The sequence below is a fragment of the Lentzea nigeriaca genome, from assembly GCF_016907955.1.
GTDB lineage: Bacteria > Actinomycetota > Actinomycetes > Mycobacteriales > Pseudonocardiaceae > Lentzea > Lentzea nigeriaca.
Genome location: NZ_JAFBCX010000026.1, coordinates 1 through 56,799, shown reverse-complemented (window position 1 = coordinate 56,799; position 56,799 = coordinate 1). Strand labels below are relative to the sequence as shown.

The 56,799-nt window shown below is 68.5% G+C and carries 53 protein-coding genes and 1 pseudogene; 32 read left to right on the top strand and 22 right to left on the bottom strand.

Annotated elements, in window-relative coordinates:
• The first annotated feature begins 17 nt into the window (after nt 1-17).
• The 3 genes from JOD27_RS42350 to JOD27_RS42340 all read left to right on the top strand — a co-directional run bounded on the left by JOD27_RS42350 (nt 18) and on the right by JOD27_RS42340 (nt 3,614).
• The gene (locus JOD27_RS42350; RefSeq protein WP_204768038.1) at nt 18-1,181 is read left to right on the top strand and encodes a S8 family peptidase; all 1,164 of its coding nucleotides are present in this window, start codon (nt 18-20) and stop codon (nt 1,179-1,181) included.
• A 73-nt stretch (nt 1,182-1,254) separates the two neighbouring features.
• Nucleotides 1,255-2,328 (top strand): S8 family peptidase, encoded by a 1,074-nt coding sequence (locus tag JOD27_RS42345; protein ID WP_307830640.1) that lies wholly within the window; start codon nt 1,255-1,257, stop codon nt 2,326-2,328.
• Nucleotides 2,329-2,444: 116 nt separating this feature from the next.
• A complete protein-coding gene (locus tag JOD27_RS42340; RefSeq protein WP_204768036.1) occupies nt 2,445-3,614 on the top strand; it encodes a S8 family peptidase in 1,170 nt (389 codons plus the stop codon).
• Between the two features lie 47 nt (nt 3,615-3,661).
• On the opposite strand, the gene JOD27_RS42335 is transcribed toward JOD27_RS42340, so the two are convergent.
• The gene (locus JOD27_RS42335) at nt 3,662-3,949 is read right to left on the bottom strand and encodes a hypothetical protein (RefSeq protein ID WP_204768035.1); all 288 of its coding nucleotides are present in this window, start codon (nt 3,947-3,949) and stop codon (nt 3,662-3,664) included.
• A gap of 118 nt (nt 3,950-4,067) precedes the next feature.
• Here JOD27_RS42335 and aspS point away from each other — a divergent pair, with 118 nt between their 5' ends.
• The 4 genes from aspS (at nt 4,068) to JOD27_RS42315 (ending at nt 8,871) form a co-directional block, all read left to right on the top strand.
• A complete protein-coding gene (gene aspS, locus JOD27_RS42330; RefSeq protein WP_204768034.1) occupies nt 4,068-5,837 on the top strand; it encodes an aspartate--tRNA ligase in 1,770 nt (589 codons plus the stop codon).
• Nucleotides 5,837-6,778: a DUF389 domain-containing protein gene (locus JOD27_RS42325; protein WP_204768033.1), complete on the top strand. Its 942-nt coding sequence runs from the start codon at nt 5,837-5,839 to the stop codon at nt 6,776-6,778. The genes aspS and JOD27_RS42325 overlap by 1 nt, the downstream gene beginning before the upstream one ends.
• Nucleotides 6,779-7,042: 264 nt before the next feature.
• Nucleotides 7,043-8,053, top strand: coding sequence for a hypothetical protein (locus JOD27_RS42320; protein ID WP_307830639.1), 1,011 nt, complete (start codon nt 7,043-7,045; stop codon nt 8,051-8,053).
• A 53-nt stretch (nt 8,054-8,106) separates the two neighbouring features.
• Complete coding sequence (locus JOD27_RS42315) at nt 8,107-8,871, top strand: SGNH/GDSL hydrolase family protein (RefSeq protein ID WP_307830638.1); 765 nt, start codon at nt 8,107-8,109, stop codon at nt 8,869-8,871.
• Here the strand turns inward: JOD27_RS42315 and JOD27_RS42310 are convergent.
• Genes JOD27_RS42310 through JOD27_RS42290 form a run of 5 tightly spaced genes read right to left on the bottom strand, consistent with a single transcriptional unit; the run spans nt 8,847 to nt 14,704 of the window.
• Nucleotides 8,847-10,658, bottom strand: a complete 1,812-nt coding sequence (locus JOD27_RS42310) for an ArnT family glycosyltransferase (protein WP_204768030.1) — start codon at nt 10,656-10,658, stop codon at nt 8,847-8,849. The genes JOD27_RS42315 and JOD27_RS42310 overlap by 25 nt on opposite strands.
• Nucleotides 10,655-10,873 (bottom strand): hypothetical protein, encoded by a 219-nt coding sequence (locus JOD27_RS47055; protein ID WP_307830637.1) that lies wholly within the window; start codon nt 10,871-10,873, stop codon nt 10,655-10,657. Before JOD27_RS47055 ends, JOD27_RS42310 begins: the two co-directional genes overlap by 4 nt.
• The gene (locus tag JOD27_RS42300) at nt 10,870-12,585 is read right to left on the bottom strand and encodes a glycosyltransferase family 39 protein (RefSeq protein ID WP_204768029.1); all 1,716 of its coding nucleotides are present in this window, start codon (nt 12,583-12,585) and stop codon (nt 10,870-10,872) included. Before JOD27_RS42300 ends, JOD27_RS47055 begins: the two co-directional genes overlap by 4 nt.
• Nucleotides 12,586-12,603: 18 nt before the next feature.
• A complete protein-coding gene (locus JOD27_RS42295) occupies nt 12,604-14,001 on the bottom strand; it encodes a sensor histidine kinase (protein ID WP_204768028.1) in 1,398 nt (465 codons plus the stop codon).
• Nucleotides 13,979-14,704, bottom strand: a complete 726-nt coding sequence (locus tag JOD27_RS42290; protein WP_275591951.1) for a response regulator transcription factor — start codon at nt 14,702-14,704, stop codon at nt 13,979-13,981. The genes JOD27_RS42295 and JOD27_RS42290 overlap by 23 nt, the downstream gene beginning before the upstream one ends.
• 109 nt (nt 14,705-14,813) lie before the next feature.
• On the opposite strand from JOD27_RS42290, the gene JOD27_RS42285 reads away from it, so the two are divergent.
• The 4 genes from JOD27_RS42285 to JOD27_RS42270 all read left to right on the top strand — a co-directional run bounded on the left by JOD27_RS42285 (nt 14,814) and on the right by JOD27_RS42270 (nt 17,889).
• Entirely contained in the window at nt 14,814-15,296 is a 483-nt protein-coding gene (locus tag JOD27_RS42285; RefSeq protein ID WP_204768027.1) for a hypothetical protein, read from the top strand.
• A gap of 24 nt (nt 15,297-15,320) precedes the next feature.
• Complete coding sequence (locus JOD27_RS42280) at nt 15,321-17,036, top strand: bifunctional metallophosphatase/5'-nucleotidase (RefSeq protein WP_204768026.1); 1,716 nt, start codon at nt 15,321-15,323, stop codon at nt 17,034-17,036.
• A gap of 74 nt (nt 17,037-17,110) precedes the next feature.
• Nucleotides 17,111-17,569 (top strand): hypothetical protein, encoded by a 459-nt coding sequence (locus JOD27_RS42275; protein ID WP_204768025.1) that lies wholly within the window; start codon nt 17,111-17,113, stop codon nt 17,567-17,569.
• Between the two features lie 11 nt (nt 17,570-17,580).
• Nucleotides 17,581-17,889 (top strand): sunset domain-containing protein, encoded by a 309-nt coding sequence (locus JOD27_RS42270; RefSeq protein WP_204768024.1) that lies wholly within the window; start codon nt 17,581-17,583, stop codon nt 17,887-17,889.
• A gap of 36 nt (nt 17,890-17,925) precedes the next feature.
• Here the strand turns inward: JOD27_RS42270 and JOD27_RS42265 are convergent, their stop codons facing one another.
• Nucleotides 17,926-18,459 (bottom strand): HAD domain-containing protein, encoded by a 534-nt coding sequence (locus tag JOD27_RS42265; protein ID WP_204768023.1) that lies wholly within the window; start codon nt 18,457-18,459, stop codon nt 17,926-17,928.
• A gap of 23 nt (nt 18,460-18,482) precedes the next feature.
• Here JOD27_RS42265 and mug point away from each other — a divergent pair, with 23 nt between their 5' ends.
• Entirely contained in the window at nt 18,483-18,977 is a 495-nt protein-coding gene (gene mug, locus JOD27_RS42260; RefSeq protein ID WP_204768022.1) for a G/U mismatch-specific DNA glycosylase, read from the top strand.
• A gap of 192 nt (nt 18,978-19,169) precedes the next feature.
• Nucleotides 19,170-21,998: an AfsR/SARP family transcriptional regulator gene (locus tag JOD27_RS42255; RefSeq protein ID WP_307830636.1), complete on the top strand. Its 2,829-nt coding sequence runs from the start codon at nt 19,170-19,172 to the stop codon at nt 21,996-21,998.
• A gap of 1 nt (nt 21,999) precedes the next feature.
• Here JOD27_RS42255 and JOD27_RS42250 read toward each other — a convergent pair whose 3' ends face one another.
• A complete protein-coding gene (locus tag JOD27_RS42250; RefSeq protein ID WP_204768020.1) occupies nt 22,000-22,551 on the bottom strand; it encodes an NlpC/P60 family protein in 552 nt (183 codons plus the stop codon).
• 138 nt (nt 22,552-22,689) lie between these two features.
• On the opposite strand from JOD27_RS42250, the gene JOD27_RS42245 reads away from it, so the two are divergent.
• The 8 genes and pseudogenes from JOD27_RS42245 (at nt 22,690) to JOD27_RS42210 (ending at nt 28,208) form a co-directional block, all read left to right on the top strand.
• On the top strand, nt 22,690-23,157 hold the full coding sequence (locus JOD27_RS42245; protein WP_204768019.1) for a hypothetical protein: 468 nt from the start codon (nt 22,690-22,692) through the stop codon (nt 23,155-23,157).
• A gap of 47 nt (nt 23,158-23,204) precedes the next feature.
• Nucleotides 23,205-23,963 (top strand): LLM class flavin-dependent oxidoreductase, encoded by a 759-nt coding sequence (locus tag JOD27_RS42240; protein WP_204768018.1) that lies wholly within the window; start codon nt 23,205-23,207, stop codon nt 23,961-23,963.
• 75 nt (nt 23,964-24,038) lie between these two features.
• Complete coding sequence (locus tag JOD27_RS42235) at nt 24,039-24,671, top strand: SNIPE associated domain-containing protein (RefSeq protein ID WP_204768017.1); 633 nt, start codon at nt 24,039-24,041, stop codon at nt 24,669-24,671.
• A 21-nt stretch (nt 24,672-24,692) separates the two neighbouring features.
• Nucleotides 24,693-25,130: an SRPBCC family protein gene (locus JOD27_RS42230; RefSeq protein ID WP_204768016.1), complete on the top strand. Its 438-nt coding sequence runs from the start codon at nt 24,693-24,695 to the stop codon at nt 25,128-25,130.
• Between the two features lie 48 nt (nt 25,131-25,178).
• Nucleotides 25,179-25,685 (top strand): annotated as a pseudogene (locus JOD27_RS42225) (ATP-binding cassette domain-containing protein); the annotation flags it as partial.
• Nucleotides 25,686-25,915: 230 nt separating this feature from the next.
• Entirely contained in the window at nt 25,916-26,893 is a 978-nt protein-coding gene (locus JOD27_RS42220; RefSeq protein WP_204768014.1) for an ABC transporter permease, read from the top strand.
• A 42-nt stretch (nt 26,894-26,935) separates the two neighbouring features.
• Nucleotides 26,936-27,313 carry a GntR family transcriptional regulator gene (locus tag JOD27_RS42215; protein WP_204768013.1) on the top strand — a complete coding sequence of 126 codons (378 nt, stop codon included), beginning with the start codon at nt 26,936-26,938 and terminating at the stop codon, nt 27,311-27,313.
• A gap of 31 nt (nt 27,314-27,344) precedes the next feature.
• Complete coding sequence (locus tag JOD27_RS42210) at nt 27,345-28,208, top strand: ABC transporter ATP-binding protein (protein WP_204768012.1); 864 nt, start codon at nt 27,345-27,347, stop codon at nt 28,206-28,208.
• Here the strand turns inward: JOD27_RS42210 and JOD27_RS42205 are convergent.
• From JOD27_RS42205 to JOD27_RS42195, 3 genes are read right to left on the bottom strand one after another with little or no spacing between them, the layout of a single operon-like run.
• Nucleotides 28,202-29,740 carry a phytoene desaturase family protein gene (locus JOD27_RS42205; protein WP_204768011.1) on the bottom strand — a complete coding sequence of 513 codons (1,539 nt, stop codon included), beginning with the start codon at nt 29,738-29,740 and terminating at the stop codon, nt 28,202-28,204. The genes JOD27_RS42210 and JOD27_RS42205 overlap by 7 nt on opposite strands.
• Nucleotides 29,737-30,600, bottom strand: a complete 864-nt coding sequence (locus tag JOD27_RS42200; protein ID WP_204768010.1) for an NAD-dependent epimerase/dehydratase family protein — start codon at nt 30,598-30,600, stop codon at nt 29,737-29,739. Before JOD27_RS42200 ends, JOD27_RS42205 begins: the two co-directional genes overlap by 4 nt.
• Nucleotides 30,597-31,136 carry a hemerythrin domain-containing protein gene (locus tag JOD27_RS42195; RefSeq protein WP_204768009.1) on the bottom strand — a complete coding sequence of 180 codons (540 nt, stop codon included), beginning with the start codon at nt 31,134-31,136 and terminating at the stop codon, nt 30,597-30,599. The genes JOD27_RS42200 and JOD27_RS42195 overlap by 4 nt, the downstream gene beginning before the upstream one ends.
• 205 nt (nt 31,137-31,341) lie before the next feature.
• Here JOD27_RS42195 and JOD27_RS42190 point away from each other — a divergent pair, with 205 nt between their 5' ends.
• Nucleotides 31,342-32,580 carry an ABC transporter substrate-binding protein gene (locus JOD27_RS42190; protein ID WP_204768008.1) on the top strand — a complete coding sequence of 413 codons (1,239 nt, stop codon included), beginning with the start codon at nt 31,342-31,344 and terminating at the stop codon, nt 32,578-32,580.
• A 51-nt stretch (nt 32,581-32,631) separates the two neighbouring features.
• On the opposite strand, the gene JOD27_RS42185 is transcribed toward JOD27_RS42190, so the two are convergent.
• The gene (locus JOD27_RS42185; RefSeq protein ID WP_204768007.1) at nt 32,632-34,959 is read right to left on the bottom strand and encodes a Tex family protein; all 2,328 of its coding nucleotides are present in this window, start codon (nt 34,957-34,959) and stop codon (nt 32,632-32,634) included.
• 48 nt (nt 34,960-35,007) lie between these two features.
• On the opposite strand from JOD27_RS42185, the gene JOD27_RS42180 reads away from it, so the two are divergent.
• Entirely contained in the window at nt 35,008-36,099 is a 1,092-nt protein-coding gene (locus JOD27_RS42180; RefSeq protein WP_307830635.1) for an alkaline phosphatase family protein, read from the top strand.
• 11 nt (nt 36,100-36,110) lie between these two features.
• Nucleotides 36,111-36,971 carry a patatin-like phospholipase family protein gene (locus JOD27_RS42175; protein WP_204768006.1) on the top strand — a complete coding sequence of 287 codons (861 nt, stop codon included), beginning with the start codon at nt 36,111-36,113 and terminating at the stop codon, nt 36,969-36,971.
• Between the two features lie 24 nt (nt 36,972-36,995).
• Here the strand turns inward: JOD27_RS42175 and JOD27_RS42170 are convergent, their stop codons facing one another.
• Together JOD27_RS42170 and JOD27_RS42165 are read right to left on the bottom strand one after the other, a co-directional pair.
• Nucleotides 36,996-38,048 carry a hypothetical protein gene (locus tag JOD27_RS42170; RefSeq protein ID WP_204768005.1) on the bottom strand — a complete coding sequence of 351 codons (1,053 nt, stop codon included), beginning with the start codon at nt 38,046-38,048 and terminating at the stop codon, nt 36,996-36,998.
• Nucleotides 38,049-38,089: 41 nt separating this feature from the next.
• Nucleotides 38,090-39,661: a Mom family adenine methylcarbamoylation protein gene (locus tag JOD27_RS42165; RefSeq protein WP_204768004.1), complete on the bottom strand. Its 1,572-nt coding sequence runs from the start codon at nt 39,659-39,661 to the stop codon at nt 38,090-38,092.
• 411 nt (nt 39,662-40,072) lie between these two features.
• Here JOD27_RS42165 and JOD27_RS42160 point away from each other — a divergent pair, with 411 nt between their 5' ends.
• The 4 genes from JOD27_RS42160 to JOD27_RS42145 all read left to right on the top strand — a co-directional run bounded on the left by JOD27_RS42160 (nt 40,073) and on the right by JOD27_RS42145 (nt 45,087).
• The gene (locus JOD27_RS42160) at nt 40,073-42,169 is read left to right on the top strand and encodes a discoidin domain-containing protein (protein ID WP_204768052.1); all 2,097 of its coding nucleotides are present in this window, start codon (nt 40,073-40,075) and stop codon (nt 42,167-42,169) included.
• Nucleotides 42,170-42,648: 479 nt separating this feature from the next.
• The gene (locus JOD27_RS42155) at nt 42,649-43,251 is read left to right on the top strand and encodes an RNA polymerase sigma factor (protein ID WP_204768003.1); all 603 of its coding nucleotides are present in this window, start codon (nt 42,649-42,651) and stop codon (nt 43,249-43,251) included.
• Nucleotides 43,248-44,129 (top strand): hypothetical protein, encoded by an 882-nt coding sequence (locus tag JOD27_RS42150; protein WP_204768002.1) that lies wholly within the window; start codon nt 43,248-43,250, stop codon nt 44,127-44,129. The genes JOD27_RS42155 and JOD27_RS42150 overlap by 4 nt, the downstream gene beginning before the upstream one ends.
• 43 nt (nt 44,130-44,172) lie before the next feature.
• A complete protein-coding gene (locus JOD27_RS42145; RefSeq protein WP_204768001.1) occupies nt 44,173-45,087 on the top strand; it encodes an alpha/beta fold hydrolase in 915 nt (304 codons plus the stop codon).
• Here the strand turns inward: JOD27_RS42145 and JOD27_RS42140 are convergent.
• Nucleotides 44,997-45,500, bottom strand: a complete 504-nt coding sequence (locus tag JOD27_RS42140) for a hypothetical protein (RefSeq protein ID WP_204768000.1) — start codon at nt 45,498-45,500, stop codon at nt 44,997-44,999. The genes JOD27_RS42145 and JOD27_RS42140 overlap by 91 nt on opposite strands.
• A gap of 50 nt (nt 45,501-45,550) precedes the next feature.
• Nucleotides 45,551-46,954 (bottom strand): WS/DGAT/MGAT family O-acyltransferase, encoded by a 1,404-nt coding sequence (locus JOD27_RS42135; RefSeq protein ID WP_239571464.1) that lies wholly within the window; start codon nt 46,952-46,954, stop codon nt 45,551-45,553.
• A 222-nt stretch (nt 46,955-47,176) separates the two neighbouring features.
• Between JOD27_RS42135 and JOD27_RS42130 the strand changes: the two genes are divergently transcribed.
• Nucleotides 47,177-47,995: an esterase/lipase family protein gene (locus tag JOD27_RS42130; protein ID WP_204767998.1), complete on the top strand. Its 819-nt coding sequence runs from the start codon at nt 47,177-47,179 to the stop codon at nt 47,993-47,995.
• On the opposite strand, the gene JOD27_RS42125 is transcribed toward JOD27_RS42130, so the two are convergent.
• Both JOD27_RS42125 and JOD27_RS42120 read right to left on the bottom strand, forming a co-directional pair.
• Entirely contained in the window at nt 47,992-49,353 is a 1,362-nt protein-coding gene (locus JOD27_RS42125) for a glycoside hydrolase family 28 protein (RefSeq protein WP_204767997.1), read from the bottom strand. The genes JOD27_RS42130 and JOD27_RS42125 overlap by 4 nt on opposite strands.
• A gap of 67 nt (nt 49,354-49,420) precedes the next feature.
• The gene (locus JOD27_RS42120) at nt 49,421-50,419 is read right to left on the bottom strand and encodes a helix-turn-helix domain-containing protein (protein ID WP_204767996.1); all 999 of its coding nucleotides are present in this window, start codon (nt 50,417-50,419) and stop codon (nt 49,421-49,423) included.
• Between the two features lie 95 nt (nt 50,420-50,514).
• On the opposite strand from JOD27_RS42120, the gene JOD27_RS42115 reads away from it, so the two are divergent.
• Nucleotides 50,515-51,396 (top strand): alpha/beta hydrolase, encoded by an 882-nt coding sequence (locus JOD27_RS42115; protein WP_204767995.1) that lies wholly within the window; start codon nt 50,515-50,517, stop codon nt 51,394-51,396.
• A 13-nt stretch (nt 51,397-51,409) separates the two neighbouring features.
• Complete coding sequence (locus tag JOD27_RS42110) at nt 51,410-52,468, top strand: serine hydrolase domain-containing protein (RefSeq protein WP_204767994.1); 1,059 nt, start codon at nt 51,410-51,412, stop codon at nt 52,466-52,468.
• On the opposite strand, the gene JOD27_RS42105 is transcribed toward JOD27_RS42110, so the two are convergent.
• Nucleotides 52,459-53,427 carry a DUF2332 family protein gene (locus JOD27_RS42105; RefSeq protein ID WP_204767993.1) on the bottom strand — a complete coding sequence of 323 codons (969 nt, stop codon included), beginning with the start codon at nt 53,425-53,427 and terminating at the stop codon, nt 52,459-52,461. The two genes, JOD27_RS42110 and JOD27_RS42105, sit on opposite strands and share 10 nt — an antisense overlap.
• Before the next feature lie 103 nt (nt 53,428-53,530).
• On the opposite strand from JOD27_RS42105, the gene JOD27_RS42100 reads away from it, so the two are divergent.
• A complete protein-coding gene (locus JOD27_RS42100) occupies nt 53,531-54,292 on the top strand; it encodes an enoyl-CoA hydratase/isomerase family protein (protein WP_307830634.1) in 762 nt (253 codons plus the stop codon).
• 235 nt (nt 54,293-54,527) lie between these two features.
• On the opposite strand, the gene JOD27_RS42095 is transcribed toward JOD27_RS42100, so the two are convergent.
• Genes JOD27_RS42095 through JOD27_RS42085 form a run of 3 tightly spaced genes read right to left on the bottom strand, consistent with a single transcriptional unit; the run spans nt 54,528 to nt 56,756 of the window.
• Nucleotides 54,528-55,127: an MBL fold metallo-hydrolase gene (locus tag JOD27_RS42095; RefSeq protein ID WP_204767991.1), complete on the bottom strand. Its 600-nt coding sequence runs from the start codon at nt 55,125-55,127 to the stop codon at nt 54,528-54,530.
• Nucleotides 55,127-56,215 carry an S-(hydroxymethyl)mycothiol dehydrogenase gene (locus JOD27_RS42090; RefSeq protein ID WP_204767990.1) on the bottom strand — a complete coding sequence of 363 codons (1,089 nt, stop codon included), beginning with the start codon at nt 56,213-56,215 and terminating at the stop codon, nt 55,127-55,129. The genes JOD27_RS42095 and JOD27_RS42090 overlap by 1 nt, the downstream gene beginning before the upstream one ends.
• 22 nt (nt 56,216-56,237) lie before the next feature.
• A complete protein-coding gene (locus tag JOD27_RS42085) occupies nt 56,238-56,756 on the bottom strand; it encodes a VOC family protein (protein ID WP_204767989.1) in 519 nt (172 codons plus the stop codon).
• Between the last annotated feature and the right edge of the window lie 43 nt (nt 56,757-56,799).

Below are 56,799 nucleotides of genomic sequence, written 5' to 3'. Positions count from 1 at the left end.
ACGAACAGGACGACAGAATGCGCAAGACAGCAACCCTGCTCGGCTCGGCGGTCATGATCGCCGCCTTCGCCGCACCCGCCACCGCCGCCGTCGGTGAGATCCGTACCTTCGAGGGTGCGAACAACATCCCCGGCAGCTTCGTGGTGAAGCTGAAGGACGACCGCGTCACAGCGAGTGCCATGACTCTCGGTGCCCGGTTCGGCGGTCAGATCGGGTACGTGTACGACACGGTGTTCAAGGGCTTCTCAGTCAAGATGAGCGACGCGCAGGCCCGCAGACTCGCTGCCGACCCGTCGGTCGAGTACGTGGAACGCGACCAGATCCTCAGCATCCAGGCCACGCAGACGAACCCGCCGTCGTGGGGACTCGACCGGATCGACCAGCGCAACCTGCCGCTCGACCAGCGCTACACCTACAACACCACCGGTTCCGGCGTGAACGCCTACGTGATCGACACCGGTGTCCGGATCACCCACCAGACGTTCGGCGGCCGCGCCAAGAACGGCTACGACTTCGTCGACAACGACTCCGTCGCGCAGGACGGCAACGGCCACGGCACGCACGTCGCGGGCACCATCGCGGGCTCGCAGTACGGCGTCGCGAAGGCGGCGAACATCATCGCCGTGCGCGTGCTCAACAACCAGGGCTCCGGCACGCTCGCCGGTGTCAACGCGGGCATCAACTGGGTGGCCGCGAACCACGTCAAGCCCGCGGTGGCGAACATGTCGCTCGGTGGCAGCGCGAACTCCTCGCTCGACAGCGCCGTCGCCGGCGCGATCACGCGTGGTGTCACGTTCGCGGTGGCGGCGGGCAACTCCAACGCCGACGCCAACACCTTCTCACCGGCCCGCGTGGCGTCCGCGATCACCGTCGGGTCGACCGACCGCAACGACGCGCGCTCGTCGTTCTCCAACTTCGGTGCCGTCGTCGACGTCTTCGCGCCTGGCCGTGACATCACGTCGGCGTGGAACACCAGTGACACGGCCACGAACACCATCTCCGGCACCTCGATGGCGACGCCGCACGTCGCCGGCGTGGTGGCGAGGTACCTGCAGGGCAACCGCAACGTGACGCCCGCACAGGTGGAGGCCGCGATCAAGTCCAACGCCACCAACGGCAAGGTGACCAACCCCGGTGCCGGCACGACGACCAGGCTCCTGTACTGGCCGCCGACCAGCTGACCACCTCCAGATGTGCGGCCCCGGCTCCCTCCGAGCCGGGGCCGTTTTCCCTGCGCAGAAAGGAAGTTCACCAGTGAGAGCCCTGCTGGGAGTCGCCGCCCTGGCGGCAGCGGTCGTGGTCGCGCCTGCGTCCGCGGCCACGTCCTCGTACATCGTGATCATGAAGGACGGCGCGATGTCGTCGTTCAGCGGTGCGGTCGAGCACCGGTACACCAGTGTCTTCAACGGTTTCAGCGCACGGCTGACGGCCGCGCAGCTGAAGAGCGTGAAGGCCGACCCGAACGTGTCCTATGTGGAGCGTGATGGGATCGTCCACGCCAACAGCACGCAGCTCGACCCGCCGTGGGGGCTGGACCGGATCGACCAGCGCGCGTTGCCGTTGGACCGGCAGTACTCCTACACGAGCACCGGCCGCGGCGTGAACATCTACGTGATCGACACCGGCATCCGGGTGACGCACACGGACTTCGGCGGCCGCGCTCGCGACGCCTGGGACGCGGTCGACAACGACCCGATCGCCCAGGACGACAACGGCCACGGCACGCACGTCGCCGGAATCGCCGCGGGCACCAAGTACGGCGTGGCCAAGCGGGCGACGGTGTGGGGCGTGCGGGTGCTGAACGGTTCGGGCAGCGGCACGACCTCCGGGGTGATCGCCGGCGTGGACTGGGTGACGCGCAACGCGGTCAAGCCCGCGGTAGCGAACATGTCGTTGGGCGGCAGTGCTTCCGCGGCGCTGGACGACGCGGTCCGGCGTTCGATCGCGTCCGGTGTCTCGTACACGGTCGCGGCCGGCGGCAGCAACACCGATCCGTCGAACTTCTCGCCCCAGCGGGTTTCCGAGGCGATTTGCGTGGGCGCCTTGACGCAGACCGACACGAAAGCGTCGTCGTCGAATTACGGCCCGCTGGTCGACATCTACGCGCCGGGCGTCAACATTCCGTCCGCCTGGAACACGGGCGACACGGCGACCGCGACGCTGAGCGGAACCTCGATGGCCGCACCGCACGCGGCCGGTGTCGCGGCCAGGTATCTGGAGTTCAACCGTACCGCCACACCCGCGCAGGTCGAGCGCGCATTGGTTACCACGGGCACTCCGGGAACGCCACCCGTCACTCGTATCCTTTATTGGCCGCCCGCTCTGTGAATCGTTAATTGTTACAGTACATGTAGCCGTCCTAATCTTTAGGACACACTTGGCAGCAACCGGATCTCTCCTTAGCGTTCGTGTTGTTCGTTCCCCTGCAAAGAACGGAATGCACCATGACGCGAAAGATCCGGTTCCTGGCCGGTGCCGGCGCGGCGACCCTCGCCATGTCGGTCCTGATGATCCCCTCCGCGTACGCGGCCGAGGGCGAGGTCCTCTCGCTCTCCGCGCCCGAGAAGATCGCGGGCAGCTTCATCGTGAAGCTGAAGGAGGGCAAGTCCAACGCCCACTCCCTGGCTTCGCGGTTCGGCGCGAAGGTGGAGCGCGACTACGCGAGCTTCGGCGGCTTCAACGTGAAGCTCACGGAGAAGCAGGCCAAGCGCCTGGCCGCAGACCCGTCGGTCGAGTTCGTCGAGGCCGACCAGGTCGTGCACGCCGAGGCCACGCAGACGAACCCGCCGTCGTGGGGTCTCGACCGCATCGACCAGCGCAACCTGCCGCTCAACCAGTCGTACGGCTACACCTCGGCCGGGTCGGGCGTGACCGCGTACGTCATCGACACCGGTGTGCGCATCAGCCACTCCACGTTCGGTGGCCGCGCTTCCTACGGCCACGACTTCGTCGACAACGACGACGTCGCCCAGGACGGCAACGGCCACGGCACGCACGTCGCGGGCACCATCGCGGGCTCGCAGTACGGCGTGGCGAAGGCCGCGAAGATCGTCGCCGTCCGCGTGCTCGACAACAACGGCTCCGGGACCCTCGCCGGTGTCGCCGCGGGCATCGACTGGGTCGGTCAGCACGCGGTCAAGCCGGCCGTCGCGAACATGTCGCTCGGCGGCAGCTCCAACGCCACCCTCGACACGGCCACGAAGAACGCCATCGCCAAGGGCGTCACGTTCGCGGTCGCGGCGGGCAACTCCAACGCCAACGCGTCCACCTTCTCCCCGGCACGCGTGGCCGAGGCGATCACGGTCGGCGCCACCACCAACACCGACGCCCGCGCGTCGTACTCCAACTACGGCTCGATCCTGGACATCTTCGCCCCAGGCAGCAACATCACCTCGGCGTGGAACACCAGCGACTCGGCCACCAACACCATCTCGGGCACCTCGATGGCCACCCCGCACGTCGCGGGCGCCGCGGCCCGTTACCTCTCCACCAACCCCGGTGCCACGCCCGCCCAGGTCGCTTCCTACCTGATCGCGCAGTCGACGCCGTCGAAGGTGACGAGCCCCGGTAGCGGCTCGCCGAACCGCCTGCTGTACCTCGCGCCCACCGCGTGAGCTGAGATCTGAGCGAAAGGCCGCGGCTTCGGTCGCGGCCTTTCGCTTCAGAGGACCTTCTGTGCCACCGAGAGCGACACGAGGTAGAGGGCGATCATGAGCGCGGTGCCGATCCACGACCAGTACGCGCGGGGTTCTCGCAGTGCACGGAACCACGTCGCGAACGCAGCCGACAGCCCGATGACGATGGTGCCGACCGTCGCCATCATGAACGGCGCGTAGCACGTACCGGTGCACGCGTTCACGGGCGTGAACCCCAGAACGCCGAGGAACAGCACACCGACGGCCACCACGAACATCACGAGCATGCCGACGAGGGCCAGCGCGATCCGCATGCCGGGCACGCTAGCCAACCGAGATCATCCGCGCGGGAAAAGCCCTGCGTGAAATTCTGTCGGTGCCTCCAGCTAGCCTTGACGGCAAAGCTGACTTCGTCTACAAGGAGCCACCACCGTGTTGCGCACGCACGAGGCCGGATCACTCCGGGCCGAGCACGCCGGGCAGTCCGTCACCCTCACCGGGTGGGTCGCTCGCCGGCGGGATCACGGCGGTGTCATCTTCATCGATCTGCGTGACGCGAGTGGTGTCGCCCAGGTCGTGTTCCGCGAGGGCGAGATGGCCGAGCGGGCGCACAAGCTGCGTGCCGAGTTCGTCATCAAGGTCACCGGTGAGGTGTCCAAGCGGCCGGAGGGCAGCGAGAACCCGGACCTGGCCACCGGTGCCATCGAGGTCTACGTGAGCGAGCTCGAGGTCCTCAACGAGGCCGCGCCGCTGCCGTTCCAGGTCGACGACCACCTGGAGGTCGGCGAGGAGGCCCGTCTCAAGCACCGCTACCTCGACCTGCGCCGTTCCGGCCCGGCCAAGGCCATGCGCCTGCGCAGCGAGGCGAACCGCATCGCCCGCACGGTGCTGCACGCCGAGAACTTCGTCGAGGTCGAGACGCCGACCCTGACCCGCAGCACGCCCGAGGGCGCGCGCGACTTCCTGGTGCCCGCCCGGCTTCGTCCCGGCTCCTGGTACGCGCTGCCGCAGTCGCCGCAGCTGTTCAAGCAGCTGCTGATGGTCGGTGGCCTGGAGCGCTACTACCAGATCGCGCGCTGCTACCGCGACGAGGACTTCCGCGCCGACCGGCAGCCGGAGTTCACCCAGCTCGACATCGAGATGAGCTTCGTCGAGCAGGACGACGTGATCGAGCTGGCCGAGAAGGTCATCAAGGCGCTGTGGAAGGAGCTCGCCGACCACGAGATCGGCACCATCCGCCGCATCCCGTTCGCCGAGGCCATGGCCAAGTACGGCACGGACAAGCCCGACCTTCGCTTCGACCTCGAGCTGACCGAGCTCACCGAGTACTTCAAGGACACGACGTTCCGCGTGTTCCAGGCGCCGTACGTCGGTGCCGTCGTCATGCCCGGTGGTGCCTCGCAGCCGCGCCGCACGCTCGACGGCTGGCAGGAGTGGGCCAAGCAGCGCGGCCACAAGGGTCTCGCGTACGTGCTCATCGGTGAGGACGGCACGCTGGGCGGCCCGGTCGCCAAGAACCTGACCGACGCCGAGCGCGACGGTCTCGCCAAGGCGGTCGGCGCGAACCCCGGCGACTGCATCTTCTTCGCCGCGGGCGATCGCAACGGTGCCCGTGCGCTGCTCGGCGCCGCCCGCAACGAGATCGCGCAACGCGTCGGCCTGATCGACGAGAACGCCTGGTCGTTCGTGTGGGTCGTGGACGCGCCGCTGTTCGAGGCCGTCGAGAACATCGGCGACGACGTGGCGGTCGGCAGCGGCAAGTGGACCGCGCTGCACCACGCGTTCACCTCGCCGACGCCTGAGTGGATCGACCGCTTCGAGGAGGACCCGGGCAACGCGCTCGCGTACGCCTACGACATCGTCTGCAACGGCAACGAGATCGGCGGTGGCTCGATCCGTATCCACCGCGCGGACGTGCAGCAGCGGGTCTTCAACATCATGGGCCTCACCGAGGAGGAGGCGCAGGAGAAGTTCGGCTTCCTGCTCGACGCGTTCAAGTACGGCGCCCCGCCCCACGGCGGCATCGCGTTCGGCTGGGACCGCATCGCCATGCTGATCGGCGGCTACGACTCGATCCGTGAGGTCATCGCCTTCCCGAAGAGCGGCGGCGGCTACGACCCGCTGACGGCGGCTCCGGCGCCGATCACGCCGCAGCAGCGCAAGGAAGCGGGCGTCGACTTCAAGCCGGAGCAGAAGAGCTGATGCTGCGGCTGCGGGTGGTCTGCCCGGCAGACCAGTCCGAAGCCGCGCTGAAGATCCTCCGCGACCACGCGGGCGCCACCCATCTGGTGGTCCTGCGTGGCGCGGCGGTCGACCCCGTCGGCGACCTGATCACCGCCGACGTGGCGCGCGAGGCCGTTGACGAGATCATCGTCGCGCTCTGCGACCTCTCCATCGACCACACCGGCGGCGTCACGATCGAGACGATCGACACCTCGCTGTCCGACGCCGCCGACCGTGCAGAGGAACTCGCTCCCGGCGAGGGCTCGGACGTGATCGTGTGGGAGGAGCTGATCGCGAAGTCGGGCGAGGAGTCCCGGCCGAGTGTCACCTTCCAGGCGTTCCTCACGATCGCCTGCCTGCTGGCGGCGGTCGGTGTCGCGACGGACTCGCCGGTCACGATCGTCGGCGCGATGGTCGTCGGACCGGAGTTCGGTCCGCTGGCCGCCATCGCGGTCGGTCTCGTCGCGAAGCGGTGGGACCTGGTCAAAAGGGCATCGATCGCGCTCGGCGTCGGGTTCCCGCTGGCCATGGTGATCACGTCGGTGCTCACGTGGTTCGGTGAGCTCGGCGGACTGTTCGACAAACAGGCGCTGGTCGACGGCCACCAGGTCGACTTCGTCTACCAGTTCGGACCGTTCTCGCTGATCGTCGCCCTGCTGGCGGGTGCGGCGGGCATGCTGTCGATGACGTCGGCCAAGTCGGCGGCGCTCGTCGGTGTGTTCATCTCGGTCACCACGGTCCCGGCCGCGGGGTACGCGGCACTGGCCGCGGTTCTCGGAGTGTGGGACAGAGTCGGCCCCGCCGTCGCCCAGCTGGGCATCAACTTGATCGGTATTGTCGTCGCCGCCTCGCTCGTTCTGTTGATCCGCAGGCACAGGGCAACGGATGGTGTTTCCACACGTCCACTGTCCAAGGGGTGATCCGGAAACAGCGCGAGCCGTTATCAACGAGTGGTGGTAGTCGCAGCCTGGCCGGATTAGCGTCGGACCGGCTCACGCACATGGGGAGTAGGGTCGGAGGGGATGAGCGTGGAGATCACCGCGGGCCCTCCCGACACGACTTCACCTGAGATAGCCGAAGCTGTCGACGCGGCCGAGCGGGTACTGACCAGGCGATTGGGCGCACAGGTGCGCCTTGCGGACCCCGAGGCTCTCGGGGGTACCGGTCGTTCCGTCGTCATCCGGGTGAGAGTCGCGTCCTCGCCGTTCTCGATGCCGCGCACGCTGGTCGTGAAGCGGTATCCGGCCGGCAGCGGTGATCGCGATCCGTGGGTGCACGAGGCGGTCAGCCACCAGCTCCTCACGGCGCTTCCCGCGGAAGAGCGCGCCACACCGGAACTGTTCGCGCACGACGCGACATCGCGTCTGGTCGTGCTCGAAGACCTCGGCCGTGCGCCGCGGTTGTCCGAGAAGCTGCATTCGAAGGACGCGCGCGCTGCCGAACGTGGCCTGCTGTCGTGGGCCCACGCCATGGGGCGCCTGCACGCCACGACGGCGGGGCGTGACGCGGACTTCGACGCGTTGATGCGCCGGGCCGGCGCGCAGTGCTGCCAGGACCCGATCGCGGTCGACGTGCACGCGGCCATCGCGGGGTTACCGGCGCTGCTCGAGTCCACGCTGGGTGTGGAGACGTCCCCGCAGACCATCGAGTTCGCCGCCGACGCCGCACGGGCGTTCAGCACCTCGCGGCGCCGTGCGTTCAGCCCGTCGACGTCCTGTCCGGACAACCACCTCGTCACCTCACGAGGTGTCCGGTTCGTCGACTTCGAGGGCGGCTGCGTCCGCGACATCGTGTTCGACGCGGCCGCGTTGCGCGTGCCGTTCCCGTCCTGCTGGTGCGGGTGGGGGCTGCCGCCGGGCATGTCCGAGGCCATGGTCGCCGCGTGGCGGGCCGAGGTCGGGTCGGTGTGGCCGGAGATGGACGACGACGCGATCCTCTTACCCCGCCTGCTCGAAGCCCAGCTGATGTGGGTGTGGCTCGCGACGTGGCGGGCGCTGTCCAAGCCGATGCCGAACGTCGACAACGCGCCACCGCGCAGCGTCGTGCTCGCGGGCCGGTGGGTCAGGCTGCGGTCCGACGCGCTGATCCTGGGCGAGAAGACGGTCGCCGCGCACGCCGACGCGGTGGTGGGCGCACTGGTCGACCACTACGGCGCCGAGGTGCTCGAACTCCCTCTTTACCCTGCATTTCGCTGAGCCGTTCCCGCACGGTCATTCCGAGATCACCGGGCACGCTGATGCTGGGTCGCGTGCTGGTGTTACTCGGTGACTCGACAGCGGTCGGGATCGGCGACCTCGTTCCCGGCGGCTGGCGCGGCTTCGGGCCGATCCTCTCGTCCGCGTTCGAGGACAACGGCTACCGCAACTACGCGGTCTCCGGTGCGCGGCTGGCCGACGTCCGGCTCACCCAGCTGCCGCAGGCGTTGCGCGACCGGCCCAGCGCCGCCGTCGTCATCGCGGGCGTCAACGACACTCTCCGGTCGGACTTCTCGGTGCGGCAGATGCACGAGGACCTCGACCACATCTGCCGCGAGCTGGTGAACGCCGGTGTTTCCGTTGTCACGGTGCGGTTCCACGACCAGGGCCGCGTGTTCAAGCTGCCCGGACGGTTGCGGCGGGTGCTGAAGGACCGCATCGACGAGTACAACCGCGTGATCGACGTCGTGGTCGCGCGGCACGGCGTCCGCTGCGTCGACCTCCACACGCTGCCCGGCGCGTACGAGCTGGAGACGTGGGCCGTCGACCGGCTGCACCCGTCCGAACGCGGCCACCGGATGCTGGCACAGGCGTTCGCCGCCGAGTTGCGCGCGGTGGGTCATGCCGTCGGCGAGGTCAGCCTCGAATGCTCCGGCGGGCGAGAACTCACGGTGTGGCACCACGTCGCGTGGTTGCTGGTGAAGGGGATCCCGTGGCTCTGGCGGCGAGGCGCGGACCTGGTGCCCCTGCTGTGGAGTGACGCGATCCCAGCGGAGGCACCAGGTCCGGCCGGTCACGCTCCGGCGGTCAGGTCGTAGAGCGTCTGCCCGCCCACGGTGGTGGACTGGAAGTTCGCCGCGACCCACTCGGCGATGTCGCTGTCGCCGCCGCCGGGCCCGCCCCGGCCGCCCGCGACGAAGTACCGCACCTTCCCTTCGGCGACAAGGGCTTTGAACTCGTCCAGCGTCGGCGCGGGATCACTGCCGTTCCAGCCGCCGATCGCGATCACCGACCGGCCCGACGCCAGCTGCAACGACGCCGCGCCCTGGGCGCCGACCGTCGCGGCGGCCCACTCGGTGTCCGTGGCCTTCAGCAACTGCACGACCTCACTCGACGAGACGCCTTCCCTCATTCCACCGGCCTGCTGCGAACGCGGGCCGGACAACGGGATCGAGCCGCTGTGCGTGGTCGCCGCCGTCGCGAACGCGTAACCGGAGGTGCCGAGCAACGCCACCGCCGCCAGCACACCCACGAGCCACCTGCGCCCGTTCACGCCGAACACCAGTGCCGTCACGGCGATCGCCGTGACGGCCAGCAGAACCCAGCGCAGCCAAGGCATCCACGCCGGCGTGCGGTCGAGCAGGATGAAGCCCCAGACACCGGTAGCCGCGACCATCGCCGTCAACGCCATCCGCGCCGGGAAGTGCGCCCGGCCGCGCCACAACTCACGTCCGGCGATACCGACGAGCGCGGCGATCGAGGGCGCCAGCGCGACCGTGTAGTAGGGGTGCGTGATGCCGCTCATGAAGCTGAACACCGCACCGGTGACGAGCGTCCAGCCACCCCACACCACCAGCGCCGCACGAGTGCGATCAGTCCTCGGGGCACGCCGCAGGAACCACAGCCCGGCGCCGAGCCCGATCAAAGCGGCGGGCAGCAGCCAGGAGATCTCCGGGCCCATGCTGGCGCCGAACAACCGCCCGACGCCGGTCTCGCCGCCGAAACCGATGTTCCCGTTGCCACCCATGCCTCCGCCGCCGGGACCGGAGTTGCCGAAGACGCGGCCGAGTCCGTTGTAGCCGATCGCCAGTTCCCACAACGAGTCGTTGGTCGACCCGCCGATGTACGGGCGGCTGTCCGAGGGCCACAGCTCGACCAGCGCGATGAACCACCCGGCCGAGACGATCACCGCGAGACCGGCGCCGAGCAGGTGGAAAAGCCTGCGCGGCAACGACGTCGGCGCCGCGATCAGGTAGGCGAGCGCCAGTGCGGGCAGCACCAGGAACGCCTGCATCATCTTGGTGAGGAACCCGAAACCGATCGCCGTGCCCGCGAGCGCCAGCCAGAACGGGCTCGCCTTCTCCAGAGCGCGGACCGTGCAGTACGCGGCCGCGACCATCAGCAGCACCAGCAACGCGTCGGGCAGGTTGAACCGGAACATCAGCGTGGCGACCGGGGTCAGCGCGAACGCCACACCGGCGAACAACGCCGCCGTCGGGCCGGACGTGCGCTTCACCGTCGCGTACAGCAGTGCCACCGCCGCAACGCCTTCCAGCGCCTGCGGTGCGAGCACGGTCCAGCTGGAGAAGCCGAACACCTTGGCGAACAGGCCGCTCACCCACAGGAACGCGGGCGGCTTGTCGACGGTGATCGTGTTGCCGGGATCGAGCGAGCCGAACAGCAACGCCTTCCAGCTCTGCGACGCCGCCTGCGTCGCCGCGGCGTAGAAGTCGTTGCCGTAGCCGGTCGCGGTCAGGTTCCACAGGTACAGCACGGCCGTGCCGACGAGCAGGCCGAAGAACGCGATGTGGTGCAACGGTTTCGCGCTTCGGCGGTGCCGCGGCTGCCGTGCGGCGACGGGCGTGGGGGCGAGTGTGGCGGTCATGCCGGGACCTTTCCGAGTTCGGTGACCGGCAGAACCGGCCGTGTGCGGTGCAACCGCGCGATGCCGCGCAGGTAGGCCAGGGCGGTGGCGAGGAGGTCGACGCTCGAGTCCGGGTCGTCCATCCAGTCGACGGCGACCTCGTGGGTGCGCAGTCCCGCGCGTTCGGCGAGCACGAGCAGCTCGCGGGCGGCGCGCGCGTGGATCGCCTCAGTCAAGACGCGTCCAGTGCGTAGAGGGTGGCCCCGGCGACGGTGGTCGCGGTGTAGTTCTCGGCCACCCACTCGGCGATCTGGTGGGCGGCGTCGCTGCCGGTCTCGCCGCGCATCACGCGGCCGGACGCGACGAAGTAGTGGATCTGTCCACTTCGGACCATCTCCCGGAACTGCTCCAGGGTCGGCGCGGGATCCGTGCCGTTGAACCCGCCGAGCGCCATCACCGGCTGCCCACTGGCGAGCTGCAGTCCCGCCGCGTTGTTCGAGCCGACCGTCGCGGCGGCCCAGCGGTAGTTGCTTGCGTTGTCCTGCAAGAGAGATACGACTTCGGCCTCCGGCGTGGTGGCGTCGAGAAGTCCGCCGCCACCCATCCGCCCGTTCGCCGGGCCGGCCACGGGCAACGCACCGGTGTGCGGGACGGTGACGGTGGCGAAGGAATACGTGGTGGGCCCGAGCAGTGCGGCGACGAGCGCGACGGGAATGGCCCAGCGCATCGACAGCACCAGCCCGACCGCCGCGATCAGGCCCGCCATCAGCACGATGACCGCGACCGCCGTGGAGAACCATTCGATCAGCAGGTAGCACTGCAGCGCGCTCAACGCGACCGCGCCGGACAACGTCGCCGCCGCAACGGGTTCGTGCCTGCGTGCCCAGAGTTCCGTGGTGGCGATGCCGATGACCGCGGCGATCGCGGGTGCCAGCGCCACGGTGTAGTAGGAGTGGATGATCCCGTTCATGAAGCTGAACACCGCGGCGGTGACGACGAGCCAGCCACCCCACAACGCGAGTGCGGTGCGGGTGCGGCCCCGCGCGAGCCACAGCCCGGTGATCAGCAGCACCACCGCGGCCGGGAGCAGCCACGCGATCTGACTTGCCATCTCCGCGCTCAGCAGACGGCTCCAGCCGGGCGTGCCCCAGCCGCGGCCGCCGCCGACGCTGCCGACCTCGTCACCGGTGATCCGGCCGAGTCCGTTGTAGCCCAACGCGAGCTCCAGCACGCTGTTCGTCTGCGAGCCGCCGATGTACGGGCGGTCCGGCGTCAGTTCGACGGCCACGATCCACCAGCCGCCCGCGACGATCATCGCCGTGGTCGCACCAGCCAGGTGCAGCACGCGCCTGCCGATGCTCGTCGGCGCGGCGACCAGGTACACCAGCGCGAACGCGGGCAGCACCAGGAACGCCTGCAGCATCTTGGTCAGGAACCCGAAACCGACGGCCACCCCGGCGAGCGCGAGCCACGCCGGACTCGCATTCTCCACCGCGCGGGTGACGCAGTAGGCGCCCGCGATCAGCAGGAACACCAGCAACGCGTCGGGGTTGTTGAAGCGGAACATCAGGACCGCGACCGGGGTCAGCGCGAGCACGGCCCCGGAGATCAGCGCGGCGGCGGGGGAGAACCAGCGGCGCACCGTCGCGTACAGCAGCCACACGCTGCCCACGCCGAGCAACGCCTGCGGCACCAGGATGCTCCAGGCGTTGACGCCGAACAGCCGGGCGGACAGGCCCATCACCCACACCGAGGCCGGCGTCTTGTCGATGGTGATCGCGTTCGAGGCGTCCGACGAGCCGAAGAACCACGCCTTCCAGCTCGTCGCACCGGCCTGGGCGGCGGCGGAGTAGTAGGCGTTGGCCCAGCCCGAGTCACCCAGCCGCCACAGGTACAGCGCGCCGGTCGCGATCAGCAGGACCGCCAGCGCCAGGCGTTCTCGTCTCATGCGGACGAGAATCGCGGCCTAGCCTGGGTCGGTCGTGTGCTCTTCCTGTGAACGACCTGTGTGCAGGGAGACGGTGAACGTCGTGCGGCCGGGCACGCTGTGCACCGAGACCTCACCGTCGTGCGCGCCGACGACGGCGGCCACGATCGACAGGCCCAGCCCGGTGCTGCCCGCCGCGCGCGACCGCGACGAGTCGCCGCGCGCGAACCGTTCGAACACCTCCAGACCCTCTGGAATGCCCGGTCCGTCGTCGGTGACCGTCAGGTCCACGTGTCCGTTGTGGACGGACAGGCCGGTGGTGACGGTGGTACCCGGCGGCGTGTGCGTGCGGGCGTTGGACAGCAGGTTGCCGAGCACCTGGTGCAGCCGTTGGACGTCACCCTTGACCAGCACGGGTTCCTGCGGCAGCTCGAGCTTCCAGTTGTGGTCCCCGCCCGCGATCCTGGCGTCGCCGACCACGTCCAGCACGAGCCGGGACAGGTCGACGTCCCCGCTCTCCAGCGGACGGCCCGCGTCGAGGCGGGCCAGCAGCAGCAGATCCTCGACCAGTGAGGTCATCCGCAGCGCCTCGGACTCGACCCTGCCCATCGCGTGCGCGATCTGCGGGGGCACGTCCTCGGCGGAGCGGCGGGTCAGCTCGGCGTAGCCGCGGATGGCGGCGAGCGGCGTTCGGAGCTCGTGCGAGGCGTCCGCGACGAACTGACGCACGCGCATCTCGCTGTCGTGCCTGGCTTTCAACGCGTCACCGATGTGTCCCAGCATCTTGTTGAGCGCCAGGCCCACCTTGCCGACCTCGGTGTGCGGATCGGTGTTCTCGTCCGGGACGCGTTCGGCGAGCGCGACTTCTCCTTCGTGCAACGGCAGTTCCGAGACGCGGGTCGCGGTGTCGGCGACGCGGTCGAGCGGTACGAGCGCGCGCCGGACGACGACCCGGCCCACCAGCGCCACGCCCGCCGCACCCGCGATGGTCAGCGCCACGAGCACCCAGATCATCTGCCAGGTGCCGTCGTGCACCGGCGTCATCGGCAGGCCCTTGATCCGCAGGCCCTGGGTGGCCACGCGGAACTCGCCGACGTCGCCGAGGTCGACGGTGTGCGCACCCGCGGGGAGCCTCGCGAGGGCCGCGCGCTCCTCGGCGGTGAGCGCTCGGGGATCACCGCCGGGAAGCTCGATCGTGCCGGTGATGGCCCCGCCAGGCCCGATCACCGCGTCGATGCCGATGGGCGGCGGCCCGAACCGGCCGGGAGGGGACGGCTTGAACTGCAGCGAGACCTGACGGTCGAGATCGTTCACGAGGAACTCGCGCAGCGCCAGCACCGCCACACCTCCGACGACGACGCACAACGCGACGGCGAGGATGATCTGGCCGATGACCAGCTTGGCGCGAAGGGTCCTAGGTCGCAGGTTTGAGGACATAGCCCGCGCCTCGCATTGTGTGGATCATGGGAGCGCGTCCGGCGTCGATCTTCTTGCGCAGGTAGGAGATGTAGAGCTCGACGATGTTCGCCTGGCCCCCGAAGTCGTAGCTCCACACGCGGTCGAGGATCTGCGCCTTGCTCAGCACCCGGCGCGGGTTGCTCATGAGGTAGCGCAGCAGTTCGAACTCCGTCGCCGTCAGGTCGATCGAGTCGCCGCCGCGGGACACCTCGCGCGTCTCCTCGTTCAGCGACAGGTCGCCGACGGTGAGCCGGGCGCCCGCGTCCGCGTCGGTCACGCCGGTGCGGCGCAGCAGCGCGCGCAGCCGCAGCACGACCTCCTCCAGCGAGAACGGTTTGGTGACGTAGTCGTCGCCGCCCGCGGTGAGCCCGGCGATGCGGTCCTCCACGGCGTCCTTCGCGGTCAGGAACAGCACGGGCAGCGCGGGGAAGTCCGCTCGCATCCGGCGCAGCACCTCGAACCCGTTGAAGTCGGGCAGCATCACGTCGAGCACCACGACGTCCGGCCGGAACTCGCGCGCGGTCCGTACCGCCGTCTGACCGTCGAGAGCCGTGCGGACGTCCCACTTCTCCATCCGCAGCGCCATCGACATCAGCTCCGCCAGAGTGGACTCGTCGTCCACCACGAGCACCCGCACTGGTTGCCCGTCCGGCCTGCGGAGTTCGGTCTTCATCGCGCGCATGGCTCCCATCGTGAACGCCGATCCTGTGTACCAGCTGTGAGGCAGGCGCACAGCTCAGGCCTATTCCAGGCACAGGTTCGGCACAGACAACGGCGCCACGGTGGCTGCCATGACCGAACAACAGCCCCCGGAGTGGGGCGCACCCCAGCCGGTGTCCCAGCGGTGGACCGCGAAGAAGACAGTGGCGGCCGTGGCCATCGCCGTGGGCATCGCCGCGGCCGGTGGCGTCGCGATCTACGCGGCCGGCGGCACCAGCCAGCAGACCGGTGCCATGGGCGGCCCAGGCGGCATGGGCGGACCTCCCAACGGCATGCGTGGTCCCGGTTTCGGGCTCGGCTCCGGCTCGGCCGCGCACGGCGAGTTCCAGACAGGTGAGGTCACGTCGATCAGCGACACCTCGATCGAGGTGAAGTCGACCGACGGCTACACCAAGACGTACGTGATCGACGCCGACACTGTGGCCGAAGGTGTCGAGAAGGGCGACACGGTGACGGTGATCGCCACCACAGAGGACGGCAAGATCGTCGCTTCCAGCGTCGTAGAGCCTGGTCAGCGCGGCCAGCAGGGGCAACAGGCGCCTCCGACCAGGTAGTTACCGGGTCAAGTGTGAGTGGTTATGGTCGGTTTCAAGGCCCGACCACAACCGGAGGTGAGCGGTCTGCGCACGTTCACGCTGACGGTGATGGGCTCCACCGACCTGCACGGCAATCTCTTCAACTGGGACTACTACCTGGATCGCGAGTTCGACGACTACGCGCACAACGACGTCGGCCTCGCGAAGATCTCCACGCTGGTCTCCGGAGTACGAGACGCCGTGGGACGGCATCGGACGTTGCTGCTCGACGCGGGCGACACCATCCAGGGCACACCGCTCGCCTACTACTACTCGAAGGTCGAACCGATCACGCGCACGCACGTGCACCCGATGGCGGCAGCGATGAACGCCATCGGGTACACGGCGGCCGCGTTGGGAAACCACGAGTTCAACTACGGGCTCGAGGTGCTCAGGACGTTCGAGCGGCAGTTGGACTTCCCGCTGCTCGGCGCCAATGCCGTAGACGTCTCCACCGGCCTGCCCGCCTTCACGCCGTACGTGGTGAAGACCGTGTGGCGGACGGGCGGACCGCCGTTGCGCGTCGGGATCCTCGGGCTCACCAACCCCGGGATCGCGGTGTGGGACCGCGCTGTCGTCGAAGGTGTGCTGACGTTTCCCGGTCTGGTGGAGCAGGCACTGCACTGGGTGCCGGAGGTGCGGTCCAAGTCGGATCTGGTGATCGTGGCCGCGCACTCGGGGGCCGATCTGTCGTCGTCGCTGGGCGATCAGGTGCCGTTCCCCGAGAACTGCGCGGAGCTCGTCGCCGAGACGGTGCCGGGCATCGACGCGGTGCTGGTCGGGCACGCGCACGTGGAGATCCCGCAGCGGTTCGTGACGAACAAGGTGACCGGGCGGCCGGTGCTGCTGACCGAACCGTTGTTCTGGGGCAAGCGTTTGTCGCTGATGGAGTTCGACCTCCAGTTCGACACCCGCTGGGAGCTGGTGGGGTCGCGGTCGTCCGTGCTGTCGTCCGCTTCGGTGGAAGAGGATCCGCGGATCGTGCGGCTGCTGCGGCGTGATCACGAGAAGGTCGTCACGTACGTCAACGCGCGCATCGGAACCTGTCTGGGGGCCATGTCGGCAGCGCGGTCGCGTTTCGAGGACACACCAGCGTTGGGGTTCATCAACCACGTGCAGGCGTTGGAGGTCGCGAAGTCCACGTCGCTGCCGGTGGTGTCGTTATGCGCGCCGTTCAACCGCGCGGCGGCGATTCCAGCCGGGGAAGTGTCGATTCGCGACGTTGCCGGGCTCTACATCTTCGACAACACGTTGCTGGGCGTGCGGATGACCGGAGCTCAGCTGCGCGACTTCCTGGAGGAGTCGGCGCGGTACTTCCGGCAGGTCTCCGGTCCCGGCCCTTTCACGGCCGACGAGGTGTCCGCGGACGTGCCGGACTACAACTTCGACATCGCCTACGGGCTGTCCGCACCGCTCACCTATGACATCGACATCGCTCAGCCGGTGGGATCGCGGATCGTGGGGTTGGCGTACGAGGGTGAGCCGGTGTCCGACTCGTGCGAGTTCGCGGTGGCCGTGAACAACTACCGGCAGGCCGGTGGCGGCGACTTCCCGCACATCGCGTCCGCGCCCGTGCTGCACAACCAGCAGCAGGAGATCCGTCAGCTGCTGATCGACTGGGTCAAGGCCGCCGGCGTGCTCGACCCGTCGTCGTTCACCCGGTCGGACTGGCGGCTGGTGGCCTCCGGAGTGCCCGTGACGGTCTCCACGAACGAGTGAATTCCGGCGTGTTGTCCTGGGCGTTCTGCTCCAGGCGGTGGCATGGAATCGGCCGAATGAGATAGGTCAGGCGCGTGCACCTACCGCAGCGCGTTTTCGTCGGCGTCCTCGTCGTGCCGATGCTGCTCGCCTCGGTAGGCACCGCGTTCCGGCCCGCGGCCGGGATCGAGCCGGGCCACCTGGTGTTCGCCGTGCGCGAGGCCGAGATCATGCTGGCAGGAACCGCGAGCTCGATCTCCGAACGACAGGAGGTCGTCGACGCCGTGCGCGAGCTGACCGCCTCCCACCGCATCACCGACGTGATCACCCCCAACGCGGGCGAGCGCATGCCCGTCACCCCGTCCGTCGCCGCGGCGCTGCTGGGGGCGGTGCTGGACCAGGACGTCGCCGACTTCACCGGCGTGGTCCACAAAGGACATCTGACCGCGTCGGCGCGCGTCGCGGACCCGGAGCGCGCGGGGCGGTTGAGTGACGCCCTGCGCCGGGCGGCCGGGGGCCTGCGCGTCGACGAGGACTTCACGACCACGGGCTAGAGGAGCGTTCGTTGTTCGGCTTCTTCATCCAGATGTTCCTGCTGTGCGCGGGCGCGTTCCTCGCGGGCGTGCTGCTGACGTGGCTGACCATGCGCACGCGCTCCGTTCCCGTGCCCGACGCGCCTCTGTCGATCATGGAGGAGCGGGTCGCGCTGCCGCCCGCGATCAAGGCGAACTCGCGGACGATGATGTTCCACACCCCGGAGTCGCCGTACTACAAGCGGATGAAGGGGGACGCGTTCTTCAATTCGCCGGAGGACGCGCGCCGCGCCGGCTACACCAGGTGGACGCCTCGCCCGCGAGTGCCTGCGGCGTCTTAGTGCCGCGGCAGCCAACCATCGCCGCGTCTGCGCCGTTCATCGGTTGCTCGTGTCACCGATGCGGCCGCTTGACCGCCGACCGCGGGGCAACGGCTGACTGTTGCGGCACTGGATCTCGCGGAGCCACGTGTCCAGGGCGAGGTAGTCGGCGTCGGTGAGGCCGTGGCGCGGGTTCACCCGGTGCAGCAGGGCGTGGGGGTGGTGCCCGGCGACCCAGGCCCGGTCCTGGGCGGTGATCTCGTCGTCGACCCACGCGAACGGCCGGTCTCCGGCGAGCGCGACGAGGCCGCGGGTTTTCCAGTGCAGGCCTCGGCGTGCGTCTGCGCCCTCGGTCTCGTGGTCGTCCGGCCAGGTCGCGACCGGGAGCCGAGGCAGGCCGAGGACGGGGGAGAGGTGCTCGTTCGCGTCCTCCATCCACGTCGTCGCCCAGACGAGGTCGCACGGCAGGGCGGCGAGCCACGGGCCGTGCAGCGGGTCGAGCCTGGCGAGGCCGGGTTCGCCCGCGACTCCGTCACCGAACGGGAGGAGCGGGCCGTCGACGTCGAGGAAGAGGATCGGGCGACCGGTCACCGGACCACCGTAGGCTTGGCCACGTGATTCCCGACGTGATCAAGCCAGGGCTCGACGTGCTCTTCTGCGGCATCAACCCCGGCCTCGTGTCGGAGGCCACCGGCCACCACTTCGCGCGGCCGGGAAACCGGTTCTGGCCGGCCCTGCATTTGTCCGGTTTCACCCCAAAACTCTTCGCGCCGGCCGAGCAGCTGGAGCTGTTGCCGCTCGGGCTCGGCATCACGAACGTCGTCGCGCGGCCCTCCGCCAAAGCCGACGAATTAACAATTGACGAACTCAAAGCGGGTGGGGTCGCGCTCGCCGAAAAGGTCGCACGGTATTCGCCGAAGGTTCTCGCGGTGCTCGGGGTGACGGTGTACCGGGCGGCGTTTGGACGCAAGAAAGCACAGGTCGGGCCGCAGGCAGACACCGTGGGCGGGGCCAGGGTGTGGTTGCTGCCCAATCCGAGCGGGTTGAACGCCCACTGGCAGTTGCCGGCGCTCGCGGAGGAGTTCGGCAGGCTCAAAGCGAGCTTGTGAAACTGGAACAAAGGTTCACATTGATGCCCACTGAAAGTGGGCTGGACGGAGTGAACTCCGGTCTGGTTGCATCCAGCTCTGCGTCCATTCGAGTGGCCTTCACCCGAAAGTGGAACCACGTACGCAGGGGTGCGTCAACATTTTGCAATGCCGCGCAAAACACGGTGAATCTTCAACGCTGGTGGGGGCGCAGTGGAGGTCAGGATTCTGGGGCCGGTCGAGCCGTCAGTGCCGCCGAAGCCCGCGCAGATCCTAGCGGTCTTGGCGGTCGAGTGCGGGAAGATCGTGCCCGTCGAGCGGCTCATCGATCTCATCTGGGGTGAGGAGCCGCCGCCGCAGGCCCGCAAGTCGCTGCAGGTGCACATCAGCAGCCTGCGCCGGACCGGGTTGCCGGTCGAGCACCGGGCGGCCGGGTACGTGCTCAGCGCCGAGCCCGAGACCGTGGATCTGCACCTGTTCCGCAGGCTGGTCGCGGACGCGAACGACGACCCCGACCTCAAGGCCAAGGCCGAGACGCTGGGCAGGGCGTTGAAGCTGTGGCGCGGGACGCCGGTGGTGTTCGCGCAGACGCTGGACGTGCAACGGCTCGCGGCCGCCGAGGCGTGGGTCGACGCCGAGCTCGCGCTGGGACGGCACGCCGAGCTCATCGACCCGCTCGGGATCTTCGTCTCCGAGTACCCGCTGGCGGAACGGCTGCGCGGCCAGCTCATGACCGCGCTCGCCAGGGCCGGGCGCCGGGCGGACGCGATGCGGGTGTTCCGCGAGACGCGCAAGGTGCTCGTCGACGAACTCGGTGTCGAGCCGGGTGAGCAGCTGCAGCAGCTCTACCGCGACGTGCTGGAAGGGGCTCGGGACAGCCGCCGCAACTACCTGCCGCGCGATGCCGGCGACTTCACCGGGCGTGACAAGGAGCTGAGCAGGCTTCTCGACAGCGACGGTGGCGTGTGGTGGATCGAGGGGCCGGCGGGGGTCGGCAAGTCGGCGCTGGCGGTGCACGCGGCGCATCGGCTCGCGGACCGGTATCCCGACGGGCAGCTGTTCGTCGACCTGCACTCGCCGTCGGGGGCGCTGGACTCGTTGCTGCGCGCGATGGACGTGCCGAGTGAGCGGATTCCGGAGTCCCCGGAGGAACGCGCCGCGCTGTGGCGGGCCACGGTCGGCGGGCGGCGCGTGGTGATCGTGCTGGACGGCGTCACGAGTGTGTCGCAGGTCCGGCCGTTGCTGCCGGGGAGTCCCGGCTGTCTGACGCTGATCACGAGTCGCAGCCGGTTGTGCGGGCTGGAAGGCGTGCGCCGGATTCCGCTGGACGTGCTGAGCAGCGACGAGGCCGTCACGCTGCTGCAACGCATCCTCGGCGACGAGCGGGTGGCCGCCGAGCCCGAGCAGGCGAAGGAAGTGGCGCGGCTGTGCGGGTATCTGCCGCTCGCCGTGCGGATCACCGGCGCTCGGCTGGCCGGGCGCGCGCACTGGCCGGTGTCCAAACTGGTCAGAAGGCTCTCTGACGAACGCAGCAGGCTGGACGAGCTCGTCGCGGACGACCTGGCGGTGCGGTCGAGCCTGGAGCTCACGTATCGCGCGCTCGACGAGGACGTCCGCGCCGCCTACCGGATCTTCGGGTTCCTCGGGCTGCCCGAGGTGCCGAGCTTCCTGTGGGTGCACCTGCTCGACGAGGACGTGCTCGACCAGCTCGTCGACGCGCGGCTGCTCGACGTCATCGGCAGTGCTCGCTACCGGATGCACGAGCTGGTGCGACTGCACGCCCGCGAGCTCGCCGAAGCGGAAGACCCGCCAACACAACGCGAGGACCTGGTCAAGAGGGCCGTGGTCGCCGCTCTGTCCACCGTGGACGGATTGACCGAGCAGCTTTTCCTCGCCGTGCCGCGCATGCAGGACTCCCTCGGCATCGTCACCACCGCGGCGCGCCCCGCCGACAAGGACGCGTGGTTCGCGCGCGAGGAAAGCCTGCTCACCAAACTCGTCGAACGCGCGGCCGAGCTCGGGCTCGCCGAGATCGCGTCGCAGCTCGCCGAGGTGCTGGTGTTCGCCTGGTTCGGGCTCAGGAACCGGTACGAGGCCTGGGAACGAACACACACGGCGGCGCTGGAGGCCGTGTGGAGGACCGGGGACCTCAGGCTGGAGGCGGTGCTGCGCTGCAGCCTCGGCCAGATGTACTACAAGCGTGACAACCTGGTCGAGGCACGATCGTGGTTCGACACCGCGCAGACGTTGTTCGTGAACCTGGGCGACAAGCGCGGCGAGGCCGTCGCGATGAACGGCATCGGCATGGTCTGCCGGGATCTCGGCGAGTACCCGTGCGCGTTGGAGGCGCTCGACCGTGCGCGCGAGCTGCTGGAGTCCGACGATTCCGAGGGAGTCGGGCACGCGCTCTACGGAATCGGCTCCATCAAACGGGAACTCGGCGACGACGAGGAAGCGCTGAACACCCTCGCACTGGCGGAGACCACCTACCGCTCCGCGAGGAGCAGAAGAGGCGAAGCCCTGGCAGCGCGGGGAATCGGGCTCGTGCACCGTGCCCGCGGCGAGCTGGACCTGGCGGAGGAACACATCGTGCGCGCCCACGAGATGGTCGCGGGCACCGGCGACGAGCTGCTCGGCTGCTACACCGCCCAGGCGTGGGCGAAGGTGCTGATCCGCAAGGGTTCGTTCGGTCCGGCGGAGAAGCTGCTCGCTGTCGCGATGGACGGCTGCCGCGACGTCGGCGACCGGTTCGGCGAGGCGCTCGTCCGCCGCACCACGGGGGAGTTGCGGCTCGCGGCGGGCGACCACCACGGCGCGCAGGTCGTGCTGACCGAGGCTCTGGCGTCGTGGTCCGACCTGGGGCTGCCGTTGTGGCGGGCACGAACGCTCAGAGACCTCGGTGCGGTCCACGCCTGTCGGGGGGACGTGTCAGGCGCGGACCGCTGCTGGGATGAGGCTGCCGGGCTGTTCGCGCGACTGGGCACCCGTGAAGCCGGAGAGGTGCACCAGTGGCGCGCTCAGTGGAGCCTCGCGATCAGCTGACTCAGTCGCGGATCTTCTTGTACTCCCACGGCGCGTAGCCGCCGTCCTTCAGCGCCTCGATCGAGATGGTCTCGTGGTCCATGTCGTCGCGGGTGTTGCCCTCTTCGTAGATCCACACGGAGGTGTGGGCCGAGTTCGCCCACTTCTCGAACAGCTTCACGTGGCCGTTGCGCAGGATCATGTCGCCCGGCTCGAGGCTCCCCCACGAGATCCGCGTGGCGACCTCGTCCAAAGTGGACGTGGTGCGGCTCGAGGTGAGCTTCCAGGCCATCGAGACGAAGCCGGAGCAGTCCTGGCGGTACTTCTTGCCGTGGTTGACGTCCCACGCGTAGGCGCTCTGCGAGTACGGAACCCTGCGGTTCCACCAGTCCTTGGCCCGGCTGATGACCTCGGACCGCTTGATGGTGCCGCCGTACCCGGCGGCGGCCTGCTCCTGCGAGATGGGCGTCTCCTGCTCGGCGGGGCCCTCGGGCATCGCGTGGGCGATGCCGGAGATGCCGGACAGCAGTCCGAGCGAGAGTGCGGTCACCGCGACGGCGTGGCGAATGCGCATCGTTGTTGCTCCGATCGACTTGATGTGACGACCGGGACTGTCCACGACGGCGCCAAAGATCGGCCTAAGGCCGGTTTAGGCGTCTCTTTACCGCTCCTTCCTAACTTCGCCGCACCTTTGGGCATAAGGAGAGAGAGCATGTTCGTTCGCATGATCGCAGCCGTGATCGCGATGTTCGCCGCTCTGCTGCTGGGGGCGTCGGTCGCGTCGGCGGCGCCGGCCAAGTACACCCACGCGCAGGCGGCCGCACAGTTGCGCGACGCCGGCATCACGTGGTCCTCCAGCGGCGGCTGCAGCGACCGCAACCGCTCGAACTGCACCTCGTTCGAGCAGATCAACCAGACGACCATCGCGGGCATCAAGACGTTCAAGCGCGCGTCCGGCTGCGCGGTGAACATCACCGGTGGCACCGAGACCGGTCACGCGTCGGGTACCTACTCGCACTGGAACGGGTACAAGGTGGACATCTCGCTGTCCAGCTGCGTGACCAACTACATCAAGAGCAAGTTCACGTCCATCGGCGGCAACAAGTGGAAGTCGAACGCGGGCAATATCTACTACCTCGAGTCGAACCACTGGGACATCACGTACCACAGCGCCGGCTGATCCAACTCGGTTGCTGAGGTGAGCCGCGGGCCGGTAGTAGTTGTCGGGTGACCACACTCGGCGCTGTCTACCGGCCCCAGCTCCCGCCAGAGAACCTGCGTTCGGTCGTCCTCGCGGCCGAGGAGTCCGGTGTGGACTCGTTGTGGCTGTGGGAGGACTGCTTCCTGGAAAGCGGCATCGCGGCCGCGTCCGCCGCGCTCGCCTGGACCTCCCGGCTGAAGGTCGGCGTCGGCCTGCTGCCGGTGCCGTTGCGCAACGTCGCGCTGACCGCGATGGAGGCCGCGACGCTCGACCGGCTGTTCCCAGGACGCGTCACGATCGGCGTCGGCCACGGCGTGCAGGACTGGATGGGCCAGGTCGGCGCGCGGGCCTCGTCGCCGCTGACCCTGCTGCGCGAGTACACGACCGCGTTGAAGGCGCTCCTGGCCGGCGAGCGCGTCACGACGTCCGGCCGGTACGTCAAGCTGGCCGGCGTCGCACTGGACTGGCCGCCTCCCGCACCCATGCCGATCTACGTGGGCGGGCTCGGGATGAAGACCCTGGATCTCGCGGGCGAGGTCGGCGACGGCACGATCCTCGACGCGTCGGCCGATCTCGACCGGGTTCGGGCCATCCGGGCTTCCCGCGAGCACCCGGTGATCGTCTACGTGGAGACCGACTCGCGGGACCGCGCGTACGTCACGGACCTGGTCGCGTCGGTGGCCGCAGCGGGCGCTACCAGCGTGATCTTGCAACAGTCCGCCACGAGCGAGGACCCGGAGGGATTCGTTCGCTTCGTGGGTTCACTCGATGGTGTGAGTGCATAGCGCGGGAGATAACGGTGGATTCCTCCTTGCGATGGAACGGTCGTGAGCCTTTCGTCGCCGTTCGGGGAGGTAGACATGCTCGGGCGCAAGAACCGCCGGATCGCTGAGCTGGAGCGGACAGTGGAAGGCCTGCAAGAGCATCTCGCTCGAATCGGTGACGCCCGAACAGCGCAAACCAGCGCGCTGGAGGAGGTCGACCGCGCCGGTGCCGAGCTCGTGGCGTTGCGGCACCGGGTCAAGAACGCGCGCGCCGAGCTCCAGCCGTTGAAGGAGGAGCTCACCTTCCAGCGCGCCGGCGTGTTCCGCACCGGCACCGCCGCCGCGGACCACCAGGCCCAGCTGGACCTGATCCACGACGAGATGAAGACGCTGATCAAGACCGGCGCCGCGATCGAGGGCGGCACGCAGGTCACTTTCAACGGGTCGGACGCCACGGGGCGCAGGCTCGTCGAGGACTGGTCGGCGCTGATGCTCCGCTCGTACAACTGCGAGGCCGAGAACTGCCTGCGCATGCTGCGAGCCGGAGGTCTGGACGCCGCCCGCAGGCGGCTCGATCGCGCGGCGTCGGCGATCGAGCGGCTCAGCGGAACGTTCGCCCTCCGGCTCGCGCCGCGCTACCAGGCCCTGCGCACCTACGAGCTGGAGCTCACCGCCGACCACCTGCAGCGCAAGGCCGAGAGCCGCCGGACTCGGCGGATTGCCTCCTGACGCAACGGGTACCTCACCTGAGTGGCTGAGGTCTCCCTGGACGTAGAAGCTCCGATCGACGCCGTGTGGGCGGTTCTCGCCGACGGCTGGTCCTACGCGGGCTGGGTGGTGGGCGCGTCGCACATCCGCGACGTCGACACCGGGTGGCCCAAGCCCGGCACGCGCATCCACCACAGCGTGGGGCCGTGGCCGCTGACCGTCGAGGACGTCACCGAGGTCGTCCGCTGTGAGCCGTCCCGGCTGCTGGAGCTCGACGCCCGGCTGTGGCCCGCGGGCGCCGCGCGGATCTTGTTCACGTTGCGAGCGCGGTCGGGAGCGCTCACCGAGGTGCGGATGAGCGAGCACGTGGCCCGCGGGCCGTCGAAGTTCCTGCCGACGTTCGTGCAGGACATGCTGCTGATTCCACGCAACAGGGAAACCCTGCGGCGCCTCGACGCGCTCGCTCGCGGGCGAGCGTGAAAAACCCTTTCACTAGGTAACTAGTGAAAGGGTGCTACGGTTGCTTCCATGGAATCTAGGGAGCACCCGCCCGTCGTGGCGGAGAACCTGGGGAAGAAGTACTCGCGGGGCTGGGCGTTGCGGGACTGCACGCTGCAGATCCCCGCGGGGCGCGTGGTGGCCCTCGTCGGGCCGAACGGCGCCGGCAAGAGCACGCTGATGGGCATGATCACCGGACTGCTCCGCCCGACCGCGGGCCGGATCACGGTGTTCGGCGACGCGCCCAACGGCCGCGGGATGCACCCCGCGGTGGCGTTCCTGACGCAGGCCAAGCCGCTGTACCCGCAGTTCACCGTCACCGAGACGCTGCGGTACGGCCGCACCGCCAACCCCGGCTGGGACCAGGCGTACGCCGAGCAGCTGGTGGAGAGGGCGCAGGTGCCGTTCGCGGCGAAGGTCGGGACGCTGTCGGGCGGTCAGCGCACGCGCGTCGCGCTGGCGCTGGCACTGGGCAAGCGGCCGCGGCTGCTGATGCTGGACGAGCCGCTCGCCGACCTCGACCCCCTGGCGCGTGAGACCGTGCTGCAGACGCTCCTGCACGAGTGCCGAGTCCAGGGCATCACCGTGCTGCTGTCGTCGCACGTGCTGGCCGAGCTGGAGGGTGTGTGCGACCACCTGGTGCTGCTGGCCTCGGGCCAGGTGCGGCTCGCGGGTGACGTCGGCCGGCTGCTGCACCAGCACGGTGCTCCCGGTATGCGGCTCAGCCAGCTCGTGCTCGCCCACATGCGGTCGGAAGGGGTGGCGGCATGACGTGGATCGTGTGGCGTCAGCAGCGCCCGGTGTTCATCACGCTCGCGGGCGGGCTGGTCGTGGCGGCGGCGGCCATCCTGTTGCTGCGAGCGGGAATGCTCGCCGACCTCAAGGCCGGCAACCTCGTTGACTGCGTGGAGCAGAAACTGGCGGTCTGCCGCGGCAAGGAGGCCCGTGAGTTCCAGAAGAGCTGGTACGACCTGATCCACATCGCGCAGATCGCGGTGGTCGTGGTGCCCGCTCTGGTCGGTGTCTTCATCGGCGCGCCGTTGTTCGCGCGTGAGTTCGAACAGGGCACGCACGTGCTGGCGTTCACCCAGTCCGTCAGCCGGACGCGCTGGATGGCGACCAAGTTCGTCGTCGCCGGGTTGCCCGCGCTGCTCTTCGTGGCGGCGCTGCAGCTCCTCGTGCGCAGCTGGGTGAACGCGGCGGGCAAGCTCGGCCCGTTGGTGGGAGGACCGTTCTACTTCACCACCTTCGACGCTCAAGGTGTGTCGCCGGTCGTGTACACGCTCTTCGCGTACACGCTGGGCGTGTTCGTTGGCGCGTTGTCGAGGCGGACGCTGGTGGCGATCACGTTGACGCTCGGTGTCTTCGTCGCGTCGCGGATCGCGGTCGCGGTGCGGCGGGACGAGTTCGGCGAGCCGGTCCGGGAGTTGTCGCCCGACCTGACGGATCCCTACGCCGGCGTCGGGGATGGCCAGGTGATGGACACGGGCTTCCTGGACGCCAAGGGAGCCGTGGTGGCCGATCCGGGGTCGGCACAGGCGCCGTGCGTCCCCAGCACGCGGGTGGAGGTCTCGGTCGAGGACCGGACCGCCTGCTGGCAGCAGCACGGCCTGGCGCAGCGGTACCGGGACGTCCTCCAGGTGGACCAGGCGACCACGATCCACCTCCTGGAAGCGGCGATCTTCGCCGGGCTCGCGGCGGTGTTCGTGCTCGGTCTGGTGTGGGCGGTGCGCAGGCAGTCGTGACAGGGGCGGTCGGGGACGGGGTGGGCACCTATGCTGAGCGGCGTGATCGAGTTTCGCATCGATCGGCACTCCGGGGTGTCCACCTACCTCCAGATCGTCGCGCAGGTGAAGCAGGCGATGCGGATGGGACTGCTGGGCCCCGGCGACAAGCTGCCGACGGCACGGGAAGTGGTGGAGGCCACCAGGGTCAACCCCAACACCGTGCTGAAGGCGTACCGCGAGCTCGAACACGAAGGTCTCGTCGAAGGCCGCAGGGGCATGGGTACGTTCATCACGGCTTCGCTCGCCACGGACGCCACGCGCGCCGACGCGCCGTTGCGGCAGGACCTGGACCGGTGGATGGGCCGCGCGGTCGACGAGGGGCTGTCGGTGGACGAGGTCGACGCGCTCTACACGGACGTGCGCGGGGCGCACTACTGATGTCCCCATTCATGTCCATTGTGGAGGCTTGATGAACGCCAGTCCGGTGCACGCTTCGAGCGTGGCCAAGCACTTCGGCCGCGTGCGCGCGCTCGACGACTGCAGCTTCGCCTTGCCAGAGGGCAGCGTCACGGCGCTTGTGGGGCCGAACGGGGCGGGCAAATCCACGTTGTTGTCGTTGATCGCTGGGCTTGCACGGCCCACGAGTGGCTCGGTGAGCGTGCGAGGCACTCCCGTGCGCGGGCGGATGCATCCCGACGTGGCGCTGCTGACCCAGAAACGCCCGTTGTACGAGCAGTTCACCGTGCGCGAGGTGATGCGGGCGGGTGCGGCGTTGAACGACCGCTGGTCCGCCGCGCGCGCCTCCGAGGTGCTCGACCTGCTGGCGGGTGTGGACAGGGACGCGAAGGTGCGCACGTTGTCCGCCGGCGCGCGCACGCAGGTCGCGATCGCGTTGGCACTCGGCCGGTTGCCGAAGCTGTTGCTGCTCGACGAGCCGTTGTCCGACCTCGATCCGTTGGCGCGCGACGAGACGTTGCGGATCGTCATGACGGACGTCGCGGAGAGGGGGACGACGGTGCTGTTGTCGTCCCATCTGCTGACCGACCTCGGGGACGTGTGCGACCACCTGCTGCTGCTCGACGAGGGACGCGTGCAGGTGGTGGGCGACATCGACGGGATCCTGGTCGATCACCGGGTCGTCGTCGGGCCCGCCGAGGTCGAGCTGGAGACAGACGGCGTGGTGGTCGACTCCTCACACACGCCGCGGCAGACGACGGCGTTGGTGCGTGGAGGATCCGCGCCTTCCGGCTGGGACAGCACGCATCCTGATCTGGAGACGCTGGTGATGGCCTATCTGCGGGCCTCGCGGACCCGCAAGCTCGCCCGTCAGTAGACGGCCTTGTGCAGGCCACGCATCAGCAGCCGGTAGACCTCGCCCCCCGCACCCCACCGCGCCAGCGCGGCCCTTGCCGCGTTCGCGCCCGCCGCGCCGTGCACGCCGCCACCAGGCCACGCCGACGAGCCCGCCAGGTAGAGGCGGTCGAACGGGGTGTCCGCGCGGCCGAGCCCCGGCACCGGACGGAAGATCAGCTGCTGGTGGATCGCCGACGTGCCGCCGTTGACCGTGCCGATCTGCTCGGGGCCCAGCACGGAGCGCTTGACGATGCGGGAGCGGAAGCCGGGCGCACGTTCCTCGATGACCTGCTCCATGCGGTCGGCGCGGCGCTTCAGGCGGTCGTCGGTCCACTTGCCGCCGAGCGGGACGTGTGTGTATGCCCAGGCGGCTTCGGTGCCGGCGGGGGAGCGTGACGGGTCGGTCGTCGTCATCTGACCCATGACCATGAACGGTGTCCGCGGGACCTTGCCGCACGCCAGCTCGTGGGCCGTGGTGGCCAGTCCGTTGACGTCGCCGCCGAGGTGCACGGTGCCCGCCTGCGCGGCGTCCGGGTTCGTCCACGGGATCGGGCCCGACAACGCCCAGTCGACCTTGATCGTGTCGGCGTCCCACTGGAACTTCCTCAGGTCCTCGGCGAGCTTCGCGGGCAGCGCGTCGACGCCGATCAGGTCCTGGTAGAGCGACGGTGCGGGAATGTCGGCCAGGACGGCACGGCGTGCGCGCACAACAGTTCCGTCGGCCAGACGTACGCCAACGGCTACACCGCGCGCGTGCAGCACACCGGTCACCTTCGCGTTCGTCTCGATGCGACCGCCGAAACGGCGTACCAACGACGCCGTCAGCTCACCCGCGCCGCCGCGTGGCACGGGGTTGCCGACGTCCTGGGCGAGCATGGCCAGCAGCCAGCCGAAGCCCGCACCGCCCGCCTGGTCCGGGCCGAGGTCCGTGTGCATCGTGTTGCCCGCCAGCAGCACGCGCGCGCCATCACCCTCGAAGAGTTCCTCGCCGAGGCGGCGCACGGGCAACGTCAGCATGCGCGCGAGGCGCAGCGCGTCTCCCACACCAGCGGCCTTCAAGAGAGACAGGCCGCCACGCACCGGTGGGAACGGACGCAGCAGCGAGTCCAGCACGGCGTCACGCACGGACATCCAGCGTGTGTACTCGGCGTGCCAGCGGTCGGCGTCCGCGTCGGCGAAGGCACCGACGGACTTCGCCGTTGCCTCCACCTCACGAGAGAGGAGCGCCACGCGGTCGTCGGGCAGCACGTGGGCGAGCACGGCCGGTGCGTGCTGCCACTGCACGTCGAGGTTCAACGCACCGATGACGGGCGAACCGAGGCCGAGGGGGTAGAACGCGCTGTAGACGTCGTTCGTGAAGCCCGGCGCGGTGATCTCGGCCGACGCAACGGCGCCACCGGGCTTGGCGCGCTGCTCCAGGACGAGGACGTCCCAGCCCGCGTCCGCCAGCAGTGCCGCCGCGACCAGGCCGTTCGGGCCGGCGCCGACGACGACCGCGTCCACCTCGTTCACGAACGCCTCCCCATTGCCATGACGACTTCGCTCAGCACATCACGCGCGTCGTGTTCCGGCCACCATTTCAGATCTTCGTGCGCTCGGGTGGTCCGCACGAGCGGTGCCTGATCGGCCATCCGGACCCACTCGGGCGTCAGCGGCTGCAGCCCGAGCTTCGCCGTTGCGCCCGCCAGCTTCTCCACCAGCGGGAACGGCACCGAGAGGCGACCGGCGCCGACACGTTCGGCGATCATCGGTGCCGTCAGCACCGGTTCGGCGGCGAGGTTGAAAGCCCCCAACGCTTTGAGGCGCACTATCTCGACGATCGCGCGCGCCACGTCGTCGGAGTGCACGAGCTGCAGACGCAGGCCGTTCCACAACGGAATCGGCAGCAACGGCAACAGCTTGGGGGAGAGCCAGCGGCTGAGCAACCAACGTCGAAGCTGCTCAGCCGCTGAAGCCTGCCCGATGCCGCACGGTCTGATGACCGTGCACGGCAACGGATATCGCCTGATCATCTCCTCCAGCCGCACCTTGTGCGCGCTGTACGTGCTGCCGGGGATGCCTGTCACGGGCCATGACTCGTCCACGCGGCTGTAGCGCGCCGCCGGTGCGTAGGCGGCGACCGACGACGCGCAGATCAGATGTTCCACCTCTTCTTTGATGCAGGCAACGAGCACGTGCTCGCTGCCGTCGATGTTGGTCTCACGATCCGTCGGTTTGATCGCCCACGCCAGATGCACCACGACGTCGGCACCGCGGATGGCGTCGCGCAACGACGACAACGTGCGCACATCGACACCGACGTCTTCGAAGTCGAGGTGACGCCGTAGCGCGGTGCCCACGTTGCCGCTGCCGCCGGTGACGACGACCCTCATCCGAGAATCTTGCGGATCGCGTCCCGCGCCCTGTCCACCACGGCCACGATCGGGCCGAGCGCGAGGTTCGCGACAGGTCCCTCGACGCCGGGGTGCGGGCGGGTCGGTGCGATGGCCTCGGCGGCTTCGACGGCCTTCGCCATCCGTTCGAGACGTTCCTGGTCGTGGACCTTGCGCAGCAGCGGGAACTCCGCCTGTTCCTCGTGGTCCGCATGGGCGAGCACGTCGTCGCGGAGCTGCACGAGCAGCGTGTCGAAGCCCTCGGCGTCGGGGCCCATGTCGTTCATCGTGCTGAGGAGTTCCTTGGCGCGTCGTTCCTCAGCGATCCGTGCGTCCACGATGGGCTCACCGCCGTTCACGCGCGCGATGGCCGGGTGGACGATCTCCTCCTCCGCGGTCTCGTGGACCGAAAGCAGTCGCACGAGCCGATGCCACGCGTCTGTGCGTTCGTCTCCGCTCGCGGCCTCGACTTCGGCGAACAGCGTCCGGATGTTCTCGTGCTGGCGGTGCAGCAGCGTGATCACGTCATCAGCCATGCCGTTCGGATACCCGAAATGTGATCGACAACGCCGTATCTCGGTTCGTTCGGCGCCGAAGAACTAGCACAGCGGGTAGTCGAGCGGTAGTCACATGAACCTAACAATCCTGTGTCACGTACCACATAGAGAGGCAATATGTGACCGATCAACGAATACTGAGCTACCGCTTAGTATGTTGCGATCTTTCGAACAAGGACTCTGCATGCCCTTCCGCCGCCGCGTTCTGCCCACCGCCTTGGCGCTCACCGTCCTCGTGGCCGGTTGTGGCGCGAGGGAACCTGCGAAGGTTCAGGTCAAGAGCGGGCCGGGCGTCACGGACAACACGATCTCGCTCGGCGTCCTGACGGACATGACGGGGCCGTACAAGGCCTCGGCGATGACCCGTATGAAGGGCTACGAGCTCTACCTGAAGCAGATCAACGACCGCGGGGGCATCTGCGGTCGCAAGGTCGAGATCAAGCTGAAGGACCACGCGTACGACGTGCAGAAGGCCCTCGACGCGTACTTCGACCTGGAACCGCAGGTTCTCGGCCTGATGGAGCTCGCGGGCACGCCGATGACCGCGGCCATCGAGCCCGACATCATGCAGACCCGCACGTTGACCGCCCCTGTGGCGTGGTCGGCGTCGCTGCTCGGCAACCCGCACATGATGATCGTCGGCACCACCTACGACCTCGACGTCATCAACGGCCTGGATCACTACAAGCGCCGCGGTGTCATCAAGGACGGCGACACCATCGGCCACGTCTACGTCCAGGGCAGCTACGGCGACAACGCGGTCGAGGGCAGCCGGTTCGTCGGCCAGCAGTGGAACATGAAGATCGCTGAACAGCCGATCAACGAGACCGCGGCCGACCTGACCCAGCAGATCGGCGCGTTGAAGGCAGCCGGCGCGAAAGCCGTCATGCTGAGCACCAACCCGGCCCAGACCGCCGCCGCCGTGGGTGTCGCCGCGGCGATGAAGTGGGACGTGCCGTTCATGGTCAACGTGGTCGGCTACGACAGCGCGATCCTGGACTCGCCGGTCGGGCCCGCCGTGCAGAAGCAGCTGTCCGTGGTGACGTCGGTGGCGCCGTTCAGCGGCAGCCAGCCCGGTCCGCGCGAGGTGGCGGCGGCGTTCACCAGGAACTACCCCAACGAGAAGCCCGCGCTCTACGTCGACCACGGCTACACCGTCGCGAAGGTGTTCCTGTCGGTCATCGAGAAGGCCTGCAAGAACGGCGACCTCACGCGTGACGGCGTGCTGAAGGCGTTCCACGACACCAAGGGCCTGGACACCCAGGGCCTGACCGCCCCGCTGCACTACTCCCTGGTGGGGCGGCCGTCGGCCACGCAGTCGTACATCACCAAGGTCGACAAGGCGGCGCCCGGCGGTCTGACGACCGTGGAGGAGCTGTTCGAGTCGGAGCTGGTAAAGCTCAAGGGCACCCGCGCCAAGTAAGGCAACGACGAAGGGGGCCCCTCCCACCGGAGGGGCCCTTCGTCGTTTGAGCTACTTGCCGAAGCCGGCTCGGCGCAGTGCGTCGGCCATCGAGCCGCTCGCGGGCGGCGGCGAGGTGCGCTGCTGGCCGCCGCGCTGCTGGCCGCCACCGCGCTGCGGACGACGGTCGCGGCCGCCGCCACCGCCGCCCTGCTGCTTCGGCGCGGGCTTGCCCGGCTCGTCGGTCAGGCGCAGCGTCAGGCCGATGCGCTTGCGGGCCTCGTCGACCTCCAGCACCTTCACCCGCACCACGTCACCGGACTTCACGACGTCGCGCGGGTCCTTCACGTAGTTGTTGGACAGGGCCGAGATGTGCACGAGGCCGTCCTGGTGCACGCCGATGTCGACGAACGCGCCGAACGCGGCCACGTTCGTCACGACGCCCTCCAGCACCATGCCGGGCTTGAGGTCGGCGATCTTCTCGACGCCGTCGGCGAAGGTCGCGGTCTTGAACGCCGGGCGCGGGTCGCGGCCGGGCTTCTCGAGTTCGCGAAGGATGTCCGTGACGGTCGGCAGACCGAACTGGTCGTCCACGAACTTCTCGGGACGCAGCTTCGTCAGCACCGCGGTGTTGCCGATCAGCTCGGCACCCGCCTCCTCCTGCATCTTCCGCACGACCGGGTAGGCCTCCGGGTGCACCGAGGAGGCGTCCAGCGGCTCGTCGCCGCCGCGGATGCGCAGGAAGCCCGCGCACTGCTCGAACGCCTTCGGGCCGAGCCGGGCGACGTTCTTCAGCGCCGCACGGGTCCTGAACGGCCCGTTCTGGTCGCGGTGCAGCACGATGTTCTCCGCGAGGCCGGCGGTGATGCCGGAGACGCGGGTCAGCAGCGGCACCGAAGCCGTGTTCAGGTCGACGCCGACGGCGTTCACGCAGTCCTCGACCACCGCGTCGAGCGACCGCGACAGCTTCGACTCGGACAGGTCGTGCTGGTACTGGCCGACGCCGATGGACTTCGGGTCGATCTTCACCAGCTCGGCCAGCGGGTCCTGCAGGCGGCGGGCGATCGACACCGCGCCGCGGATCGACACGTCGAGGCCCGGCAGTTCCGAGGACGCGTAGGCCGACGCGGAGTAGACCGAAGCGCCCGCCTCGGACACGACGACCTTGGTGAGCTTCAGCTCCGGGTGACGCTTGATCAGGTCGGCGGCCAGCTTGTCGGTCTCGCGCGAGGCGGTGCCGTTGCCGATCGCGATCAGGTCGACGTTGTGCGCCTTGGCCAGCGCCGCGAGCTTGGCGATCGACTCGTCCCAGCGGTTCGCGGGCACGTGTGGCTGGATCACGCCGTGCGCGACGACCTTGCCGGTGGCGTCGACGACCGCCACCTTCACGCCGGTCCGGTAGCCGGGGTCGAGACCCATCGTGGCGCGCGTGCCGGCCGGGGCGGCCAGCAGCAGGTCGCGCAGGTTCGACGCGAACACCTTCACGGCCTCGTCCTCGGCGAACTGGCGCAGGCGACCGCGCAGGTCGATGCCCAGGTGCACGAGGATGCGGGTCCGCCACGCCCAGCGCACGGTGTCGGTGAGCCACTTGTCGGCGGGACGGCCGCGGTCGTCGATGCCGAACCGGGCCGCGATGCGCACCTCGAACGACGAGGGCCCGCCCTCCTCGTTCGGCTCCTCCGGCTCCAGGACGAGGTCGAGGACCTCCTCCTTCTCGCCGCGGAACAGCGCCAGGATGCGGTGCGACGGGAGCTTGGTGAAGGGCTCGTCGAACTCGAAGTAGTCGGCGAACTTCGCGCCCTCGGTCTCCTTGCCCTCGCGGACCTTGGAGACGACGCGGCCGCGCGTCCACATCTGCTCGCGCAGCTCGCCGATCAGGTCGCCGTCCTCGCCGAACCGCTCGACCAGGATGGCCCGCGCCCCCTGCAGGGCGGCCGCGGCGTCCGCGACCTCCTTGCTCGGGTCGACGAACTTCGCGGCCTCTTCCTGCGGGTTCAGGTTCGGGTCGCCCAGCAGCGCGTCGGCCAGCGGTTCGAGACCGGCTTCCTTCGCGATCTGGGCCTTCGTGCGGCGCTTCGGCTTGTACGGGAGGTAGAGGTCCTCGAGCCGCGCCTTGGAGTCGGCGGCGAGGATCTGCCCTTCGAGCGCCTCGTCGAGCTTGCCCTGCTCGCGGATCGACGTGAGAACCGCCGCGCGGCGCTCCTCCAGCTCGCGCAGGTAGCCGAGCCGCTCCTCGAGCGTGCGCAGCTGCGCGTCGTCGAGACCGCCGGTCGCCTCCTTGCGGTAACGGGCGACGAACGGGACGGTCGCGCCACCGTCGAGCAGCTCGACAGCAGAGCGGACCTGGCCCGTGGCCACGCCGAGCTCGTCAGCGATCTTCTGGTGGATGAGCGTTGTCACAGCGCGCCATTCTGCCCGCTGTCCGATTCGACGTGGCACGGTGTCCAGGTGACCATCGCCGAGGTCGTTCCGTCGCTGCTGTCGGGCCTGGACGTTCCGGGTGCCGACAACACCCTCGACCTGCCTTCCGCCCGGCGTGTCGTGCTGCTGCTCGTCGACGGCCTCGGCCACGAGCTGCTGCGTGAACACGCCGATCACGCCCCGTTCCTCTCGAGCCTGCCCGGCCGCGAGATCTCCGCGGGCTTCCCCTCGACCACCGCCAGCAGCCTCGCCTCGATCGGCACCGGCCTGCTCTCGGGCGAGCACGGCATCGTCGGCTACTCGTTCTCGGTCGGCGACGAGGTGCTCAACGCGCTGACCTGGTCCCGCGCCGGCGACCACCACCACGACCTGCGCAAGGTCCTCGTGCCCGAGGTCGTCCAGCCGCACCCGACCCTGTTCGAACGCGCGGCGGCGGCCGGGGTGGCCGTGAGCGCGGTCGCCCCGTTCGTGCAACGGGCCAGCGGCCTCACCCGTGCGGTGCTGCGCGGTTCGTGGTTCCGCGGCGTGGCGGGCTTCGGCGACCTCGCGCTGGGCGCTTTGTCCGCGGTCGCGCAGGACCGCTCGTTCTGCTACGCCTACCACGCCGACCTCGACATGATCGGCCACTTCTACGGCGAGGGTTCCGCGGAGTGGTTGCTGCAGCTGGAGTTCGTGGACGCGCTGGCCGAACGCATCGCGACGCGGCTGCCGTCGGACTCGATGCTCGTCGTGACCGCCGACCACGGCATGGTCACCGCGTCCGACAAGATCGACTTCGACACGGAACCGTTGCTGTGGCAGGGAGTCCGCGTGATCACCGGCGATCCTCGCGTGCGCTACCTGCACACCGAGTCCGATGAGGTCCTCGACGTGTGGCGGGAGTTTCTGGGCTCACGGGCAGATGTGCTGTCGCGAGAGGACGCCGTGGAGGCGGGCTGGTTCGGCCCGGTCAGCCCACTGGCTCTCGAGCGCATCGGCGAGGTCGTCGTGGCGATGAAGGCCTCGGCGGTCGTCGTCCGCAGCCAGGCCGAACCCATGCTGAGCGTCATGAAGGGCTTTCACGGCTCGCGGACACCACGGGAACTGGCGATTCCGGTGCTCTTCCACACCGCGTCCTAGGATTCCCGGACGTGACGATCTCATTGCCCGGACCGGTCGCCTTCGTGCTCGGCGGCGGAGGCAGCCTCGGCGCCTCGCAGGTGGGCATGCTGCGCGCGTTGCAGGAACACGGCGTGCGCCCGGACCTCGTCGTCGGCACCTCGGTCGGCTCGGTCAACGGCTCGCTGCTGGCGCTCGACCCGGAGAAGGCGGCGCCGCGGCTGGCCGCGCTGTGGGAGGGCATGACCCGGCAGCGGGTGTTCCCCGGCGGCCCCATCGCGCAGCTGCGATCGTTGCGCACCAACAAGACCTACCTGTTCCCCAACACTGGTCTCGCCTCCGTGCTGGCCGAGGGACTGGACGGGTGCAGCGCGTTCGAGGAGCTGACGCTGCCGTTCGGCGCGGTGTCGGTGGACTGCGTGACCGGCGAGGCCGTCAACATCACGTCCGGTCCGCTGGTGCCGGCGATCCTGGCCAGCGCGGCGATCCCCGGCGTGTATCCGCCGGTGCGCATCGGTGAGCGGGTGCTCTACGACGGCGGGGTGCTGGCCAACGTGCCGATCCGGCAGGCGCTCGCGATGGGTGCTCAGTCGTTGGTCGTGCTGGACTGTGCGTTTCCCGGGCACCTGCCGACGGTGCCGGAGACCCTCGCCGAGACGCTGTTGTTCTGGGCGACCCTGGGCATGCGCAACCAGGCCGTGCTGGAGGTCGAGCTGGCGTCGCAGCACGCGCCGGTGCTGTACTTGCCTGGGGCGCCCGTGCAGGCCGTGACGCCGTTGGACTTCTCGCACACCGCTGAGCTGGTGGAGGCGTCGTACGAGGCTTCGGCGGCGTTCCTGACCTCGCTGGAGATCACCGGAACCGGGCTGTACGGCCACCCGTCGCACGGTTGATTCAGCAGCTGCGCGTGTTGGGCCTTATTTCGCGGTGGACCCGAGCACAACCGTCGACGTGGCGAGCAGTGCTGCGCCAACGAGGCCGATCGCTATGCGAACGGCAAGCGGTGATGAGGCCCCCAGAATGGCCGGCAGTGCGACCAGAAGCGCGCCGAGCGCGGTCGTCGCAACTCTCAACGTCAAGCGTGAGGCGGATCGTTTGACCACCACGGGAAACCTGGCGTGGGCTGGAACGAAGTCGCTGATTCCCTGCTCGCCAGTCAGCGAAACCGTGACGCGGGACAGGGTGTTGAAGTCCAAACTTCCCGGGTGTAACCAGAACTCGACCGAGTCATATCGCAGGGCGACTTCGTAGGAATCGTCCGAGGACACTCGCAGAAAAGTTCCGTCCGTCGTACACGAGAGCACATGTTTGCGTTCGGGTGCATACAGGCCGGAGTAGAAGCTCACTTGAATGCGAACCGACTCGCGATCCACGACTTCGAGGCGTCCGTCGCTGTTGAAGGTCAACGGACTTCCGGTCTGCGTCGTTGGGGGATCGATCCTGAGGAAGTACGAGTTCGAGAAGGTCGAGTGCAGTACGAGTCGCCGGGCCGAACTGAGCCAGTCGCCGGCCGGGTCGACCGACTCGCGCATGTGCAGATCGGGAAAGCTGGTCACAGCGGGGTAGTACCGCTTGTTCGCGGCGGTGACCTGGTCGAGGATGACTCTGCTGCGACTGCGTATGTCCCCTTCGTTGCGAGGGAAGTCGCCCAGGTTCACGTAGCTTCCGACCTGAAGCCGGAAGATGAATATGTCCGCCACGCACACGGCGGACACCACCTTGGCGTACCTGACCGGAAGCAGGAACGGGTTGTCGGTGTCGGTTTCCGCCACGAAGGCTATGGTCACCGCGGAGGACACGACGGAACCGCTTGCCACGGTGCGCTGGAGGGTGGGAGACACGTAGTCGGTCTCGTACCGAAACTGGATCATCGCCCCTGAGGGAAGCGCCAAGGCAGTGAGGATGTCCTCGGAATACCGTCGGCGTACGTTCGACGACAGCAGCAGAATTCTGTCCTGGTCGGCTGACACGGCGCCCCCACTCGGCCGAACCTCGGTTCGGTGAAGGATTTCTAGTTTGTTGTGATCATCTCGGTATCGGAGTCGACGGCGTCGCTGAGCGCGAGAAACCGGTGCCAGACCCGATCGTCCGGCAGCTCGTCCAGCGTCAGCCGGGTCCGCGCGCGATAGTCCAGGCCCTGTCGGACGAGTTCGTCATGCCGTTGGTACAGGACTGGCGCATCCAGCGCTTCTGCCTGATCGCACGTTATGTCGATGACGCGACGCGACGGGTTGTCCTCGCTTCCGATCTCGATCCAGCAGTGGTGCAGGACGGGACGGTGGCGGGAGTCGGTGAACACCAGGTCGCCATAGCAGTACGTCGCATCGGCGTGGTGCTTCTTGCGCAGCTCGCGTACCAGCCACACCGAACTGACTCCGCATTGCCCGCGGGACCGAGGCCCGCGATCCGTCACCGACAGGTAACTGGGATGGATGGTCTGGTCGGACCAGGCGCGTTCGAGTCGGGTTCGATAGTGGAACAGTTGATCGAGGAAAGCTGAGTCGCAGCCAGGGAGCTTGCCGTCGACCTTGGTCTTGAACGCGTGATCGTCCATCGATATGGAGATCACGTTCACGCTCTCAATGACGTTCTTCTGCATGCTTCTGTCGATACCCCGGACTGTGAGGACATTGGGCGGTGTGCCAGTTGCGTGACGGCTTGTGGACCGCCGACCGCGACGAGTGACGAAGTTCCCGCGGTCTGTGTAGTGATAAGCCACCGGTGCCACGGCGAACGGGTAAAACCCGGAAGCCTGGAATGCGGCTCCAGTGAAGCCGAGCATGGGATTGAAAGCGGTGAGCAGCAGCCGGTACTCGCCATTCCGTCGTAAGGCTCGGATGGCGTGTTTCAGGGTCAGGCTGATCAGGTTGGCGGGGATGCCGGGCAGTCCGTACATCCTGGTGAGGACGAGACATTCCTCGATGGGGCAGTGCAGAGCCTCCGCGATCAGGCTGTCCGCGATGTACGGGCGGTCGCACGCGGAGAACGCCGCGTACGTGATGGGATACGTGCCTCCAGGGAGATAAATTCCGCACTGAAGGTGTGTGTCACTACGCACTGCCCGCAGGTAGTGCAGGCGTCGCTGGTAGAGGTGTCCAACGCTCGGTTTCACCGCTCCGAAGCGGAGCGGCAGTCGATCGCCGTCGAGTGACTCCAGTGCCAGGCTCTTCTTGGCCGTGTACTGTTTGATCAACAACGATGTGTTTGCGTAGAGCTCGGCGTCTTCGAGTCCTTGGCGGATTTCCGCGGACTGCGTCAACGCGATGGAGCGCACCAGTTCGTAGACTTCGCCGGCGTTGCGTGAACGCAGCTCGGCGTTCGGTATCGACGGAATGTGCAGTCGAACCTGAATCTCAAAGGTGCGCTCATCGACACCTGCCGTATGGGCATCGCGACGTATGTGCTCTTGTGAGGCGGTGATCACCTTCTCGATCAGGGAATCGCGAAGGGTGTGCACCAAACGGCGCCAGGACGTGCTTCGCGGCGCTTCCGGCACTGGTGTACCGGAGCCAACACATGCCAGCTCGGTGCGCATAGCGGCCTCCGGTGCATCGAGAGCCGTGGTGTCCTGATGCTTGGTCATTCTAGAAGCGGCCTGCGTCGGCCTTCCGAGTTTTGGGCGAAAGAACACACAATTTGGGTAATTGCCGTGTGGGGTGGACAGAGTAAAAGCGCCCTATCGCCGCAGCCTGCGGCAGTTGCCGCCGGGATGGCGGGGCTGCTCCGAGGCGCGCGGGGATGCTCGCCGGCTGCCTGCTGACCGGCCGCGGTCGGCTCTTCACGCGGGACCACCGGTAGACATCGGCTCATTTGGAGCCTTTATCGATTCGGAAGCCCATGTAACACGCTCATACCTCCGATGACCTCTTGAGTGCGGCCGTCGATTGGCGTAGACCTTTCCGCGGTAACACCGAGCACGTCTTCCTACCGCCGCAGGAGGCGTCCACCAGGAGGCTGGCTCGTGCGCAAAACGTTGCGTCGTCTCGGCGTGTTGATGACCGCCGCTCTACTCGTTGTCGGCGTGAGCTCTCCGGCGCGCGCCGAGGTGCTGCACCCGCGGCAGGACTGGCTGCGGGCGTCGACGTCAGGTCTGTTCCTGCACTGGGGAATGCGGACGAATCCCGGCTACACCAGTTGCGGCGCCTGGGAAGCCGCCGTCACCAACGGTGGCTGGACCGCCCAGTACTGGGTGGACGAGGCGAAGAAACTGCATGCGCAGTACATCGTGCTGGCGTCGTTCCACTCGCGGCTGGGCTACGCGCGCGCGTGGCCGTCGTCGATTCCCGGGAGCTGTTCGACGAAGCGCGACTTCCTCGGCGAGCTGATCGACGCGGCGTCGGCGCAGGGGCTGAAGGTCATCAACTACATGACCGACGACCCGCAGTGGCACAACGAGGGCGGGCACGAGTGGCTCGACTCGGCCGCCTACTCGAAGTACAAGGGCAAGACGGTCAACCTGCAGGAGCGGCCCGGGTTCGGGCAGTTCAGCTACGACAACTTCGTCGAGGTCATGCAGCGCTACCCGAAGCTCGCCGGGTTCTGGATCGACAACGACAACGCCTACTGGGAGCAGAACGGTCTGTACGAGCGGATCCGGCGTGATCGGCCGGACATGGTCCTCAGCAACAACAACGAGGACACGCCGATCATGGACACGATCAGCAACGAGCAGAAGACCGGCATGACGCCGAGCTACGACTACCCGCAGGCGGTCTACACGGCCGCGCCGCGGCTGATCGAGGCGTGTTTCAAGCTGCCGAGCGCCGGCGCGTGGTGGTACTCCGGCTCCAACTCCTCCGTCGACTACAAGCTGACGCTGGGCCGGCTGATCACCAACGCGGGCAGCGACGTCAAGGCGTTGATGGCCGAGACCGCGATGGTCAACGGCAAGTTCCCGTCGAACCAGGCCGCTTTCAACAACTTCACCGCCGGGTACCTGGGCGACATCTGGGAGTCGATCGGCGGCACGTACGGCGGCGGCTACCTGCACGGCGGGCTCAAGCCCGGCTTCTGGAACGACGGCGCGCACGGCGTCACGACGGTCTCCAAGGCCAACCCGAACCAGCACTACATCCACGTGGTCACGAAGCCGTCCGGCACGACGTTGCGATTGCGGGACAACGGTTACAAGGTCAGCCGGGTCACGAACCTGCGCACCGGCGCCGCGGTGTCGTGGTCGCAGTCCGGTGGCACGCTGACGCTGACCGGCATCTCGAACTGGGACCAGTACGACACCGTGTTCAAGGTCGAGACGGCCGGTCGCGAGGGGATCATCCCGGCTTCGTCGTACACGATGAGCGCGTCGGCGTCCGGCTCCGGCCATCCGGCCTCGCACGCGGCGGACGGCGACTACCAGACCTATTGGGACGCAACGGGTGCGGGCACGGTGTCGCTGCGCTTCGACCTGGGCTCGGCGAAGAAGGTCTCCTACGTGGCGTTGAACCAGCGCGAGGACTCGACGACGTACCCGGCGTCGAACTCGGCGCGCATCAAGAACTACAACGTCTACACGTCCAACGACGGTTCCAATTGGACGAACGTCAAGTCCGGGTCGCTGGCCAACCACCGCGGTGTGCAGTTCATCGACCTGCCCGCCGGGACGACGGCCCGGCACATCCGGGTGGAGAAGACGTCCACGCAGGGCAAGGCGCAGCTGCGGATCGACGAGGCGTGGCTCGGCTCGTCGTATCCGGGCGCGGGGTCGGAGCCGTCGTCGCGCTACGAGGCGGAGAACGGTGTTGTGTCGCAAGGTGTTGTGGAGTCGAACCACGCCGGGTTCTCCGGGTCCGGGTTCGTCAACTACGACAACGTCGCGGGCTCCGCGGTCGAGTTCAAGGTTTCCAGTGAGATCGCCGGACCGCGGCAGGTGACGTTGCGGTTCGCCAACGGCACCACGGAGAACCGGCCGCTGGACATCTCGGTCAACGGATCGATGGCCGTCGACGAGCAGGCGTTCGCGAGCACCGGGGCGTGGACGACGTGGCAGTCGATGACCCTGACGCTGGACCTGGCGGCGGGGGAGAACACGATCCGGGCGGTGGCGACCACTGCCAACGGCGGGCCGAACCTGGACTACCTGGAGATCCAGTAGCGTGTCGCAGCTATCTCTTGGGATGTGGCAGTGATGCCGGCAGGCAGCCGCGCTTCGATCATGAAGATCGCGCTCTCATGGCTGCCAACTGCACGGTTGGCAGCAGTTGAGGTGATCAGCAAACGTTTGCGTCGGCATTTCTCTACCGCCATCTCGGCAGCGACGTGTGTGAGAGCGCGACCATCCGGGGTTTCGGTGACGAGCACCAGACCGCCCAGCCCCCAGCCCGACTCAACGGAGCACAACCAAGCCGCGACGCTCTACTAGCTAGTGGTGCGACCCGGGACGTTGGCGAGGTAATTCGCGCTCAGCAGGGCACCTCGCGGCACCGCCCCCACGCCCTCGTACAACCAGTACGACGGCGTGGGGGCGGCACCACGATGCACCCGTCCGACCGCAAATTCCACGGCTCCGAGACCGTGAACACCAGGACGTGAAACTGGTGGCAACACCGATCGGCCGAGCGGACACGAACAGGTATGACGACCGAAGACCCTGACGACCGCGCGTTGTGGTCGCAGGCCGCTGGGGGCAGTCCGTACGCCTTCGGGGTGCTGTTCGACAGGCATGCCAGAGCGGTCTACAACCACTGCTTCCGGTTGACCGCGTCGTGGGCCGCGGCGGAGGACCACCTGCAGGCCACGTTCCTGATGGCGTGGCGCAAGCGCGACAAGATGCCCGTGCTGGAGCGGGAGTCGGCTCTGCCGTGGCTCCTCGCGGTGGCCACGAACGTCGTGCGCAACGAGCAGCGGTCCCTCGGGCGGCGGTTGCGGCTGTTCGGGCGGGTGGCCGAGGAGCGGCCGATGCCCGACCACGCCGATCACGTCGCCGAGCGGGTGGACGACCAGCGGCGGATGAGTGCCGTGCTCAAGGCTGTCGCGCGGTTGCCGCGCAACGAACGGGAGGCGCTCACCCTCTGTGTGTGGTCGGGGGTGTCCTACGCCGACGCAGCCGTCGTCCTCGGCATCGCCGAGGGAAGTGTGCGGGCTCGGGTCAGCAAGGCCAAGTTCCGGCTGCAGCAGATTCTCGGTGATCAGCGCCAGGTCGTCCCGCTCGCCGCACTGACCGTGGAGGACCGATGACCAGCACGCTTCCGCCCGCCCGGGACCTGCCACCCGGCCGTCAGGACGAGATTCGCGTCGAGATCGAGCAGGCCGTCGCCGGACGGGGCGCACGGCGGATGCGGCTCGCCCCGGTGCTCGCCGCGGCCACCGCGGTCGGTGCCGTGGTCGCCGGGGTGGTGTTCTTCACGCCGTCGTCGCAGCCGCAGACCGCGATCCAGCCGGCGCCGATGACGACGCAGTCCGCGTCGGCGACTCCGACGACGAGGCCGGCGCCGGTCGTCCCCGGCCTCTCCGAGGAACGGATCGCCGCGATTGAGAAGGGCTGCCTGGAGTCCACCGGTCTCTCCGGCGAACCGAAGCTCTACCAGCACGTCGGTTCTGGGCCTGGAGCGTTCGCGTTGATCTACACCGCCAACGCGATGCTGACCTGCACGCTCGACAGCGGCGGCATGGCCTTCAACTCCGGCTTCTCCAGCGGGTTCGACCCGGAGTGGCTGCCAGGGCACTTCTCGACGGACAGCATCGGGGCGTCGAGCGGCGGTGACACGCCGTACAACAGGCCGATCTACCGGGGCGTGCACGGCTACCGGACGGCGGCCGGCCGGGTCGACTCGAAGGTCGCCAGGGTGACGTTCACCGCGGACGGGCAGACCGTCGACGCCACGATCGCGAACAACACCTTCGTCGCGCGCATCGTGCATCCCACGACCTGGTCGCCACCGGAGGACAACCAGTTCGGTGAGGTCAGGGCCTACGACGCGGTCGGCAACCTGCTCGGCACCAACAAAGGATCGGAGAAGTGCTACGCCAACCCGCAGGGGGTGATCGTCCCCGGCGGGTGGGTGAACCCGGACACCGATCCGAAGACGTGCGAGCCGGCGCTGCCGTGGCGCTAACGGGCGCTACCCACCGGTAGCAACAACCGACATACTGGTTGGTATGACGACTGTGGCGAACTTCGGCGGCACCAGCCACTACGCGGACCTTGACGGGCCCGTGCACTGGGTCGACTTCGGCGGACCCGAGGACGGGCCGAGGATGGTCCTGGTGCACGGGCTCGGCGGCTCCCACCTCAACTGGGCGTTGCTGGCGCCGTTGCTCGCGGAGAAGGCCCGCGTCACCGCCGTCGACCTCGCCGGGCACGGCCTGACCAACCCCGAGGGGCGCAAGACCACGGTCCAGGCCAACGCGAAGCTGCTCGGCCGGTTCATCAGGGAGATCGCGCAGGAGCCGGTGATCCTCGTCGGCAACTCGATGGGCGGGATGATCTCCCTCTTCCACGCCGCCTACAACCCCGACCTGGTCAGGGGCCTGGTGCTGGTCGACCCCGCGCTGCCGATGGTGTTCGGCACGCGGCCCGACCCGTTGATGCTGAGCACGTTCTTCATGTACTCGGTGCCGGGCCTTGGCGAGCGGTTCCTCGCCAAGGCGAAGACCGTTCCGGCACGCAAGCAGGTCGAACGGGTGCTGGAGCTGTGCTGCGCGGACCCGAGCAGCATCCCGGAGAAGCTCAAGCAGGCGTCAGAGCACCTCATCGGCGAGCGGGCCAAGGTCCCCGGCCTCGACGCGGCGTTCCTCGCGGCCGCCCGCAGCACCGTGTTCACGACGTCCAAGCGCGGCGCCTACTACGCGGCGATGTCCAGGCTGCGCGTGCCGGTGTTCCTGATGAGCGGCGACCGCGACCGGCTCGTCAACGTCGCCGCCGCCCGCTATGTGGCCCGCAGGCACCCGCACTGGCGCTACGACGAGTACGAGGGCATCGGTCACGTGCCCCAGATGGAGATCCCCGAGGTCGTGTCCGAGCGGGTCCTGGACTGGATGGACGCCAACCGCCTGAGCACCGCGGCCAGCTGACCCAGCGTGAGCCGCTCCCGCAGCACGGGGGCGGCTCCGGTCAGCACGAAGTGGTCGTCGAACTGCTCCAGTCCGGTCAGCTCGATGCCGCGCGGCAGCTCGGGCACCGCGAACACGCGCGCGGGCAACCACCGGTGCAGCCGCACGTGCAGCTCGGAGCCGACCAGCTGCACGGTCAGCGGCAGCCAGCTGAGCCGGTTCAGCTCGGGGATGTCCGAATGCGCCACCTCGACGCGGAACTCGACCGGCGACGACACCAGCGTCGCGGGCGGGTTCACGTGGACGTCGCGGCACACGACGGTCGCGCGGCGGGCACGCCAGCGCGACCACCGCACGTTCTCCAGCTCGACGCGGACGTCGTCGACCTGGCCGAGCGCGAGTCCCAGGGCGCCCAGCCGTGCGTCGAGGCCCACCACGGTCAGGTGCAGGTCGTGCGCACCCGCCTGGACCGTCAGGTCGTGTCTCAGGCCTGTTCCTCGGCTTCTGAGGCTTCGGCGGCGAGCGCGACCATCTCGTCGAAGCCCGCGCGGATGCCGTCGGCGAGCAGCTGCACGTCCGGCACGCCGTCGAAGTCGGCGTTGATGCCGAACGTGAACCTGTCCAGGTAGGAGAAGATGCCGACGGTGATCCGGATCGTCGAGGCGATCGGCACGTACGGGAACATCTCCACCAGCGGACGCCCGAGCATGTAGAGCGGGATGCGCGGGCCCGGCACGTTCGTCGTGACGGTCTGCAGGATCTGCTGCGGGAACCGCATCGCGGTCCGCGAGCCCAGCGCCATCAACGTCGGCGCGGCGAAGTTCGACAGGTTCGTGATCACGTCGGCACCGGCGGCCTGCCGCGAGCTCTTCAGGTCGTCCATCTGCGCGCGGATCGACGCGAGACGCTTGACCGGGTCCGCCTCACCGACGGGCAGGTTCACCAGCACGGCGCTGACGCGGTTGTTCAGCTCGTTGTGCTGGTCGGCCTTGCGCATCGACACGGGAACCATGGTCCGCACGACCATGCCGTCGGTCAGCTCGCCTCGCTTCTCCAGCAGGTCGCGGAAACCGCGCGTGATCGCCGTGAGGATCACGTCGTTGACGGTGCCGCCCGCGGCCCTGCGGATCTGCTTGATCTCCCCCAGTGACGCGCGCGCCCACACCCAGCGGCGGTGCGGCCCGATAGGACCGTTCAACGACGTCGCGGCCCGCGTGACCAGTCGCCGCGCCGTGCCGGGGAGCGAGCTGAGCACCGACTTGCCGAAGTCGAGGATCTCGTTGAACGACCGCAGGTTCCGCGCCAGGGCGGGCAGCGCGGCGAGGTGCTGCACCGGCGTGACGACCGCGTCGCGCACCCCGTCGACGACCAGGTCGAGGGTCGACGGCTGCGGCTCGGGCTTCCACTCGCGCGGCTCCGGGAGAACGCTTTCCTGCCGGAAGTCCAGCATGAGCTGGAGCATGTCCGTTCCGGACACACCGTCGATCATGCAGTGGTGGACCTTGGAGATGATCGCCCAGCGGCCGCCTTCGAGCCCTTCGACGAGCCAGGCCTCCCACAGCGGCTTCGTGTCGTCGAGCTTCTGCGCGAAGATCCGGCCCGCGAGGTTGCGCAGCTGGTCCTCACCGCCCGGCGACGGCACGGCGGTGTGCCGCACGTGGTACAGGATGTTGAAGTGGTCGTCGTCGACCCAGACCGGACGGCCGACGTGGAACGGCAGGGCCTTCACCTTCTGCCGGTAGCGGGGGACCTGGTCCAGCCGCGACACGAAGAGGCGGATCACGTCGCCGTAGGACGGCACCGGGCCGTCGAACACCAGGACGGAACCGACGTGCATGGGCACGTTCTCGTCCTCGATGAAGTAGAAGCCTGCGTCCAAAGAGCTCATCCGGTCCACTCGAAAAATGCTAGAGGACCGCTCCAGCCGAATCGACGTCCATGCAGGTGAGAGGCAGTGCACACGTGTGAGGTTGCCAACGTGTTACCTGACCGTGGCGAATCGAGACTCGAAAAGACTGGCGAAAAGATCGTTCACGAAACATCATGGACTCACCGGGCAACGAGGCCCGGTGACGCCGGCTCGGGGTTGTCGACGTGTGGGGAGGCTCCTATGTCTGCCGTACCTTCAGACGAAGTCTTCGACGTTCCGTCTGGCTCTCCACTCCACCTCGTCAGAGGATCCGCGCCGCGCCTGTTCTGGTACCTCACCGAGCCCACCCGCTGCGCGCTCGACGTCGGCGAGTTCGTCGCCACGCGGTCGATGCTCAAGGGCGCCCCGTCGGGCGACGGCCACCCGGTGCTCGTGTTCCCCGGCCTCGGCGCCGCGGACTCGTCGACGGTGATGCTGCGCCGCTTCCTGTCCGGTTTGGGCTATCAGGTGCGCCCGTGGGGCCTGGGCCGCAACATCGGCCCGACCCGGCGCGCGGTCGACGGCATGCACGCCTTGGTGAAGAAGGTTTCCTCCGAGTACGGAGGCCCGGTCTCCATCGTGGGCTGGTCGCTCGGCGGCATCTTCGCGCGCGAGATGGCGCGCGACCACCCGCACCGCGTGCGCCAGGTGATCACGCTCGGCTCGCCGTACAACATGTCGGATCCCGCGCAGTCACGGGCGACGCCCGCGTTCTCGTTGTTCTCGCGCCTGCACATCCCGCGCGAGGAGTTCCCGCCGCCGGAGTCGACCAGGCCGCCGATCCCGGTACCCGCCACGTCGATCTACTCCAAGACGGACGGCATCGTGTCGTGGGAGTCGTGCATCGAGGAGCCGGGACCGCGGCGGGAGAACGTCCAAGTGTCGTCGTCACACCTCGGATATGGCTTCAACTCGAGCGTTCTGTGGGTCGTGGCAGACCGGCTGGCGCAGGCGGAGGGTGTGTGGGCACCCTTCGCCGTGCCGCCGGGGATGGCCCGCCTGTACCCGCGGGCCGCCTAACTGGTCATCGGCTTGCCGTTCGCCGTGACGTTGGTGAACTTCAGGCCGTCCACGTTCTTGACGGTGTTGGTGGTGGAGCCGACACCGTTGAACTTGGAGTCACGGACCTCCAGTCCCTTCACGTGTTCCTGCGCCAGCCCGGACACGTCGAGCACCTTCGACGCCTTGGTGCAGCTGGAGTTCGAGATGGAGAACGGCCCGAACTTCGGGACGTTGCTGCCCGTCTGCGAGTTGTAGGTCGTGGTGACGTAGACGAACGAGCGCGCGAAGACGCCGGACACGCTGTCCAGGTTGATGTTCTGCGAGAAGCCGCCGCGCTTCGTGTTCGACTTGACGTACAGGGCGAACTTGGTGGCACCGACGCAGTTCAGCTTGTAGCCGTAGACGTTGCGGATGCCGCCGGTCTGCTCGGAGCCGCACGTGATGGCGCCCCAGTTGCCGTTCATGCGGCAGTTGACGACGACGAGGTTCTGGCACGGCACATTCACTCTTCTGCCGTCCTCGTCGCGGCCCGACTTGATGGCCACGTTGTCGTCGTGGGCGCCGAGGTCGCTGTTGGAGATCACGACGTGGTCGCACGATTCCGGGTCGCACGCGTCGGTGTTGTTAGCGGCCGTTGACGGGTCGGTGTGCACGTCGTCGACCGTGACGTTCTTGCACAGCGTCGGGTGGATCTGCCAGAACTTGGGGTTCTTCAGGGTGATGCCCTGGATCAGCACCGTGTCGCACGAGTAGGGCTCGACGAACGTCGAGCGCATGTTCTTGCCGGAGCCGGGAACCACGCGCTTCTCCGGCGGGGTTCCCTTGGCCACCAACGACTCCAGGTACGAGCGGTCGCTGCCCTTGTTCCACGAACCGGTGGCGCCCGCGTCGAGGGTGCCGCGGCCCGTGAGCGCGATGTTGGTCTGCTTGTAGGCGTAGACCATGGGGGAGTGGTTCATGCACTCGATGCCCTCGTAGCGCGTCAGCACGGTCGGGAACTTCGAGGCGTCACCGGAGAACTTGAGCAGCACGCCGTTTTCGAGATGGAAGTCGACGTTGCTCAGCAGATGGATCGCGCCCGTCACGTACGTGCCCTCGGGGACGATCACGTGACCGCCGCCCGCCGCGTTGCAGGCGGCGATGGCCTTGCGAAACGCTTCGGTGTTGTCGGTCTTGTTGTCGCCCTTGGCGCCGTACGCGGTCGCGTCGAAGTTCTTGTCGGGGAACGACGGGAGCTTCGTGTTCCGCACGATCTCGTTGGCGGCCGGCCAGGGCAGTTCGGGTACCGCGAGCGCCGTCCTGGTCAGCACGGGGGTGGCGATCGCGGCCACCGCGGTTGCCTTCATCAGCAGTCGGCGATTGATCCTGCCGTCCATTCGACGTCCTCTTCCCTCGAGGCGAACGGCGGCGTTGGAACAAGACTGTAAACGTTTGCGGCGAGCCTCACAACAACCGGAACGCGGCCAGCGCGAGCTTCATCCTTGCCGGATCGGCGACGTCGAGGACCTTGCCGATCTGCTCCAGGCGGCGCGACACGCTGCTGTGGTGCAGGTGCAGCAGGTCGGCGGCGCGGCGCAACGAGCCGGTGGCGCAGTAGGCGTCCAACGTCTCCAGGTCTTCCGAGGACAGGGCGGCCACCGCTGCCACGTCGGCGTTCGCGCGCAGCGCCTCCGCCGGGAGCTGAGCGAGCAGGGCCAGTGCCCCGAGGTCGGGGTAGCGGACGACCGGGGTGCGCGCGGTGGTGAAGCGGAGGGCGACCTGGGCCTCGGACCAGGCGCGCGAGGGGCAGGAGTCAGCGCCGATGCCCGCGCGGACCCCAGCGGGGAAGTCGCCGAGCGAGGACGCGAGCAACACGCTCGTGCCGCTCACCTCGGCAGCTTTGATCGGACGGGACGGGCAGACCGCTGCCGCCACCCGGTCCAGTGCGAGCTCCGCGCACACCGCGGCGACCAGCACCGGCCGATCCGGCGTGAAACCCAGCAGCCGCAACGCCCGTGCGCGTCCGGCCTCGTCGCTGCTCGCGCTGATCACCAGCTCCACCAGCGCCGGGTCCGCCATCGTCGTGCGCGCGGGCCCGTAGCGCTCGACCACCCCTGCGACGGCGATCGCGAGGCGGTCCAGCACCACCTCGTCGAGCGGGTTGGCCACGCCACCCCGTTCGAGCCAGACCTCGCCGATCTCCTCGTCGTCGAGCGTGATCGGGCTCCGGGACGACACCGGTTCAGCCACCCCGGCTTCGGTGCCCGCGGGCGACATGCGGGTCACCTGACCCGTGCTGTGCAGGCGGATCCCGGTGACGCACTCGGCCAGCCCGGCCGAGGCCCGCGCCAGCGCCGGGAGATCGACCCGGCGGCGCATCAGGGTGTCGTAGAACATCACGACGCGGATCGCGCCCTCGACGTGCGAGTCGAGGTTCGACAGCCGGGTCGCCAGGGCCTCCATGCCGACGACGATAGCGACGATTGGCGCGTCACCACCCCGGATCGCGCGACGCGCGTCGGCTGAAGAGCGACAAGAAGATCGTCAGGATGACGAGCATGGATCCCGAGCTGGAAGCGTTCGTCCCGTTCTTCCCCCAAGCCGAGCTGACCGACGTGGTGAAGGAACGCCGGTTCCTCGCCGAGCTCGCGGCGGGCATCCCGGCGGAGACGGACGGCATGGAGATCGAGGACCGCGTGGTGCCCGGCGACCCCGAGGTGCTGGTGCGGATCTACCGGCCGGACAGCGCGCAGGGCACGGTCGTGTGGCTGCACGGCGGCGGCTGGTGCATGGGAGACGTCGACACCGAACACCCGTGGGCGTCCCGTGTGGCCGCACGGTCGGGAGCGACGGTGATCTCGGTCGGCTACCGGCTGGCGCCCGAGAACCCGTTCCCTGCCGCGCTGGAGGACGCGTGGACGGTCCTGGTGTGGGCGCACGAGAACGCCGACGACCCGGACCGTCTCGCGGTCGCCGGGCACAGCGCGGGCGGCGGGCTCGCCGCGGCGCTGGCGTTGAAGGCACGCGACGAGCAGGGGCCGCCCATCCGGTTCCAGCTGTTGCACCAGCCGGGCCTCGACGACCGGCTGACCACGTGGTCGGCGCGGCATTTCACCGAAACGCCCTGGTACAACCGCGCCAAGGCGGTCCAGGCGTGGAGTCACTACCTGGGCGGCCATCCCGCCACGCCGTACGCGGCACCGGCGCGCAGCGACGACCTGTCCGACCTGCCGCCCGCCTACATCGCCACGGCCGAGTTCTGCCCGAACCGCGACGAGGACATCGCCTACGCGATGCGCCTCATGCAGTCGGACGTGCAGGTCGAGCTGCACCAGTGGCCGGGCACGTTCCACGGCTCGCAAGCGCTTTTGTCCGCCGACGTGTCGCAACGGCAGTTCGCCGAGATCGGCGCCGTGCTGCGCCGCGCGTTGGCCGAGTGAACGAGGAGAAGACATGAATCGACTGGGGGCACCGGCCGACCACCTGCAGTCCACTTTGGATGATCTGCACCGGGCGGGGATTCCCGGTGTGTTCGCCGAAGTGCGCGACGGCGACCAGGTGTGGCGCGGTGCGGCCGGAGTCGCCGACCTGGACACCGGTCGGCCCATCAGGCCGGAGATGCGGCACCGGATCGGCAGCGTCACCAAGACGTTCACCGCAGCCGCGGTGCTGCGGCTGGCCGAGCAGGGCAGGATCGGCCTCGACGACCCGGTCAGCCGCCACCTGAGCCTCGTTCCCGGCGAACGCGGCGACCGCATCACCGTCCGGATGCTGCTGAACATGACGAGTGGCCTGGCCGACTACCGCTTCCTCGCGTTCCCGTCCCTGCTGGAGGGATCGCCGCAAAGCGTGGAGGACCACCAGTTCCGGCACTTCTACCCGCGTGAGCTGATCAAGCTGGGCGTCGACGCGCCCGCGGTCGAGTCCGGCGTCTACTCCAACACCGGCTACCTGCTGCTCGGCCGGCTCATCGAGAAGGTCACCGGTGTGCCGGCCGAGCGCTACATCACGCGCGGCGTCATCGAACGCGCCGGGCTGCGCAACACGATGTTCCCGACCGGGACACGCATCGAAGGCTCGCATTCGCTGATGTACGAGGCGTTGTTCGGCCTTCTCGACCCGCCGCGCGACTACAGCGTCTACGACATGTCGTGGGTGGGCGTCTCGGCGTCGCTGATCTCGACGATGGACGACATCAACCGGTTCTACCGCCTGCTGCTCGATGGCAAGATCGTCTCGCGGAACTCGTTGGCGCAGATGCAGCAGACGGGCCCGGTGATCGCCTTCGACGGCTCGACGGTCCAGTACGGCCTCGGCCTGCACCGGCTGGAGACGCCGTGCGGCACGTTCTGGGGCCACGACGGTTCGACGTGGGGTGCGGGCACCTGGTCGTTCACCAGCGCCGATGGCAAGCGTCAGGTGTCACTCGCGGTGAACCTCCAGCGGTGGAACAACAAGGCGATCGACGAGGCGCTGGTGGCGTTCCAGCAGAAAGCGTTGTGTCAGCTGTAGATGGTGACCGTGAGGCGCGGGTTCGAACGGAAGTCCACGGACTCGTACGACACCCGCGCCAACGGCATCGAGCCCGCCGCCGCCGTCAGCGTCGTCTCGATCTCGTTGCGCTCGTCCTCGGTCAGGTACGGCCAGAACGAGCTGTGCCAGACCACCGTGTACGTGCCGCGCTCGTCGGGCGGTACGAGGTTCTCCCGCAGCCACCGCCCGGCAGGCGACCTCGCCACCTTCACGCCGACCTTGGCGGCCAGCTCGATCGCGTCGTCGAGGTCCCACCGCAACGAGTCGTGCTCGGGCGGGATGAACGAGTGCAGGATCATCGCGTGCTTGGGATCGCCCGGATCGCGCGGCTGCAGGTCACAGCCGGCGCGGTCGACGATCTCCAGCTCGGGCGGCCGCGGCCCGGCGGCGGCCAGGCGCACCGGCGAGTCCTTGTCGCCCCACTCCCAGCCGAGCCCGAACCAGCGGTAGCGGTCCAGGATCAGGTTCAGCCCCGCGCACGCGCCCAGTTCGAGGAGCCGGACCTTGGGCGCCCCGATCATGGTCAGGCCGCGCAGCAGGAACCCGGCGGTCTTGGGCTGGTGCTGCTGCACCGTGCGATCCAGCGCCGCCAGGATCTCGCCCGCGTTCTCGACGATCGCCCGCCGTGCCGCGAGCCACGCCAGCAACGCCGTCGAGTCGGACTCGCCCGCCATCGCCGCGGCGTGCGCGCTGGCGAACCGCTGGCTCAGCTCCGGCGCTTTTCCCGACAGCATCAACAACCGCACACCGGCGAGCGCCTGGATGCCGAACAACGGACTGTGCACGGCGCTGTGCGAGCAGAGCAGCTCGGCCACCGGCCCGCCGCGGTCGAGTTCGCCCGCGAGTTCGGAGAGGATGCGCGCCGACACGGGTGCGCTGGTGCGCAACCGCACCGCGAACGTCCGCAGTGTGGAGGCGCCGATGCCTGCCGCGGCCACGCTTCCTCCCCTCTTCGGCAAAGAACTTTACAAGGGAATGAACGTCATCCCGCCCATCCGAGACCGGGCGTGGCGCCACAACGCGGTGGGTATCGTGCGGCCTGTGAGCGAGTTCCTGGAGCTGTCCGCGGCCGGTCCGGTCGCCACTTTGACGATCAACCGCCCGGCCAAGCGTAACGCGATGAGCTACGAGATGTGGTCGGCGCTGCCCTCGTTGATGGCCCGTGTTTCCGCAGATGACGCGGTCAGGGTGCTCGTGATTCGCGGTGGTGAGCACTTCTCCGCGGGTGCCGACATCGCCGAGTTCTCGACGTTGCGCCGAGGTGCCGAGGGTGCCGCCCACTACGGCGAGGCCGTGCACAACGGCGAACGCGCGATCGCTCAGCTCGACAAGCCGACGATTGCGGCGATTTCCGGTTTCTGTGTCGGCGGTGGGTGTGAGATCGCCCTCGCCTGCGACATCCGCGTGTCATCTTCGGATGCGAAGTTCGGCATCACGCCCGCGAAGCTCGGCATCGTCTACAACTTCACGTCCACCAAGCAGCTCGTCGACGTGGTCGGCCCGGCGTGGGCGAAGCAGATCCTGTTCTCGGCCGATCTGATCGACTCGGCCACGGCGCTGCGGATCGGTCTGGTCAACGAGGTCGTGGAGTCGGTCGAGGCACGCGTGAAGGAACTGTCCGAACAGATCGCGGGGCGGGCGCAGGTGTCGGTGCGGGGCGCGAAGAAGATCATCAACTCGATCACCGACGGTGGGCACGAGGACGACTTCGTGCGAGCGTTGTACGCGGAGGCCGCTTCCAGTACCGACTACGCGGAAGGCGTGTCGGCGTTCCTGGAGAAGCGGCCCCCGCTGTTCCAGTAGCGAGTCGCAGCTATCTCTTGAGATGTGACAGTGAGGGTGATTTCGGCAGGCAGCCGCGCTTCCCAACTGCACGGTTGGCAGCCGTTGGAGTGATCAGCAAACGTTTGCGTCAGCATTTCTCTACCGCCAACTCGGCAGCGACGTGCATGCGAGCGCGACCATCCGGGCTTTCGGAGACGAGCGCCAGACCGCCCCTGACCGACTCGACGGAGCACAACCAAGCCGCGACGCTCTGCTAGAAGCGTTCGGCGTCGATCGTCGTGTCCGGGCCGTGTCCGGTGTGGACCACGGTGTCGCCTGGCAGTTCGAACAGCTTCTCCCTGATCGACCGCTCGATCGTCGGCCGGTCGGAGAACGAGCGGCCGGTCGCGCCCGGCCCGCCCTGGAACAGGGTGTCGCCGGTGAACACCGCGCCCAGCGACGGCACGTAGAAACACACCGCGCCAGGCGAATGCCCAGGCGTGTGCAGCACGTGGATCTCTTGCCCTGCAACGGTGAGTATCTGCCCGTCCTCCAACGCCAGGTGCGGGATCACGCCGGTGTGCGTGAGGCCCCACACCACGTGATCCGCCTGGTGCAGAGCCATGGGTGCACCGGTGGCGTGCGCCAGATCCGGCGCCACCCGCACGTGGTCGTCGTGCGCGTGCGTCAGCAGGATCGCCACCACACGACGCCCGTCGACAACTTTCAGGATCGCGTCGACGTCGTGCGGCGCGTCGATGACGACGCACTCCGACGAGTCCCCGACGACCCACACGTTGTTGTCGACGTCGAAGGTCTCGCCGTCCAACGAGAACGTGCCGGACGTGACCGCGTGATCAACCCGCAGAACCATCAGAAGACCACGACCGATCGCAGCACGTCACCGTGGTGCATCTTCTCGAAGGCCGCTTCCACGCCACCCAGAGGGATCTCCTCGGTGACGAACGCGTCCAGGTCGAACCGGCCCTGCTGGTACAGGTCGACGAGCATCGGGAAGTCACGCGACGGCAGGCAGTCGCCGTACCACGAGGACTTCAGCGCGCCGCCGCGCGAGAAGAAGTCGATCAGCGGCATCTCGAGCTTCATGTCCGGCGTCGGAACGCCCACCAGCACCACGGTTCCGGCCAGGTCGCGGGCGTAGAAGGCCTGCTTCCAGGTTTCGGGACGGCCGACGGCGTCGATCACCACGTCGGCGCCGAAGCCGTCGGTCAGGTGCTGGATCTCGGTGATCACGTCGTCGACGTCGCGGACGTTGATGGTGTGCGTGGCGCCGAAACCCTTGGCCCACTCCAGCTTTCGCGGGTCGGTGTCTACGGCGATGATCTTCGCGGCACCCGCGAGGCGGGCTCCCGCGATGGCGCCGTCGCCCACGCCGCCGCAGCCGATCACGGCCACCGAGTCGCCGCGCGTGACACCGCCGGTGTTCACGGCGGCACCCACGCCGGCCATGACGCCGCAGCCCAGCAGGCCCACGGCGGCGGCGCGAGCGGACGGGTCGACCTTCGTGCACTGTCCTGAGTGGACCAACGTCTTCTCGGCGAACGCGCCGATGCCCAGGGCCGGTGAGAGCTTGGTGCCGTCGGCCAGCGTCATGGGCTGCGAGGCGTTGAACGTCGAGAAGCAGTACCAGGGCTTGCCGCGACGACAAGCACGGCAGGTGCCGCAGACAGCGCGCCAGTTCAGCACGACGAAGTCGCCGGGCTCCAGGTCGGTGACGCCCGAGCCGACGGACTCCACGACGCCCGCGGCCTCGTGGCCCAGCAGGAACGGGAATTCGTCGTTGATGCCGCCCTCGCGGTAGTGCAGGTCGGTGTGGCAGACGCCGCACGCCTGCACGCGGACCACGGCCTCACCGGGACCGGGGTCCGGGACGATCACGGTGGTCAGCTCGACCGGCTCGCCTTTTCCTCTGGCGACAACACCTTGGACCTCTTGCGCCACGCTGCGACTCCGTCCTCGAAGATCACTTGATCAACGTCGTGCCCTCGAACTCACCGAGTACCTCCCGGTAGAACTCAATCCCTACACCGTTGGGGTCGCGGATGTACAGGCTGTCCTCGACGCCCCGGTCGGGGCCCAGGTACTCGATCCCGGCGTCGTCCAGTTTGGCCTTCATCTCGTCGAACCGCTCGGGGGAGATGGACAGCGCGAGGTGCTGCACGGCGCCGATCGTCTCCATGAAGTCCGGGTGGTCGTGGCCGGGGAAGTCGAAGAACCCCAGCAGGTTCTTGTGGCCGAGGTCGAAGAAGAAGTGGCTGGAGCCGCGGTAGTCGCGGTTCTCCACGAGCTCCACCAGCGGGAAGCCGAGGAACTCCTGGTAGAACTTGATGGTTTCCTCGACGTCCTTGCAGATCAAAGCGATGTGGTGGACGCCGCGGGTCGGTGAGCCGCCGCGCTCGTCGAGCGGCTTCACGTACTTCTCGTGCAGCTCGGCGCGCTTGGCCCTGATCGCGTCGAGTTCGGCACCCTCTGGCTGTGGCATGCGGGCTAGAATAGTTGAGTGTTCAAACTTCCGCAGGCCTAGC

Bases quoted from the DNA above. Each gene is read 5' to 3' on its own strand.
- JOD27_RS42350 (WP_204768038.1), top strand. From the start codon at position 18: ATGCGCAAGACAGCAACCCTGCTCGGCTCGGCGGTCATGATCGCCGCC.
- JOD27_RS42340 (WP_204768036.1), top strand. From the start codon at position 2,445: ATGACGCGAAAGATCCGGTTCCTGGCCGGTGCCGGCGCGGCGACCCTC.
- JOD27_RS42335 (WP_204768035.1), bottom strand. From the start codon at position 3,949: ATGCGGATCGCGCTGGCCCTCGTCGGCATGCTCGTGATGTTCGTGGTG.
- JOD27_RS42325 (WP_204768033.1), top strand. From the start codon at position 5,837: ATGCTGCGGCTGCGGGTGGTCTGCCCGGCAGACCAGTCCGAAGCCGCG.
- JOD27_RS42310 (WP_204768030.1), bottom strand. From the start codon at position 10,658: ATGACCGCCACACTCGCCCCCACGCCCGTCGCCGCACGGCAGCCGCGG.
- JOD27_RS42300 (WP_204768029.1), bottom strand. From the start codon at position 12,585: ATGAGACGAGAACGCCTGGCGCTGGCGGTCCTGCTGATCGCGACCGGC.
- JOD27_RS42295 (WP_204768028.1), bottom strand. From the start codon at position 14,001: ATGTCCTCAAACCTGCGACCTAGGACCCTTCGCGCCAAGCTGGTCATC.
- JOD27_RS42290 (WP_275591951.1), bottom strand. From the start codon at position 14,704: ATGCGCGCGATGAAGACCGAACTCCGCAGGCCGGACGGGCAACCAGTG.
- JOD27_RS42285 (WP_204768027.1), top strand. From the start codon at position 14,814: ATGACCGAACAACAGCCCCCGGAGTGGGGCGCACCCCAGCCGGTGTCC.
- JOD27_RS42280 (WP_204768026.1), top strand. From the start codon at position 15,321: ATGGTCGGTTTCAAGGCCCGACCACAACCGGAGGTGAGCGGTCTGCGC.
- JOD27_RS42250 (WP_204768020.1), bottom strand. From the start codon at position 22,551: ATGCGCATTCGCCACGCCGTCGCGGTGACCGCACTCTCGCTCGGACTG.
- JOD27_RS42245 (WP_204768019.1), top strand. From the start codon at position 22,690: ATGTTCGTTCGCATGATCGCAGCCGTGATCGCGATGTTCGCCGCTCTG.
- JOD27_RS42235 (WP_204768017.1), top strand. From the start codon at position 24,039: ATGCTCGGGCGCAAGAACCGCCGGATCGCTGAGCTGGAGCGGACAGTG.
- JOD27_RS42220 (WP_204768014.1), top strand. From the start codon at position 25,916: ATGACGTGGATCGTGTGGCGTCAGCAGCGCCCGGTGTTCATCACGCTC.
- JOD27_RS42210 (WP_204768012.1), top strand. From the start codon at position 27,345: ATGAACGCCAGTCCGGTGCACGCTTCGAGCGTGGCCAAGCACTTCGGC.
- JOD27_RS42200 (WP_204768010.1), bottom strand. From the start codon at position 30,600: ATGAGGGTCGTCGTCACCGGCGGCAGCGGCAACGTGGGCACCGCGCTA.
- JOD27_RS42195 (WP_204768009.1), bottom strand. From the start codon at position 31,136: ATGGCTGATGACGTGATCACGCTGCTGCACCGCCAGCACGAGAACATC.
- JOD27_RS42190 (WP_204768008.1), top strand. From the start codon at position 31,342: ATGCCCTTCCGCCGCCGCGTTCTGCCCACCGCCTTGGCGCTCACCGTC.
- JOD27_RS42165 (WP_204768004.1), bottom strand. From the start codon at position 39,661: ATGACCAAGCATCAGGACACCACGGCTCTCGATGCACCGGAGGCCGCT.
- JOD27_RS42160 (WP_204768052.1), top strand. From the start codon at position 40,073: ATGACCGCCGCTCTACTCGTTGTCGGCGTGAGCTCTCCGGCGCGCGCC.
- JOD27_RS42155 (WP_204768003.1), top strand. From the start codon at position 42,649: ATGACGACCGAAGACCCTGACGACCGCGCGTTGTGGTCGCAGGCCGCT.
- JOD27_RS42150 (WP_204768002.1), top strand. From the start codon at position 43,248: ATGACCAGCACGCTTCCGCCCGCCCGGGACCTGCCACCCGGCCGTCAG.
- JOD27_RS42145 (WP_204768001.1), top strand. From the start codon at position 44,173: ATGACGACTGTGGCGAACTTCGGCGGCACCAGCCACTACGCGGACCTT.
- JOD27_RS42135 (WP_239571464.1), bottom strand. From the start codon at position 46,954: ATGAGCTCTTTGGACGCAGGCTTCTACTTCATCGAGGACGAGAACGTG.
- JOD27_RS42130 (WP_204767998.1), top strand. From the start codon at position 47,177: ATGTCTGCCGTACCTTCAGACGAAGTCTTCGACGTTCCGTCTGGCTCT.
- JOD27_RS42125 (WP_204767997.1), bottom strand. From the start codon at position 49,353: ATGGACGGCAGGATCAATCGCCGACTGCTGATGAAGGCAACCGCGGTG.
- JOD27_RS42120 (WP_204767996.1), bottom strand. From the start codon at position 50,419: ATGGAGGCCCTGGCGACCCGGCTGTCGAACCTCGACTCGCACGTCGAG.
- JOD27_RS42115 (WP_204767995.1), top strand. From the start codon at position 50,515: ATGGATCCCGAGCTGGAAGCGTTCGTCCCGTTCTTCCCCCAAGCCGAG.
- JOD27_RS42110 (WP_204767994.1), top strand. From the start codon at position 51,410: ATGAATCGACTGGGGGCACCGGCCGACCACCTGCAGTCCACTTTGGAT.
- JOD27_RS42095 (WP_204767991.1), bottom strand. From the start codon at position 55,127: ATGGTTCTGCGGGTTGATCACGCGGTCACGTCCGGCACGTTCTCGTTG.
- JOD27_RS42085 (WP_204767989.1), bottom strand. From the start codon at position 56,756: ATGCCACAGCCAGAGGGTGCCGAACTCGACGCGATCAGGGCCAAGCGC.